The sequence below is a fragment of the Microbacterium sp. 67-17 genome, from assembly GCF_001898325.1.
In the GTDB taxonomy this organism is placed as follows: Bacteria; Actinomycetota; Actinomycetes; order Actinomycetales; family Microbacteriaceae; genus Microbacterium; species Microbacterium schleiferi.
On the sequence record NZ_MKTR01000013.1, the window covers coordinates 56,729 to 113,484 of the forward strand.

A 56,756-nucleotide genomic window follows, 5' to 3' on the forward strand; every position below is an offset into this window, starting at 1 on the left:
TGGTCATCACCGCCGGACTGCTGCGTCACTCGTGGGCGATCGCTGCGGGCTGGGCTCTACAGGTCGTCGTACTTCTGGGCGGCTTCCTCGTGCCCGCACTCGTCATCGTCGCGATCATTTTCGGTGGCATGTGGGCGTATGCGACGATCAAGGGGGCATCCCTCGATGCTCGCAACGCCCGACGCGCGGCACCCCCCGAACCCTCGAACGGAGAATAACGATGTCGACCGAAGAGACCCTCGTTCTGGTGAAGCCCGACGGTGTCGCGAGGGGCCTGACCGGCTCGATCCTCGCGCGCATCGAGGCGAAGGGATACGCCCTCGTCGACATCCGCCTGGTAGAACCCGACCGCGACCGACTCGAGAAGCACTACGCCGAGCACGCCGGCAAGGCCTTCTACGAGCCGCTTCTCGAGTTCATGATGTCCGGTCCATCGGTCGCCATCCGTCTTGCCGGCAATCGGGTCATCGAAGGTTTCCGTTCCCTGGCCGGCACGACCGACCCCACGACGGCAGCGCCGGGAACGATTCGCGGCGACTTCGGCCGCGACTGGGGGCTCGCCGTCCAGCAGAACCTCGTCCACGGCTCAGACAGCCCCGAGTCGGCCGCCCGTGAGCTCGGGATCTGGTTCGGCTGAGAACTCTGCAGTGCCTCGGTGTGGCCAGCGTGGTGGTGCTCGCTACCGTGCGACGGTGAACTCCACCTCGGCCGCTGCGCACGACGCGCCCTCGGGGCAGGTCGCGATGTCCCAGTAGTTCGAGATCGACGCTACGGCCTGACCGGGGCGGATCGTCGGTGGGACAGTGATCGAGACCGAGAACGACCCGTCCGGTTCCGGCGTGACTCGCGCTTGCGCCAGGGGAATCGGCTCGCCGAGGGGACGGATGCGCACGGCCAGCTCTGCGCCGTCGGGCAGCGGGCAGGCATCCGTCGTCGAGACTGTCACGATTTTGCCTGGCCGCGGGTTGTCGGGTTCAACGGTCAGCGTCGGCACGCAGGCTCGTGACGGTTCTGCCATACATGCTGTGAGTGGAGCGCCTGCGATCACCAGGAGCGTTGCCGTCGCGGCGATGCGGACGCACCGATTCATGGCGCAACGCTAGACGTGTGGGCCACAACCCGTCCAGGGATTGCAGCGATACTTACAGGCCGAAGATATTGGTCAGCGCGCGCGTCGGCGCTAGCTGCGCGACGATGACGATGATGCCGTAACTAACGATTGTCGCCAGCGGCACCCATCGCATGAGACCTTGCGAGAACCGCAGCACGCCGGGCGATGTGCCGAATGCGCCTGAGCGCATGGCATGCACGGTGACCGCGTAGAACGTCGGAATCGTCACGCTCCAGGTCACCATGCACCACGGGCACAGCGTGCCGAGCACGAACAGGCTCTGGCTGATGAGCCAGATCACGAACCCGAACGCGAACAGCATCCCTGCCCAGAACAGGAGCCAGAACCACCGGGCGAAGCGCGCGCCGGCCAGCAGCGCGGCACCGACGACGATCGGTGCGACCCAGCCGCTGAGCCCCAGGATGGGGTTCGGGAAGCCGAAGACGCTGCCTTGCCAGGACTGCAGGTTCGCAGTGCACTGCACCAGGACGCTGAAGTCGCACGACGCAGTCGCGTTCGGGTCTGCGAGCAGGTGGAACCGCTCGACGGTCAGACTGAAGGCGGCGTACCACCCGACGACGCCGGCGATGATGAGCCAGATGGCGAGGCCGACAGGGCGACGTGCGGATGCGGCGGGCATGGGTCGATTCTGGCATCCGTCTGGTTAGGAGTCGCCTGAAAGCGCGGGTCTTCGAACCAATGGAGTGTTTGTGCGCCGATAGTGCGATAATTGCGGGGACGAGTCCGCGGCCGCGCCGCGCGACATGTCGTCACAGACTTCCGGGCAATGGCTGCCCGTCGCAGCGTGAGCTTCGAGCCTGCTGCACACCGAGTTGATGAGCGACCTTCGGGTCGCGGAGATGTCGTCGGGCGACGCGCGGGTCGCTCGACAAGGAGTACGCCGACATGGGCGATGAGAACGATGTACAGAACACGACCGAAGCCGACACGGAAGGCGTGCGGGACGACCTGATCGAGGCCGCCATCGCCCCCGAGGTAGAGGAGCAGACGGTCACGGAAGAGTCTCCGGTTGAAACGGCGCCCGCTGAGGTCTCCGTGGAGCCGCCCGCAGCCCCGGCTGCCGAGATCGATGATGCTCCACCTGCCGCCGAGCAGATCGACTCCGCCGACGCGCAGGGCGTTGCTGAATCCGAGTCTGTGGAGGAGGGCGTTACGCAGCAGCCCGAGTCCGTCGAACCGGAGAGCACCGACGAGGCCGAGGCGGCCGAGGAGCCGACGGGTCCACCCACCGCTGTGAGTTTGGGGTTGCTGCCCGAGAACTTCGTGTCTGCGGTTTCGACCGCGCTGATGTTCTATGCGCCCGAGGTCGCGCCTCTACCCGCACTGCCGGAGGACGAGCCTGACGACTCGGAGCCCTCCGGATCATCGCGGCGCCGCAACCGTCGTCGTGGTGGGGGAGAGCCTCGCGAGGACAACAGGCCAACCGGTTCGCGCCAGCGTCCTGCCGAGGTGATCACCGAGCCCCAGCGGATCAAGGGGTCGACCCGGCTCGAAGCGAAGAAGCAGCGTCGCCGTGACGGCCGCGAAGCGGGCCGTCGTCGCACCGTCGTCACCGAGGCAGAGTTCCTCGCGCGCCGTGAAGCCGTCGACCGCGTCATGGTGGTGCGATCGAAGAACGGACGCGTGCAGATCGGGGTGCTCGAAGACAACGTGCTCGTGGAGCACTATGTCGCGCGTAGTCAGGATGCCTCACTCATCGGCAACGTCTACCTCGGCCGCGTGCAGAATGTGCTGCCGAGCATGGAAGCCGCGTTCGTCGACATCGGTCGGGGCCGCAATGCGGTGCTCTACTCCGGTGAGGTCGACTGGGACTCTGTCGAGACCGGCAACCAGCCGCGCCGCATCGAGCTTGCGCTGAAGTCCGGTGACAAGGTTCTCGTTCAGGTGACGAAGGATCCGGTCGGACACAAGGGTGCGCGCCTGACGAGTCAGATCTCGCTGCCCGGCCGTTACCTCGTCTACGTGCCCGGCGGCGCGATGAACGGCATCTCACGCAAGCTCCCTGACACCGAGCGTGCGCGGCTCAAGAAGATCCTCAAGGAAGTCCTGCCTGAGTCATCCGGCGTCATCGTGCGCACGGCGGCCGAGGGTGCGACCGAAGATCAGTTGACGCGCGATGTTCAGCGTCTGACCGCGCAGTGGGAACACATCAACCGTCAGGTCGAGACCACCGGTGCTCCGGCGTTGCTGCACTCAGAACCCGACCTGCTGGTGAAGATCGTCCGCGATGTCTTCAACGAAGACTTCTCTCGGATGCTCATCCAGGGTGAAGATGCGCTGCACACCATCTCGCGCTACCTCGAGGGTGTCGCGCCCGATCTGCTCGAGCGCGTCTCGGAGTACGAAGGTGACGCTGATCCGTTCGACGAGTTCCGGATCACGGAGCAGATCGAGAAGGCGCTGGATCGAAAGGTGTGGCTCCCCTCGGGCGGTTCGCTCGTGATCGACCGCACCGAGGCGATGACCGTCATCGACGTCAACACCGGAAAGTTCGTCGGCTCCGGCGGCAACCTCGAAGAGACGGTGACCAAGAACAACCTCGAGGCCGCCGAGGAGATCGTTCGTCAGCTGAGACTGCGCGACATCGGTGGCATCATCGTCGTCGACTTCATCGACATGGTGCTCGAATCGAACCGTGACCTCGTGCTGCGTCGTCTCGTGGAGTGTTTGAGCCGGGATCGGACGAAGCACCAGGTCGCTGAGGTCACATCCCTCGGCCTCGTCCAGATGACGCGAAAGAAGCTCGGCCTCGGCCTGCTGGAGACCTTCAGCGAGCCGTGCGAGGTCTGCGCGGGTCGAGGAGTCATCGTTCATCACGATCCCGTCGTCAAGCACCGCACCGCGGCTTCCGGAAATGGTTCGCCGCGTCGGAGCCGAGGTGCGGCATCCGGGAACGGTTCGTCCTCCTCCTCGTCATCGTCTCAGGCGGGCAACGGCACGCACGTCATCACAGAGGGTGTGAAATCGGCGCTCGCGCAGATCGCGGCATCCACGATTCACGCCCCGGTCGACGCGGCGATTGTTGAAGAAGTCGTTGTGGCGGCGGTGCAGGAAGCGAGTGAACCGGCACCCGAGAAGCCCAAGCGTCGCAAGAAGAAGGCAGAAGCCGAGAAGCCCAAGTCCGAGAAGGAACTGCTCCTCGATTCTGTGCTCAACGCCCTTCCTGAGCCGAAGGCACCGGGCCAGGGGCGGGGTCGACGTCGGGTGACAACCGCCGCGCTGACAGGTACTCCAGTGTCTGCCACGCCGGCCGGGCCAGACGACGAGTCCTGACAGTCGTCGCTAGGCGCCGCGGCGGCGCTCGCGTGCCGTCACGCGCAGCCCTGACGCGATGAGGGCGCGAACGAGGGTGTGGCCGTCGACAGGCCTGGCGCCGGCCGCCACGAGCCTGTCGTGCGCCTCGGCGGGAACGTCATAATGGTCGCGGTCGAAACCGCGCCGGGGGATGTCGTTGCGCTCGGCGAACTCATGAAGCTCGGCGAGGTCACTATCGCTGATCAGGTGCGACCACAACCTGCCGTGCGCCGGCCAGCGCGGGTCGTCGATCAGAATCGTCACGCGCCGATCATAGGCGGTGGTCAGCTCGGGTCGGCCGCGATGCGCGTCGCTTTGCGAGCACGGTACCGCATCAGGTAAAGTATTCCTTTGGTGCGTCGTGTGCCGCGTTCCGGACGGCGGCACGTCAGGGCCTCGGTTCCGCACCACAGCGGTCTTCCTCACGGATGGCCCCTCAGACAGACCGGAGCGCTGTGCTCCCAGAAGAAACAGGTGTGAAGTGGTTTACGCAGTAGTGCGCGCCGGCGGTCGCCAGGAGAAGGTCTCGGTCGGCACGATCGTCGTTCTCGACCGTCTCGCCGCCAAGATCGGCGACAAGGTCGAGCTTCCGGCAGTGCTGCTCGTGGACGGCGACACCGTCACGACCGACGCTGCGAAGCTTTCCAAGGTGAGCGTGACCGCCGAGGTTCTCGGCGAAGAGCGCGGTCCGAAGATCGTCATCCAGAAGTTCAAGAACAAGACCGGCTACAAGAAGCGCCAGGGGCACCGCCAGGACCTCACGCGCGTCAAGGTCACCGGCATCAAGTAAGACCCAGGAAGAGGCGCAGTAATGGCACACAAAAAGGGCGCAAGCTCTACCCGTAACGGTCGTGACTCCAACGCCCAGCGACTGGGCGTGAAGCGTTTCGGCGGCCAGGTCGTGAGCGCGGGCGAGATTCTCGTTCGTCAGCGCGGTACGCACTTCCACCCCGGCGCGAACGTTGGTCGCGGCGGGGACGACACGCTCTTCGCGCTCTCTGCCGGCGCTGTGGAGTTCGGTACCAAGGGTGGCCGCAAGGTCGTCAACGTGGTGGCCGCCGCGGAGTGATCTGCAGCTGACATCAGTATTCGGAAGGGGCGGGCTTCGGCTCGCCCCTTCCCGTCATCCGGCCCCGATAATCATCCGAAGACAGGAGAAAGCGCATGGTCACTTTCGTCGACCGCGTCACCCTGCACCTTCGTGCGGGCAAGGGCGGCAACGGATGCGTGTCGGTACGCCGTGAGAAGTTCAAGCCGCTCGCCGGACCCGACGGCGGTAACGGTGGCCACGGCGGAGACATCGTGCTGGTCGCCGACCCCCAGGTGACGACCCTCCTGTCGTACCACCATTCGCCCCACCGATCCGGCGGCAACGGCGGATTCGGTATGGGCGATAACCGATCGGGCGCTGCTGGCGAATCCGTCGAACTTCCGGTTCCCCTGGGAACCGTCGTGAAAGACCCTTCCGGCGAGGTACTTGTCGATCTCATCGAACCCGGTATGCGTTTTGTGGTGGCGCCGGGCGGTCTCGGCGGTCTTGGCAATGCCTCGCTCGCCTCGCCGAAGCGCAAGGCTCCCGGTTTCGCGCTCCTCGGCACACCCGGCTGGGAAGGCGACGTCGTCCTCGAGCTGAAGACGGTGGCCGATGTTGCACTGGTGGGTTTTCCGTCCGCGGGAAAGTCCAGTCTGATCGCCGCCATCTCTTCAGCACGCCCGAAGATTGCGGATTATCCCTTTACAACCCTCCATCCGAACCTCGGTGTCGTCGAAGCCGGTGACGTGCGCTTCACTGTCGCGGATGTTCCTGGCCTGATTGAAGGGGCCAGCAGTGGCCGCGGGTTGGGGCTGGAGTTCCTCAGGCACGTCGAGCGCTGTACGGCGCTCGTTCACGTCTTGGACTGCGCGACGCTCGATCCGGGCCGCGATCCGCTCACAGATCTCGATGTGATCCTTGCGGAACTCGCCGCCTACCCGGTTCCCGAGGGGCAGCTGCCGTTGCTCGAGCGACCGCAGGTCATCGCTCTGAACAAGGTCGATGTACCCGAGGCTCGGGATCTCGCCGATTTGGTGCGTCCGGAGCTCGAAGCGCGTGGATACCGCGTCTTCGAGATCTCGACGGTGAGCAGGTCCGGCCTGCGCGAACTGAGCTTCGCGCTGGCGTCCATCGTCGCCGAGCATCGGGCCGCGCAGGCCGACACACCGAAGCCCGAACGTGTCGTCATCCGCCCGCGTGGTGCTGAGCAGGATTTCTCGGTTCGCGTCGAGGGTGGCACGTACGGCCCGATCTATCGCATTCTGGGTGCCAAACCCCTTCGATGGGTCCAGCAGACCGACTTCCAGAACGACGAAGCGGTCGGATATCTTGCCGACCGGCTCGAGAAGCTCGGCGTCGAAGACGCGCTGTACCGCCTCGGAGCAACACCGGGCGCGACCGTCGTCATCGGCGGGGACGACGGAGTGATCTTCGACTGGCAGCCGTCGCTGAGCTCGGTGGCAGAGCTGATGACGGCACCGCGCGGCACGGATCCCCGGCTCGACCAGAACTCGCGACGCACGACCGCGCAACGTCGTGAGCGCTACCACGAGCGGATGGATGCGAAGGCCGAGGCGCGAGAGGAACTCGAGGCTGAGCGGCTGGCAGCTCGGAGCGAGGCGGAGGACGACAAGCAGTGACTGTGACCGAGCGCGAAGGTCTCTTCGGCTGCCGACGAGTTGTCGTCAAGGTCGGATCATCGTCGATCAGCGGTGAACATGCCTGGCGCATCGACGCAATCGTCGCGGCGATCGCCGCAGCTCACGAGCGCGGCACCGAAGTCGTTCTCGTCTCTTCGGGAGCTATCGCGACAGCTCTTCCGCTTCTGAAGCTCGACGGCCGCCCGGATGACTTGGCGACCCAGCAGGCGTCGGCCGCGGTGGGTCAGAACGTACTCATGTGGCGGTATCAGACGAGCCTCGACAGATTCGGCATCCTTGCCGGGCAGGTCTTGCTCACTGCCGGCGATCTCGAGAACGCGACGCACCGCTCGAACGCCCGGCGAGCCATGGAGCGACTGCTGGGACTTCGGATCCTTCCGATCGTCAACGAGAACGACACTGTCGCGACGCACGAGATCCGTTTCGGTGACAACGACCGACTTGCTGCGCTGGTGGCCCAACTCGTCGGCGCTGACGCCCTGGTGCTGCTCAGCGACATCGAAGCGCTCTACACGCGGCCGCCGGACGAGCCTGGCGCCACCCCCATTGATCGCGTGGAGCCCGGCGATGACCTGCACGGCTTCCAGTTCGGGTCCGTGGTCGTCAACAGCGTCGGGACCGGGGGCGCTGCAACGAAGGTCTCCGCGGCGCGGCTGGCCGCGGGTGCCGGGGTTGGCGTTCTCGTCACCAGCGCCGACCGTGTTGACGAGGCTCTGCGCGGCGAGAACATCGGCACCTGGTTTGCGCCCAATCCGCACCCGGTGGCGTCGGCTCTCACCGGGCCCATCGCTGTCGATCGGTAGGCTGGCAGTCATGTCAACCACGCTGATGTCACCGACGGATGCCGTCACCGGCGCTCGGGAACGGATGCAACACGCCAAGAGCGCTGCGCGCACGGTGGGCCTGCTCTCTGCGCAGCGCAAGAGCGACGTGCTGCACGCCGTTGCTGCGCGCCTGGAAGCCGACACTGATCTGATCATCGATGCGAACACGGCAGATCTGGACCGGGGTCGTGAAACCGGGATTTCCGAGGCACTCCAGGATCGGCTCAGGCTGGATGCCGCCCGGGTCGCGGCACTTGCGGCAGCGGTGCGGGATGTCGCTGAGCTGCCGGATCCTGTCGGTCGGGTCCTGGAGGAGCGTCGGCTCGATAACGGCCTGTCGCTGACCAAGGTGACGGTGCCCTTCGGCGTGGTCGGATCCATCTACGAAGCACGCCCGAACGTGACAGTCGACATCGCTGCACTGGCGCTGCGCTCCGGCAATGCCGTGGTCTTGCGCGGTGGCTCCGCCGCCGAGAACAGCAACCGGGCACTCATCGCGAGCATGCGGGCGGCGCTCGAGAGTGTCGGCGTGGACGCGGAGGCGATCCAGACCGTGGATGACTTCGGGCGTGATGGCGCACGGGCGATGATGCAGGCTCGTGGTCTGATCGATGTGCTCGTGCCGCGGGGGAGCGCCCAACTCATTGAGACGGTTGTCACCGAATCGACCGTGCCCGTCATCGAGACGGGAGCCGGTCTCGTTCACATCGTTCTCGATGAGAGCGCGCGGGCTGACTGGGCGTTGGATATCGTCGTCAACGCCAAGGCGCAACGTCCGAGCGTCTGCAACGCCGTCGAGACGGTGCTTGTTCACCGTGGTGCCGCTGACCGCCTCGTCCCGGATCTGGTCGGTGCACTCCAGGCCGCTGGTGTGACCGTGCATGGTGACGCCGACGTGTCGGCTCGCGCCGAGGGCGTCATCCCGGCCACACCGGAGGACTGGGCAACCGAGTATTTGAGCCTCGATGTCGCCATCCGTGTCGTCGACGATCTGGATGCCGCGCTCGAGCACATCCGGACGTACTCGTCGCAGCACACCGAATCGATCATCACCGAGGATCCAGCCGCGGCTGAGCGATTTCTCGCGGAGGTGGACTCTGCGGTGGTCATGGTCAACTCATCGACGCGCTTCACGGACGGAGGCGAGTTCGGCTTCGGCGCCGAGGTCGGGATCTCGACGCAGAAGCTCCACGCCCGGGGGCCCATGGGGCTTCCCGAGCTCACCAGCTCGAAGTGGCTCGTGCGCGGTGCCGGTCAGGTACGCGGCTGAGAGCTAAGCTGGGTAGGCGCACTTGTCGCCGCAGCCACGAACGGAGTTTCAATGACCCTCGTCTCGCTTCTCGCCTTCGCCGCAGAAGAGTCGGAGCACCACGGAAACGTGGCATTGGAGACCGTCATCTTCGGGATCATCGCCCTTGCCGTCTTCGGACTTCTGGCGCTCGTGACTGCGTCATACCGCAACGTCGCCAACCGCCACGCACACAAGGCAGAGGCGTACGCGAAGACCCACGCGGCTGAGCTGCAGCGATCGGGGCACGGCCACTAGGCATCCGATGTCGGCAGCACGAGCACGCCGAATCGGGGTGATGGGCGGGACGTTCGATCCCATCCATCACGGGCACCTCGTCGCGGCAAGCGAAGTTGCCGACTCCTTCGGGCTGGACGAGGTCGTCTTCGTTCCCACAGGACAGCCGTGGCAGAAGAGCAAGGTCACGGAATCTGAGCACCGCTATCTCATGACGGTGATCGCGACGGCATCCAATCCCAGCTTTTCTGTGAGTCGTGTGGATATCGATCGTGACGGTCCCACCTACACGATGGACACCCTGCGGGATCTGCAGCGCCTCAATCCCGACGCGGATTTGTACTTCATCACCGGCGCGGATGCGATCGCTCAGATCCTCAGCTGGAGAAATCATGATGAACTGTGGGAGTTGGCGCATTTTGTCGCCGTCTCTCGACCCGGGCACGTTCTCAACACCGACGGGCTTCCCGTCGAGGACGTAAGCCAACTGGAGATCCCCGCGCTGGCGATCTCGTCGACGGACTGTCGGGAACGGGTTCGTGGGGGACACCCCGTGTGGTACCTGGTTCCTGACGGAGTCGTCCAATACATTGCGAAGCACCATCTGTATCGGAGCAACGAATGACGAATGAGCAGCAACCGAACCAGCCGTTGACGCGTCGGCAGCTTCGGGAGCTCCGCAGCACCGGTGCAACCCCGATCCTGACGCCCGAGGGCACGCCGGTCATGCCGCCGGCGCTGGAGGGGACGCCGGCTGCGAACGAGGCCAAGGCACAGGACGACGCCGACGATCGTCAGGATGTCGAGCAGGCGCCGGATTCCGCGAGCGACCAGGCACCCGAAGCAGGCGTGACAAGCGACGCTGCCCAGCCTGCAGCGCCGGCTGACTCGCCGAGCGAGCTCGAGCCCACCGGCGCTGAGGTATCTTCAGCGGCTGCGGAGCTTCCGGCTTCGAGTCCGACCGGAACGACGGATGCTGCGGACGGGGCGCCGCTGACGCGCAGACGTGTGCGGGAGCGCACCGGAAACACGGATGCCCTGGCCGTGAGCGGTACTGACGGTGATCACAGGGTGCCCTTTGTTTCGGCTCCGCCGCCATCGCCGGAGGAGCATCCCATCTCGCAAGCCGCTGCCGGACTCGCGTCTGATGAACCTGTGGAGCGCGGCACGGTGAGTCCGCAGCTTGGCTCTGCCCTCCTTGCGGGCATGGCGACCGAGCCCGACCCGCGCCCGAGTTTTGACCAGCTCATCTCCCGGCCGAGCGCGGGTTCGACCGGCACCGGTAGCGCGCTGATCATGACAGATTCCCCCCCACAAGGCATCACGGCGCCGGTGAACGCGACTGGAGAGGTGCTTGTCACCGGCAGCCTGGCCCTTCCCGACCTGTTTGCGACGACCGGTCAGATGCCCGGCGCATCCGAGGGGCTCGATATCGACGCAACGTATGCTGACGGAGAGCTCCCGCAGCACTCATCGCCGACGCCGATTGCTGCCAGTGCGGCGGTCAGCACCGTCAAGACGACAGCCGAGATCATCAAGCCCCCCGCGCCCGAGAAGGGGTCGCGGCTCATGCTCACTCTCGCCATCACCGCGGGCGTGCTCGCGCTGGCTCTGGTCGGCGTGCTGATTCTCGCCTTCGCGACAGGCGTGTTCTCGTGACGCGCCGCCCGCGTTGGTCGCGTCTCGCGAGTACGGGAGCGCGCGCGTGACGGCTACGGATGTATCGAAGCAGATGCTTGCGATTGCGGCTGCCGCGGCGGAGGCCACGGGTGCCGAAGATCTCGTCGCGCTGGATGTCTCGGAGCCGCTCCCTCTCGTCGACATCTTCCTGCTCGCCACGGGGCGCAGCGAACGGAATGTCGCGGCGATTGCTGACGAGATCGAAGAGAAGCTGCTCGAGGCCGGGCACAAGCGTCTTCGTCGCGAGGGTCGCCAGGAGTCCCGGTGGGTTCTTCTGGATTTCGGCGATCTGGTCGTGCACGTGTTCCACGAGCAGGAGCGGGCGTTCTACGGCCTGGAACGGCTCTGGAAGGACTGCCCGGTTGTGCCCATCGATCGCCCCGCGCGGGCGGTAAGGGACTGAGGACGGATGCTGCACCGGTTCGGCTGCTGCCCGCCGATGTAGTAATCTGTTCTAGTTGCCTCTCGGGGCGACATCCGGGCCTGTGGCGCAGCTGGTAGCGCACCTGCATGGCATGCAGGGGGTCAGGGGTTCGAGTCCCCTCAGGTCCACCAAATGAAGAGGGGCGCCCCATGTGGGCGCCCTTCTTCATTCCTGCGGAGAGGTCGACGCGTCCGCGCTAGAACCAGGTGAAGGGGACGATCACAGTCAGTCCGAGGGCAAGCAGGAAGATTCCGCTGCTCACGCCGATGAGAATCCACTGAGCGCGGCGGTTCCGGATCACGGCAGCGATACCGAGAAGGAAGAGCGCGATTGCCATCAACACGGTGTTCAGCGTCAGTCGATCACTGTACTGATTAGCCTCGTCACCCTGGGCGAGCAGGGCCTCAGCCTCGGCGTCCGCGTCCGACCAAGCGCCGAACAGTGCGTCCTGGTAGTCCTCTGAACCCTGCGGATCGGTGTACGTGCTCGGGTCGGCCTCGTTCTCGGCCTGGGCCCACGCGATGGCGGCGTCGAGATCCTCCGAGACGCTCGTGAAGTACAACTGGTCGTACTTCTCGGATGCCGCAGCCGCGACGTCCGGGTCGGCGCCATCCATCTCGATCTGATACTCCGAGAGGCGCGTCAGGGTCTCGGCATCCTGCATGTACTGCTGATTTGCCTCCAGGTAGATGGACTCCGCCTCGGTCTGGGCCGCCCCACCGCGAGAGTACGCGGCTGCCTGCTGACCGCCGTAGAGAGCGGCCTCGAAGGAGACGTACGCGGTGGCGACAGAAACCACGCCAAGGAGGATGACGATGAGCAGCTGCAGGTCCTCAAAGAATGAGCGTCGGCGCGACGATACTGCGTCGGGAGATTCGGGCATGAGCGAGATCGTACTGCCTCGCCGAGGTCGCCTATGACACCCCGGGCGCGGGGGGAATCGTGCTCAGCTGTAGACCGAGGTGATGTCCAGATATTCCTCTAGTGAGAGCCCGCTGTTGTACACCGCCGTGGCGATGTCGACGCCGAGGTAGCGCAGGTGCCAGGGCTCCCAGATGTATCCGGTCACGCCCTCTTTGCCCTGGGGATAGCGCACGATGAAACCGAACCGGTGCGCGTTTGCGGCGACCCACTGACCCTCGGGCGTGTATCCGAACGCCTCTGTGATGGTGTTCAGATCGAACGCGAGGCCCGACTGGTGCTCACTGTGCCCGGGCCGCGCCGAGTACCGGTCGGCAGCAGCCGTACCGTCGCGGGAGGCGTAGCTGTTGTAGACCTTGACCTGCGTCGCATAGGAGCGGAACCCGCTCGCGATCCAGAGGTTGTACCCGAGTGAGGCCGCTTCGGCACGCATCCGCTCGAACGCGGCGAGTGTGTCGCCGGTCAGTCCGTTCCCGTACCAGCTCGGCAGGCGATAGGTCTTGTTGGCGATGAGGATGCCGTTGATGTAAGTCGGCTGAATGTCGTCGCCCCCGTCACCGCCCCCGCTGTTGCCCCGCGCCTGCGCGGCCTCGGCCTGGGCTTGCGAGTCCTGGACCGCGGTCCAGGACTGCTGGTACGCGCCGATCCGCTGCGACGCGCTGCCAGAGGCCGGGTCGCCGAGCCCTGCGACCGCCGCAGCGTAGGCATCCTTCGTCTCCTGCGAGGCAAGACTCGGAACCTCGAGCGCTCCGCCGTGAGCTGCAGCGGACGCGACGACGGCGTCGATGTCGGCCAACGCCGCAGTGGTGGCGGCTTCCAGCTCCGAGGTCGACCGCTCGGATGTCTCGGCGGTCTCGGACAGGTGGGCCGCGTCGTCGGTGAGCGATTGCGCCTGCGCGAGCTGAGCCTCTCGGCCGTCGGGTACGTCTGGCGTCGAGCGCGGGTCGGGTGCCGTTGTCGTAGCCGTCACCTCACCCGGCGCGGCGATGGTCAGCAGCCCCGCTGCGACCAGTGCATCCAACGATGCTCGCAGCGTGTCGAGCGTCGCCGAATCCTGCAGCATTTCGGCGTTCGTGACCTCGATGACCGTCGATGCTTCAGCTGCCGCAGCGATGGCTTCTGTCTGGGCAGCGCTGAACGCGGCGGACGATTCGTCTACCGCATCTGCGGAGGCCACCCACTCGGCGAGCGCGTCATCGAATGCAGCGCGGGCCTTGGCGTTGTCGGTCGTGATCGTCCCGACGACGCCAGCCGTCGTGAACACTGCCGCGAAGCCGAGGAACGTCCGGCGCGCGATCGCTCGGTCTTTGCGGCTTGCCCCCATGAAGACAAGGGTAGTGCGCGTGAGAGCGGGTACCGTGAACACGTGAGTTCGGCAGGTCGCCATCGATTCCGCGGGGTACGCCGCGGAGAATCCACGGGCACGCTCGCGCCTGTGGCACGCACGGGTATCGCGACGGCAGCTGTGGCCTGCTTCGTGCTCGGCGGTCTCGGCCTCGCGTCCGCGGCAGATGCGTCGAGCTCGCCATCCGTGGCCGCGCAAGCGCCGGCAGGCGAGGTTGTCGTCGTCCCCGGTACAGCCGAGAGCGTCACCGCCCGAGCCACAGCGGCCGTTGCAACGATGAGTCTCAGCGAGCGCGCCGCGAGCGTGATCATGGGGCACATCTCGACGACCGACCCCGGCGTGCTTCGCGACTACATGTCGACTACCGGCGTCGGCGGCTTCATCCTCATGGGTGCGAACATCCCGGGCTCCGAAGACCAATTACGAGGGATCACCGCGGCGCTCACGGTAGACCCGGCGGTTCCACCGTTACTGGGAATCGATCAGGAAGGTGGGGATGTGTCGCGCCTGCCGTGGGACGACTTCCCGTCGTCGATCACGCTCAAGAATGAGCCGCCAGAGGCTACGGAACTCGCGTTCGCCGGGCGCGGCGCACTCGTGCAGCGCGCGGGAATCTCGGTCAACTTCGGCATCGTCGCCGACATCACCGACGACACCAGCATGTTCATCTACCGCCGAGCGCTCGGGACAACGCCCGAAAGTGGCGCCTCACATGTTGCTGCTGCAGTGGTCGGCGAGGAACCTGAGTCGCTGTCGACCCTCAAGCACTTCCCGGGCCACGGCGCAGCCCCCGGAGATTCGCACCGCGGCATCCCGTCGACGACAAAGACATATGACCAGTGGCGTCAGACGGACGCCGTTCCCTTCGCGGCAGGCATCGACGCCGGCGCCCCGTTACTCATGTTCGGGCACCTCGCGTACACATCGGTCGACGAGAAGCCCGCGACCCTGTCGAGCGAATGGCACCGCATCGCGCGGGAGGAACTCGGCTTTGACGGCGTCGCGATCACCGATGATCTCGGGATGCTGGAGGCGTCAGGTCTGTCCGAGTATCGGGACCCCGTGTCCAATGCGGTAGCCGCCCTCGCCGCTGGCAACGACATGCTGCTGTCGGTGCTGGGAACGAATGCTCAGACCGCGGCGGAGCTCACGGCGGGCCTCGTCGCCGCCGTCGATTCCGGCGCCCTTCCAGCCGAGCGCCTGGACGAGGCCGCGGTGCGGGTGATGACGCTGCGGCTGCAGACCGCGAGCGCCGGTCGCGGTCTCGTGCCCTGCTCGTCGTGCGCGCCCGCGGCCTGATCCCGCTTGTCAGGGGAGCGGCGGTCCTGGAACGGGCTCGATCAGTGCGGGTGAGTTGTTCCGGACGTTTCCCACGTCTGAGCTGACCGGATACACCTCCAGGGTGTCGGCGACCATCTCGGCAGCGTCGACGGCGGCATCCAGGATGTCTCGCGGGTAGTCGACAGTGGGGTCGAGCCAGGCGTCAGCGTGATCGGGATCCATGAAGACCGGCATCCTGTCATGGAGCGATCCGAGTCCACCGGATGACGCGCGGGTGAGAATCGTGAACGAGAGCACCCACCGGTCGTCGGCGTCCTCGGGCTTCGACGGGTCCTTCCACCATTCGTAGAGCCCGGCGAACAGCAGGGGTTCGTCGTCGGCGGGGTGGATGAAGTACGGCGTCTTGCCGGCATCCGTGCGATGCCACTCGTAGTAGCCGGTCACGGGGACGATCGCGCGCCGCTTCTCGAGCGCGGCCCGGAACATTGGCTTGTCTTCGAGCTCCTCGGAGCGAGCGTTGAATGCTCGCGCCCCGATCGAGAGGTCCTTCGCCCACCCGGGGACCAGGCCCCAGCGGGCGCTCTCCAGCCGCCGAAGAGGGGGTTCGGATTTCGCCGAGTCGAGGACGATCGCAGCCCGGTCGGTCGGCGCGACATTGAACGACGGGGCGGGCAGGTCATCGCCGACGAGGTCGACGCGAAGCATCCCCACGAGCTCGGTTCCAACGCTTGCCACAACGAACCGTCCGCACATGCGGCAAGACTACGCGGGGGATACCCCAGCCGCCTGGAGCCGGTCGAGCAGGCCCGCTCCGTCGGATGCCGTCACCCACGGCACTTCGGCTGCCGAGTGGTCGTTGACCGCGGTTCGGCCGCCAGCGAGCACGGCTTCGGCAGGGGAGAGTCGGCGGATCGCGACAGCCGCCACGTGCCCGGGGTTCTCGCTGGCGAAGGCCGTGTAGATCGCGTCGTCGTGCTGCCCGTCATCGCCCACAAGCAACCAGCGGATGTCGGGAAACTCCTCGGCGAGGCGCTGCAGACTCTGCTCCTTGTGCGCCCGTCCGCTGCGGAACCATCGGTCATGGGTGGGGCCCCAGTCGGTGAGAAGGAGCGCTCCGGGCGGGAAAAGGTGACGTCGCATGAACCGCACCAGTGTCGGCGCGACGTTCCATGCCCCCGTCGACAAGTACACGACGGGACAGCCCGGGTTCTCGCGAGCAAGCCGCTCGAGAAGCACCGCCATCCCAGGAACCGGCTGCCTGGCGTGTTCGTCGACAACAAAGGAGTTCCACGCAGCCAGAAGCGGACGCGGCAATGCCGTGACCATCACGGTGTCATCGACATCCGACACAATGCCGAAGCGCGCATCCGGCGCGACGACGAAGACGCGTGACTCAACCGGAGCGCCGCCTTCGACGGCCATCGTGAACGTCTGCCACCCGGGCGCAAGCGCGGCGTCGAGCACGACATCCACGACACCGCCGCGGTCGGCCTTCACTGTATGTGTTTGGCCTGCCACGGTGACGTCAACGCGGGCGAAGCCGACCGGAACCGCCAGAAAGCTGCGCCAACCGCGAACCGAGGCATACTCCCCGCCGCCGCGCGGCTTACGTGGCGGAACGATCAGCACTCGTCCGAGAACCCGAATCCAGCCGTCGCCGCCGTACCCCGCAAACGGGGTCACCGTGGGCCTGAGACCACGCGCGCGGGCGCGTCGCTCCCGCCAGGTGTGAAAGCGTCGCTCAAGTCGTGCGAGCCACAGGATCTTGGGGGGCGCGGGGGTTTCCTCCGGTCCGGGCACCCGTTCAGTCTGTCATGCCATCGAGGCTCGGGTTTCGTGGCCCATCTTCTGACGCAGCGCGCTCGTCATCCGCATCCATGTGCCGCCGCTCGATGCGGTGCAGCACCTTTTTGCCCAGGTAAATGGCCAGGACGAAAAGTGCGATAGCGGCGACGAAGATGTATCCGGCGTAGTGGGCGCTGTCGGCGAGGTCGCGGTAGGTTCCCGCCGCGGCCGATGAGACCGAAACGTAGATCGTCGCCCACAGGATGCACGCAGGTGCTGTCCACGCAAGGAACCGGCGGTACGAATAGCCCGTCATCCCGACCGTCAACGGCACCAGGGAGTGCAACACCGGCAGGAATCTGCTGAGGAAGATCGCGATCCCGCCGCGCCGATTGACATACAGCTCGGCCCGGATCCACGAACGCTCACCGATGCGGGCACCCAGGCGCGAGTATCGAATGCGCGGGCCGAGGAATCGTCCCAGCCAGAAACCGATGCTCTCGCCGATGAGCGCGCCGATCACGACTGCGACGCCCAGTGCCACCCCCTCCCACGGGCTGCCGACGGCGGTGCCGGAGATGATCACAATCGTGTCGCCCGGAACCACGAGTCCGACCAAGACACTGGTCTCGAGCATGATCGCAAGACCCGCGACGAGGGTGCGCACGACCGGATCGACTGCTTGCACCGTATCCAGCAGCCACGTGAGCCACTCGTTCATCCTTGAAGCGTAGAGCCGCCGACAGCCTTTAGCCTGTGAAGCGTGACCACGCCGCCGCCGAACGTTCCGCTAGCGGCGTGGCTTGACCCGGAGCAGGTCTTCTGCGGATGGGCGCAGCGCCACGAGCACGCATTCTGGCTGGATGCCGGCCCCGGCGCGATGACCGGGCGGAGTTGGGTCGGCATCGGTGAGCCCGTCGCCTCGGATGCTGTCGAACGGGTGGTCGTGCGGGCGGCTCGTGCCGAAGACGATCCGAGCTGGGACGATCGCGGCCCGCGGCCCGGGGGGTGGGTTGGCTGGTTCGGCTACGACGGCGGAGCGTGGCGAGCGGGGGCGCCGTCGTTTCCTGACGCGGGCGGCGATGCCTGCTGGATGCGGGTGCGCGCTGTCGTCGAGTTCGACCACGCGACATACAGCGCGACAGTGTTTGCAGTGCGTGACGTTGGAGAGCTCGCTGCCGACCTGCTGCGGCTCCCGCATCCCGGTGAGATTCCGCAGCCGGAGCCGGTCGTCGCATCAGCGCGACACGACGCGATCACCTATGCCGCTCTGATCGAGCAGTGCCGCGAGCAGATCCGCCTGGGCAACGCGTACCAGCTGTGCCTCACGACGCGATTCGAGGTGGAAGGCGCCGTCGATGCGCTGGCTGCATACCGGCGTCTTCGACGGGGCCTCAGCGCTCACCATGGCGGTTTCGTGCGGATCGGGGATCGGGCTCTCCTGAGCGCGAGTCCCGAGCAGTTTCTCGAGGTCGACCGCGGCCGTATTCGGACGCACCCGATCAAGGGCACCCGTCCCCGCTCCCTTGATGCGGTGATGGATGCCGAACTCGCCGAAGACCTGCGCACGGACGTCAAAGAGCGGGCCGAGAATGTCATGATCGTCGACCTGATGCGCAACGACCTCTCGCGCATCTGCCAGACCGGCACCGTCACGGTCGAGCGCCTCTTCGACGTCGAGTCGTATCCGGCAGTGCATCAGCTGGTAAGCACGGTTGCCGGTGACCTCCGCCCCGGCCTCCATGTCGGCGAGCTCCTCGGCGCGACATTTCCCGCCGGCAGCATGACGGGGGCGCCGAAGCTCTCGGCGATGTCGATTCTGCACGGACTCGAGGGCGCGCCCCGCGGTCTCTTCGCCGGATGCTTCGGTTGGATCTCACCCCAGGGTGACCTGGATCTGGCGATGGTCATTCGCTCGATCGTCATCGAGCAGGATCGCGCCTACGTCGGCGCCGGCGGCGGCATCACCTGGCTGTCGCAGGCATCGTCGGAGGTCGCGGAGGTCGTCGTGAAAGCGCGCGGACCGTTGGCAGCTCTTGGCGCATCGGTCCCGCGCGGTTGGGCGACGGTGGTCCCGGGCGCGTGATTCCAGGCATCCGGTAGCCTGGATGGTGCGCTTTCGCGCCTCTTCCCTGCATCCCGATTGGTACCCGTTACGTGAGTCAGATGGCCCCTACCGACACCGTTGCCGCCCACGGTCCCGAAGGCGGGTATGACCCGCAAGCGGTCCAGGCCAAGTGGCAGGAGCGCTGGGCGGCCGCCGACCCGTTCCGCGCGGGTGGATCCGATGACACGCGTCCGCGCAAGTACGTGCTCGCGATGTTCCCGTACCCGTCGGGTGACCTGCACATGGGACACGCCGAGAACTACCTCTACTCCGACATCGTGGCCCGCAGCTGGCGCCACCGCGGCTACAACGTGCTCAACCCGATCGGGTGGGACTCGTTCGGTCTGCCGGCGGAGAACGCGGCGATCAAGCGCGGCGCTGATCCACGGGAGTGGACCTACGCGAACATCGACCAGCAGAAGGCCGGCTTCCGCTCGTATGGAGTCTCGTTCGACTGGAACCGGGTGCTGCACACCAGCGACCCCGAGTATTACCAGTGGAACCAGTGGCTGTTCCAGCGGCTGTTCGAGCGCGGCCTGGCCTACCGCAAGGAAAGCCCGGTCAACTGGTGTCCGGTCGACCAGACGGTTCTGGCCAACGAGCAGGTCGTGGATGGTCACTGTGAGCGCTGCGGCGCCGAGGTCATCAAGAAGAAGCTCACCCAGTGGTATTTCCGCATCACCGATTACGCCGACCGCCTGCTCGATGACCTGAACCAGCTCGAGGGTTTCTGGCCCCACAAGGTCATTCAGATGCAACGCAACTGGATCGGCCGCTCTGTCGGCGCCGACATCGACTTCGAGATTGAGGGCCGCGCCGAGAAGGTGACGGTCTTCTCGACCCGCCCCGACACGCTCTACGGCGCAACTTTCATGGTTGTCGCGCCCGACAGTGATCTGGCGGCAGAACTCGCATCCGGGTCGACACCCGAGGTACGGATGCGGTTCCAGGACTACCTCGAGACCGTGCAGAAGCAGACCGAGATCGAGCGTCAGAACACGGATCGGCCCAAGACCGGTGTGTTCCTGGACCGCTACGCGATCAACCCGATCAACGGCGAGCGCCTGCCGATCTGGGCCGCCGACTACGTGCTGGCCGACTACGGCCACGGCGCGGTCATGGCGGTTCCCGCACACGATCAGCGTGACCTCGACTTCGCGCGGGAGTTCGGTCTGCCCATCCGGGTTGTGGTCGACACGACGGCACCTGCCACGGGTGCGATTCCGGTCATCGCCGAAGACGGGCCGGTGTCGGAGGACGCCGATGACATCGAATCGATCGATCCCGCGAAGACGGGTGTGGCGCTCACCGGTGAGGGGCGTCTGATCAACTCCGGGTCGCTGGATGGGCTGAGTAAGCGCAATGCCATCACGCGGATCACCGAGGAGCTCGAAGCTGCCGGAACCGGTCGCGCGTCAAAGTCGTACCGCCTGCGCGACTGGCTCATTTCCCGCCAGCGCTTCTGGGGAACGCCGATCCCGATGGTGCACACCGAGGACGGTCGGATCGTTCCGGTGCCCGAGGACGAGCTGCCCGTGCGGCTTCCCGACGCACACGGCCTCGACCTGGCGCCCAAGGGCACGTCGCCGCTGGGTGCAGCATCGGAGTGGATGGCCACGACCGACCCCGAGACCGGTGCCGCGGCCCTCCGCGACCCCGACACGATGGACACCTTCGTCGACAGCTCGTGGTACTTCCTGCGGTTCCTCTCGCCGGGCAACGACTCGGTCGCCTTCGATCCGGCTGAGGCTCAGCGCTGGGCGCCGGTCGACTTTTACATCGGAGGCGTCGAGCACGCCATCCTGCACCTGCTCTACGCGCGGTTCATCACCAAGGTCCTCTTCGACATGGGGCTCGTCGACTTCACTGAGCCCTTCTCGAGCCTGATCAACCAGGGAATGGTGATTCTCGGCGGCACGAAGATGTCGAAGAGCAAGGGAAACCTCGTCCTCTTCCACGAGGAGCTTGCCACGCACGGCGCCGACGCGCTCCGCGTGGCTCTCGCCTTCGCAGGGCCCGTCGAGGACGACAAAGACTGGGCTGATGTCTCCACGACGGGTGCGCAGAAGTTCCTCTCGCGTGCGTGGCGCGTCGCGCAGGACGTCACGAGCGAACCCAATGTCGTCTGGGCTGAGGGTGATGTTGCCCTGCGGCGAATCACACACCGCCTCTGGGCCGAAGCGCCGGGCCTGATCGAGCAGACGAAGTTCAACGTCGTCGTCGCTCGCCTGATGGAACTCGTCAATGCGATCCGTAAGACCATTGACACCGGTGCAGGACCCGCAGACCCCGCAGTCCGGGAAGCGGCCGAGGCTGTGGCAATGATCCTCGACCTGTTCGCCCCGCACACGGCAGAAGAGATGTGGGAGGCGCTCGGCTACGAGCCGTTCGTCGGGCTCGTCGGGTGGCGCCAGGCCGATCCGACGCTGTTGGTCGAAGACACCGTCACGGCGGTTGTGCAGATCGACGGCAAGGTGCGCGCGACGCTCGAGGTCTCGGCCAAGATCGACGGCGCCGACCTGGAGGCTCTGGCGCGCGCAGACGAGCGTGTTATCCGGTCCCTCGCGGGCCGCGAGATCACCCGGGCCATCGTTCGTGCGCCGAAGGTCGTTAGCTTCAGCACGAACTGACCCTTCCTCCCCGCGGCAGGTCTGCGAGAACTTCTGCACCGCTCGGTCGTCACGTTCCTCCCAGGCTCGGCGGTCGGCCTAGCGTCGCGTTTGTGGGTGGGCTTGTACGCGAGGATCGACGTCGCTGGGGTGTCGGTGCGGTCGTCATCCTCGCCCTTGGCGGTCTCGCGATCGCGGTGATCGTCGGGGTTGTCCGGGGCGCGGCATCCGCCGAGTCGACGACTCCGGCACCGGTCACGGTCGCCACGGCGTCCTCGTCGCTCTACGTTCATGTCTCGGGAGCGGTGAACGCGCCGGGTCTGTATGTTCTTCACCCGGACGCGCGGGTTGTGGATGCCGTGGCTGCAGCAGGCGGACTCGCCGAGGACGCCGAGGCCGCCGGAGTCAATCTCGCCCGCCCTGTGTCCGATGGCGAGCAGCTGATCGTGCCGCGGGTGGGGGAGGTGTCGGTGGCGGGACCCGCGGGGGTGACATCCGATGGTCGAGTGAATCTGAACACCGCGGACGAGGCAGCGCTTGACACGCTGCCCGGAGTAGGACCTGCCATTGCGGGACGCATCATCGAGTGGCGAGACAGCAACGGGCGTTTCGCAAGCGTCGACGATCTGTTGTCGGTGTCCGGGATCGGACCCAAGATGCTCGAGTCGATCCGTGAGCTCGTCACGGTCTGAGGGTGCGGGCAGTGGTGAGCGGAGGGCGGCGATGGCGTGCCGCGCGCCTCGTGCCGGCCGCTGTGGTGGCGTGGGCGACGGCCCTGGCGTTGGTGAATGCTCCTGCGCTGGCGCCGATGGTGGTCGTTGCCCTGGTGGCGGCTGGTGCCGGCGGGGGAGTTGTGCTTGGTGCGCTCGTGCGACGTCGCCCGTCGACCGTGACGTCGCAGGCTGGCGGCGTGTATCGGGGTGCCCCGACGGCCGTAGGTATCCTGTCTGTTGTTGTCGTGGCGCTTGCGGTTGGCGCCGCGGTCGGCATCCACGTGGCGTTGGCGCAGCCGGGGCGGGATGCCGCGCTCGAAGCCTTCGGAAGCGGCTCGCGCGTCGTCGAGGTCGAGGCGATCGTCGCCGGCAAGGTCGAGCCACGCGCGGGCGGTCAGCGGGCGTTCGATGCGTCGATCCGGCTCGTCGGGTCGGATGGAGGTGCGCTTTCCGGGTGGGCTGACGCGGCAGTGCGCGTGTCGGGGGAGCAGGTCAGCAGCGGGCTGGATGTCGGCGCACGGCTACGGGTCAGTGGAACGAGCAGGCCGGCGTATCCGGGCGATCGTGCCGTCGTTCAGATCCTGGCGCACGAGACAGAGGTCGTCGAACCCCCAACCGGCATCCTGCGCATCGCAGCCGACCTGCGGCAGTCGCTGGTCCGTGCCGCAGGGGGGCTTCCCGGCGGCGGGGGAGAGCTCGTGCCGGGGCTCGCGGTGGGCGACACGTCAGCGGTCAGCTCCCAGACGGATGCCGACATGAAGTCATCCTCGCTTTCGCACCTCACCGCGGTATCGGGCGCTAACTGCGCCCTCGTCGTGGGTATTGCGTTCGTCGCTGCAGCGGGGCTGGGAGCAGGCCGCCGCGTGCGTGTGATTGCAGGTCTTGGCGCGCTCGTCGGGTTCGTCATCCTCGTCACGCCCGAGCCCAGCGTCGTCCGCGCCGCGATGATGGCCGGAATTGCCATGCTCGCGGTCCTGCTCGGTCGCGCTGGCGCCGGCGTCGCGCTGCTGAGCGCGGCAGTCGTACTGCTCCTGCTCTTCGACCCCTGGTTGGCGGGCTCACTCGGGTTCGCGCTGTCCGTGGCTGCCACGGCGGCGCTTCTGACGCTCGCCCGTCCGCTGGCCTCGGGGCTGACGCGTGTGATGCCCGCGCCGCTGGCTCTGGCTCTTTCGGTGCCGCTCGCTGCTCAGCTGGCCTGCGGGCCGCTGTTGGTACTCATCGATCCGTCGGTGCCGCTGTGGGGAGTGCCGGCGAACCTGCTCGCTGCACCCGCCGCCCCCGCAGCGACGGTGCTGGGGCTTGCCGCCTGCATCGCCGCCCCCCTACCGGTGCTGCAGAGCGGCCTGGCAGCACTCGCATGGCTGCCGGCGGCGTGGATCGCTGGGATCGCGGATGTCGCGAGCGGGTTACCCTTCGCGCGCGTTCCGTGGGCGAGCGGCCTCCTCGGTGCGCTCTTACTCGCTCTAGTGGGCACACTCGCCGCCCTCGCGCTCGGCCTGCCGGAACAGAGCCCGCGGTCTACCCGCGTCCGGCGCGGTTCTGCGCTCCTGCTCGCCGTGGTCGTCACCGTCTGGACCTGCACGACCGTGGTCACCACGATCACGCAGCGATGGGGAATTCCCCGCGACTGGTCGATCCTGATGTGCGATGTGGGCCAGGGAGACGCGGTGCTCGTGCGCAGCGAGGGCGCGACCGCGCTCATCGATACGGGCCACGACCCCGCGCTGATGAGCGCATGCCTTGACCGAGTGGGCGTCACACGCCTCGACCTGCTCGTGCTGACGCACTTCGACAAAGACCACGTCGGCGGCACCGAGGCGGTGGTCGGGCGGGCTGACACCGTGCTCCACGGTCCGACCGACGGAAGTGCCGACGATCGGCTCTTGGCGGATCTTGCGCAAGCGGGAGCCCAGGTCGTGTCGGCGCAGGAAGGGATGTCGGGTACGTTGGGCGGCGCCCGATGGAGCGTGCTCTGGCCGCGCGCGAGCGTGCTTTTCCCGCCGGGCAATGACTCATCGGTGACCGTGAGTATCGAGGGCGGCGGCGTTCCGCGCTCGCTCTTCCTCGGTGATCTTTCCGCAGACCCGCAACGGATGCTGCGTGCGAGCATCCGCGGCGTCGTTGAGGTCGTGAAGGTGTCGCACCATGGCAGTGCTGACCAGGACCCCGGCCTGTACGACCAGATCGCGCCGCGCATCGGGCTCATCGGCGTGGGAGCCGACAACACCTACGGGCACCCCACCGCAACGACACTGGCCATGCTGCAGGGCAGCGCCGTCGGCCGCACCGACCAGGATGGGATCGTGGCAGTCGTTGGGGAGGGCGAGACCCTCGCGCTGTGGCGGGAGCGCGCGGCGTCTGTCGCGGGTGGCGGATAGGCTTTCGGCATGGCCGCACCCCGTCGCTCGAGTTCCTCGAAGTCGGCGATTCGACAGGTGCCGTGGCGTGATCCGCGTCCCGCGCCTATCGTTCTGGTGTCGGGCCCCGAAGACGTGTGCGCAGAGCGCGCCATTGCGGGCCTGCGCGACTACGTGCGGGCAGAGGATCCGGCGGTCGAGGTCACCGACCTCCGGGCCGACGACTATGTCGCGGGAACGCTGCTCACCGTCACCTCGCCGTCGCTGTTCGGTGAGCCGCGGCTCGTGCGCGTCTTCGGGGTGGAGAAGGCATCCGACTCGTTCCTCACTGAAGCCCTCGCCTACCTCGATGCGCCCCAGGAAGGCGCAACAGTCGTGCTCAGACACACCGGTGCGAGCGTGCGCGGCAAGAAGCTGCTCGACGCGATCCGCAGCGGCGCGGCGGATGCCGTCGAGATCGCGTGTCCGGCCATCAAGCGCGATAGCGACCGCTACGACTTCGCCGCCGCCGAGTTCGCCGGAGTGAGCAAGCGCATTGCGCCCGCAGCCTTGCGTGCGCTCGTCTCGGCATTCTCCGACGATCTGACCGAGCTTGCCGCAGCGTGTCAGCAGCTGATCGCGGATGTGGATGGCGATGTCACCGAAGAGATCGTGCGGCGGTATTACGGTGGTCGCGTCGAGACCACAGCCTTCGCGGTGGCAGACACCGCCATCGCGGGACGCTACGGCGAAGCGCTGATCACACTGCGGCACGCATTGGCGAGCGGCGCTGACCCGGTGCCGCTTGTCGCGGCGATCGCATCGAAGCTGCGCACCATGGCGCGCGTTGCCGGCCTGCGCGAGTCATCAGCCGCGATCGCAGCCCGGATCGGGGTGAAGGACTGGCAGGTTGACCGTGCTCGCCGGGATCTCGCGGGCTGGAACGAGGAATCCTTGGGCCGGGCGATCCAGGCTGCGGCACGAGCGGATGCCGAGGTCAAGGGCGCATCGCGTGACCCGATCTTCGCTCTTGAGAGACTCGTCACGGTGGTCGCGACCCGCAGTGAGTTCGGGAGCTGACGGTCGGAGAAACGACAAAGCCCGCCCCGAAGGGCGGGCTTTGTATGAAGCGTGAGGCTCAGAGAGCCGCGACCTGCTTGGCGATCGACGACTTGCGGTTGGCAGCCTGGTTGGCGTGGATGACGCCCTTGCTGACGGCCTTGTCGAGCTTCTTGGTGGCCGTGGCCAGAGCCTTCTCGGCGGCGGCCTTGTCGCCGGCGGCGATGGCCTCGCGGGTGCGGCGCACCTCGGTCTTCAGCGAGCTCTTCACGGCCTTGTTGCGCTCGTGAGCCTTCTCGTTGGTCTTGTTGCGCTTGATCTGCGACTTGATGTTCGCCACGTGGAGACGTTCTTTCGTTCGAGTGATGGATGGACTGCCGGCGACGAGAGAGGGGCGTCCACCAGCGATCGTGAGGGTAGAACCCACACACAAGCCAATCAGCGAGTCTACCAGGTCTGCTCGATGGTCGTGAGCGCAAGGTTCAGGACCGCATTGAACACCCGTGGACGCATAGCGGTGACCAGGTGACTGGTGCGCGGCACCACGATCAGTTCGGCATCCGGTGCGATCCGTGTGAACAGGCGCTCGTTGACCCGCAGCTGGTCGAACTGGCCGTTCACGAACCAGAGCGGAACCTCGATCCGTCCGAGCGCCGAGAGCAGATCCAGCACCGACAGGCTGCGCAGTGCCGTGTCTTGCGCGTCAAGTGCATAGCCCCCCGCGCCGAAGTCAGCCCGGGTCTCGGGCGGGAGCGTCGCATCCAGGACCCGTTCGCTCAGCCACGCGCCGCGGTCGGGGAGCGAATCGAAGCCGCGCGCGAGAAGGCGGTAGGTCTGCAAAGCGGCCCCACGAGGGATCGCCGTGCATGATGCGGCGATCAGGCCGGCGATCGGAGGGGCGTCCTCTTGCCCTGCGTACTCGATCGAGAGCAGTCCGCCCATCGAGTGAGCGACCAGCAACACGGTGCCGTGGTCCTCTGCGGCACGGCGAACGGCCTCATCGATCGTTGCGAACGCACCGCTCAGTGAGAACGTCTCGCTCATCCGCGACCCGTGCCCGGGAAGATCGACCGCTGTCACGGGGTTTCCGCGCTCGATCAGGTACCGCTCTTGCGCCCGCCACATCGTGCGGGAGGTGCGGATGCCGTGAACGAGAACCACCGCGACCGCCATGAGTTCGAGGATACGGTGCGTCGTTTCGTCTCGCTTCGCTGGCGCAACGACCGGGACCCGTACGCCCGGTAGGCGAAGGTGGGGGCGTGGGCGCCGGTAGAATCGTGCGGATATGTCCCCCCGTGCCTCTACGCCGCTGCAGCCGGCAGCCACGCCGCCCGCGCAGATCCGCAACTTCTGCATCATCGCGCACATCGACCACGGCAAATCGACCCTGGCCGACCGGATGCTGCAGATCACCGGTGTGGTCTCCGACCGCGACATGCGCGCGCAGTACCTGGACCGCATGGACATCGAACGCGAGCGCGGGATCACCATCAAGAGCCAGGCGGTGCGGATGCCATGGCAGACGGATGCCGGCACGTTCGCCCTCAACATGATCGACACGCCCGGTCACGTCGACTTCACCTACGAGGTGTCACGCTCGCTCGCGGCGTGCGAGGGCGCGGTCCTGCTCGTGGATGCCGCACAGGGCATCGAGGCGCAGACCCTGGCGAACCTCTACCTGGCGCTCGAGAACGACCTGCACATCATCCCCGTACTCAACAAGATCGACCTGCCCGCTGCCGACCCCGAGAAGTACGCGGCGGAACTCGCGAGCCTTATCGGCGGTGGTCCGGCTGATGTGCTGCGCGTGAGCGGCAAGACCGGTCAGGGTGTCGAGGAACTCCTCGACAGAATCGTCGCCGAAATCCCGGCCCCCACCGGTGACGCCGACGCGCCAGCCCGCGCGATGATTTTCGACTCCGTCTACGACGCCTACCGCGGCGTTGTCACCTACGTGCGGATGGTCGACGGCAAGCTGGAGCCGCGTGAGCGCATCCAGATGATGTCGACCCGGGCAACGCACGATCTTCTCGAGATCGGGGTCTCCAGTCCCGAACCGACCCCGACCAAGGGCCTCGGAGTCGGCGAAGTGGGGTATTTGATCACCGGTGTGAAGGACGTGCGCCAGTCGAAGGTCGGCGACACGATCACGAACCAGCGCAAGCCGGCATCCGATGCCCTCCCGGGCTACACCGACCCGAAGCCCATGGTCTTCTCGGGGATCTATCCGATCGACGGCAGCGACTACGCGGATCTGCGCGAAGCGCTCGACAAACTCAAGCTCTCAGACGCATCACTGCAGTACGAACCCGAGACCTCGGTCGCGCTGGGCTTCGGCTTCCGCTGCGGGTTCCTCGGGCTCCTGCACCTCGAGATCATCACCGAGCGCCTGTCCCGCGAGTTCGATCTCGACCTGATCACCACGGCGCCGTCGGTGACCTACACGGTCACGACCGACACCGGCGAAACCGTGACGGTCACCAACCCCAGCGAATACCCCGACGGCCGTGTCGCGGAGGTGTCGGAGCCGGTGGTGAAGGTCGGCATCCTGTTGCCCAAGGATTATGTGGGTACGGTCATGGAGCTGTGCCAGTCCCGGCGCGGGTCGCTGCTCGGTATGGACTACCTGAGCGAGGACCGCGTCGAGCTGCGCTACAACATGCCGCTCGGTGAGATCGTGTTCGATTTCTTCGATCAGCTCAAGTCCAAGACGCAGGGTTACGCGAGCCTGGACTACGAGCCGGCTGGCTCGCAGACCGCCGATCTCGTGAAGGTAGACATCCTCTTGCAGGGTGAGAAGGTGGATGCCTTCAGCTCCATCGTCCACCGCGATAAGGCGTACGGGTACGGCACGATGATGACTGAGCGCCTCCGAAAGCTCATCCCGCGCCAGCAGTTCGAAGTGCCCATCCAGGCCGCCATCGGGGCGCGGATCATCGCCCGCGAGAACATCCGCGCGATTCGGAAGGACGTGCTGGCCAAGTGCTATGGCGGTGACATCACCCGCAAGCGCAAGCTCCTCGAAAAGCAGAAAGAGGGCAAGAAGCGCATGAAGATGGTCGGTCGCGTCGAGGTCCCCCAGGAGGCGTTCATCGCAGCGCTCTCGGGGGACGTCGAGGGTAAAGACAAGTAGTCTGATCGCCATGCGCCGCGGAACCTTCCGGGACGAGACCGTCGACTATGCAGCAGTCGGGGCCACACAGGCTCCCGACCTCATGCAGTACCCGCCGGAGAAGAGCGTCCCCGCCGAGGAGTCCTGGCGGATCGGTAGCGGTCAGGCACGATTCGAGTCGGCGACCGAGTCGCTCTTGTCGTGGGCGCCGCTGCGCGGGGCCGGGTTGTCGTTGGCTGACATCCGTCCGGCATCCGGGTCCGGCTACGCCGGGGTCGCGTACGACTCGGATGGCGCGCCGATAGCGCCGTCGCGACGCGACGCCGAGCAGCGTTTCGACGCCGAAGGCACTCCGTATGTCAGCGCCGGCGCGACGGTGCACGTGACCGGCCGGCTCAGCGGATACCGCGCGGATGCGGAACTGCGCGTCATCCTGGCCGTCGAAGAACCCCGGCGCACGGCTTTTGCGCTGGGCACCGTGGGCGGCTCTGTCGTCAGCGGCGAGGAGCTGTTCCTGGTCGAGTGGCGCGACAACGACGAGGTCTGGTTCACCGTGCGCGCATTTGACCGTCCCGTATCGACGCTGTACCGGCTGGTGCCGCGCTTCGTCCGCGGGCGGCGGCGACGGCTGTTCCGGGCATACTTGACGGCGGTATCGCCCCTGTTCGCTCCCTGATGGGCGCAGCGCTTCCCCTCGGCGCTCCCGTTCCGCGCGACGGATCGCTTCCCGGGGCGGTCATCGAACCCACCGCCCCGCTGTCGGCATACGTCCATATTCCGTTCTGCCGCGTCCGCTGCGGCTACTGCGACTTCAACACCTACACGGCCGAGGAGTTGCGTGGCGCGCGCCGCGAGGACTACGCGGGGACGCTGCTTCGCGAGATCGACCTCGCGTCGGGAGTCCTTTCTGCCCATCCGCGGCCACTGAGCACGGTGTTCTTCGGCGGGGGAACGCCGACGCTGCTTCCTGCCCGCGACCTCGCGGTCATTCTGGCAAGCCTGCGGGATCGCTTCGGGATCGAGCCGGATGCCGAGGTCACCGTGGAGGCGAACCCCGACACCGTGACACCCGAGGTCACCGAGGAACTGGCCGGTGCGGGAGTCACTCGGTTGTCGATCGGGATGCAGTCAGCGGTGCCCGAGGTGCTTCGTACGCTCGATCGGACGCACCGACCCGAGAACGTTGCGACGGCGGTGCGCGCGGCACGAGACAGTGGTCTGGCAGTAAGCGTCGACCTCATCTACGGCGCGCCAGACGAGACCCTCGATCACTGGCGACGCAGCGTCGAGGCCGCCCTTGCGCTGGAGACCGACCACATCTCGGCATATGCGCTGATCGTCGAAGAGGGCACTGCGCTGGAGCGCCGCATTCGACGAGGAGAACTCGCTACACCCGACGACGACCTGCAGGCCGCGATGTACGAGCACGCTGACACCGCGTTCGAGGAGGCCGGCTACGGCTGGTACGAGGTGTCCAACTGGGCGAAGACCCCCGCTGATCGTTCGCGGCACAACCTTGCGTACTGGCGTGGACACGACTGGTGGGGTTTCGGCCCTGGCGCTCACAGTCACGTCGGAGGTGTGCGGTTCTGGAATGTCAGGCATCCTGCTGCCTACGCGCAGCGGCTGGCTGCCGGCGATTCACCGGGGGCGGGCTTGGAGGTCCCCGATGAGGAGGCGCGACTGCTCGAGCGGGTGATGCTGCGGGTGCGAACGGTGGAGGGTCTGCCCGTTTCCGAGCTGGCACCGCAGAGCCGACAAGCCGTCGCCGGTCTCGTCGCGAACGGGCTCGTGGACGGTCGCGAGGCGGTTCGCGGAAACCTCGTGCTTACGCGCGCCGGACGATTGCTGGCCGACGCTGTCGTTCGCGCGCTGACGGTGTGATCCGGGGCGTTGAGGGAGAGGCATCCGCTAGAATTGGCACTCTGAGGATGTGAGTGCCAGTGCCACGTCGAGCCGCTGTAATGGCCGACGCCGGACGCGGAAGGAGGCGACATGGTCAGCGAGCGTGGGCTTCAGGTGCTCCGGGCGATCGTGCAGGACTACGTCGATACCCGCGAGCCCGTCGGAAGCAAGGCCATCGTCGAGCGTCACGCGTTCGGCGTATCCGCGGCCACGATCCGCAACGACATGGCGCTTCTCGAAGACGAAGAACTCATCGCGGCACCCCACACATCGTCGGGGCGCGTCCCGACCGACAAGGGCTACCGCGTCTTCGTCGACCACCTCGCCGAGATCCGGCCCCTTTCACCGGCCCAGCGCGCAGCCATCGCGAGCTTCCTGCAGGGGCCCGGAGACCTGGATGACGCTCTGGCGCGAACGGTGCGGGCACTCACACAGCTCACCGGCCAGGTGGCCATCGTGCAGTATCCGTCGTTTGCCAAGGCGACCATCACGCACGTTGAGCTCGTGGCACTTGAGCCCACCCGGGTGCTTGTCATCGTCGTCACCGATACGGGACGAGTGTCACAACGCCTCGCGCTTCTGACCGTGGCCCTCGACGAGTCAGATCTCGCGCGCGTTCGCGCCGAGGTGTCGACACTGCTGGTTGGGCGAAGCGTGCGGCAGGGAGCCAAGCGCGTCGAGGAGCAAGCAGACAGTGATGCACGCACCGCCCACCAGTCGGCGGTCACCGAGATCCTTCGAGTCGTGCAGGAGGAGCTCGACGAGTTCCGTCAGGATCGGCTCGTGATGGCCGGTGCGGCAAATCTCGCGCGTCGCGAGAGCGACTTCCGCGGAAGCATCTACCCGCTTCTGGAGGCGATCGAAGAGCAGGTGACGATCCTTCGCCTGATGGGGGAGATGGTCGCCGACGACAACGGGCTCGCAGCCAGCATCGGACGTGAGAACGAGGCGTTCGGGCTGTCAGAGGCATCCGTCATCGCGAGTGACTACGATGCGACGGGCGCCAGGGCCCGCGTGGGCCTGATGGGTCCGACCCGAATGGACTATCCCAGCAACCTTGCGGCGGTGCGGGCTGTAGCGCGCTACCTCACGGGGCTGCTGGCCGAAGACGAAAAGGGCCGATGAGCCCGTACGAACTGCCCGCGATCACACGCGGGATGCAGAAAGGTGACCGTGGCTGACCACTACGAGGTCCTTGGCGTGTCGCGAGATGCGTCGCCCGAAGAGATCAAGAAGGCATATCGGCGCCTGGCCCGAGAGCTTCATCCGGATGTGAACCCGGGGGAGGACGCTGCTGAACGGTTCAAGCTCGTGACGCACGCATATGACGTGCTCAGCGACCCGCAGCAGCGGCAGCGCTACGACATGGGCGGCGGCCAGAACGGCGGTTTCGGCGGCGCGGGCGACTTCGGCGGCTTCAGCGACATCTTCGAGAGCTTCTTTGGAGGAGGTGGCGCTGCTCGCGGCGGGCGCCCCCGATCTCGCAAGGAGCGGGGCCAGGATGCGCTGGTTCGCGTCGACCTCGACCTGAAGGATGTCGTATTCGGTGTCCATCGCGACATCGACGTCGACACCGCCGTCATGTGCGAGACCTGCAATGGTTCCTGCACGCAACCCGGAACGACGCCGGTTCGCTGCGATATCTGCCACGGCACGGGCCACATCCAGCGCACCGTACGAAGCCTGCTTGGCAACGTCGTCACCTCCCAGCCGTGCGGCACATGTCAGGGGTACGGCACGACGATCCCGTACCCGTGCGCGACCTGTCAGGGGCAGGGTCGCGTTCGGGCTCGTCGCACCGTGTCGATCGACATTCCGGCCGGTGTTGACACGGGCCTGCGGCTACAACTTCCCGGATCGGGTGAAGTCGGACCGGGCGGCGGCACGCGGGGCGACCTGTACATCGAGGTCTCTGTCGCGACGCATCCGGTGTTCAGCCGCGAAGGTGACGACCTGCTCGCAACGCTCGAAGTCTCGATGCCGGATGCCGTTCTCGGTGCGGCCACGACGATCGAGGGCCTGGACGGACCGGTGGATCTCGAGGTGCGTCCCGGTGTTCAATCAGGCGACGTGCTGACCATCAAGGGTCGAGGCATTACACCGCTGCGTGGCAATTCACGCGGTGATCTGCGCGTGGGTGTTCATGTGGTCACACCGACGAAGCTCGACGCCAAGGAACGGGCTCTCATCGAGGAGTTCGCCAAGCGGACGAAGGCACCCGCGCCCCATCTGGCTGAGTTCCATCAGGGCCTGTTCTCGAAGTTGCGCGATCGGTTCCGGAACGGCTGATCGTGCCGCTTCATTTCGTCGTCGACGAGCGGCTGGATGCCGAGACCGGCCAGACCGTCACCCTCACCGGGGCTGAGGCGCATCACGCGGCCACGGTACGCAGGGTGCGCGTCGGCGAGGCGGTAACGCTCGGCGACGGCGCTGGCGTGTGGCTCGAAGGCACGTGCGAGGCAGTCGCGGCGCGTGAGGTCGTCGTGCGCGTCACGAGCCGGGAGGACCTGCCCCGCCCATCCGTGCGGATCGAGCTCGTTCAAGCTCTTGCCAAAGGCGACCGCGACGAGCTTGCGGTTCAGGCGTCGACGGAACTCGGTGTGGATGTCATTACACCCTGGCAGGCTGCCCGGAGCGTCTCGCGCTGGGATGCAGCCAAGCGTGAGAAAGGTGTCGCCCGCTGGCGCCAGATCGCGCGAGAAGCGGGCAAGCAGGCGCACCGCGCGTGGCTTCCCGAGGTCGGCGCGCCGGTGACGACGGTGCAGTTGTGCGCGCGGGCAGCGACGACCCGGATGCTCGTGCTCGAGCCGACAGCGATGGTACGCCTGACCGAGTGGAAGCCCGAGCAGACCGACGGTCGCGACATCGCCCTGGTCGTCGGACCTGAAGGTGGGATCGACGCCGGCGAGTTGAACTCGCTCGAAGCTGCCGGTGCGACGCTGGTACGCCTGGGTGACCACGTCCTGCGGACCTCGACGGCAGGCCCCGCAGCGATCGCAGTGCTCAGCGCCAGCCTCGGCCGGTGGTGACTGTACCGGCGGTAGCTGGGCCCGTGGGAGAGGCCGTCGGTAGACTGAGAGCATGACCGAGCCCTCCGTCTTCACTCGAATCCTGCGTGGCGAGATTCCCGCAGAGATCCTCAGCGAGACCGAGAACGTGTTCGTCATCCGTGATATCGCTCCGCAAGCGCCTCTTCACCTCTTGGTGATTCCCAAGATCGCCGATTACCGCGACGTCACCGAGCTGGCGGCGGGTGATCCCGCGTTGCTGGCCGAGATGGTGGCGGTAGCCAAGGATGCAGCAGCAGAGCATGGCAGCGGTGATTTCCGGCTCGTGTTCAACACCGGGTCCGGCGCAGGGCAGACGGTGTTCCACGTGCATGCCCACGTGCTCGGCGGCGACCTCGCAGAAGGAAGTCTCGGTGGCTGATCCGCACAGCAGCGCGGAATCCGGAGATCGCGTCACGGAGCGACTGTTCGCCGACGGTGTCGCCATGGTCCAGCTTCTCGGGCCGCAAGACAGGCTGCTGCGCGTCGTCGAGCGGGAGCATCCGGATGTCGACGTTCACGTTCGCGGGAACGAGATCACTCTGGCGGGCAGTGCGGCAGCGGTGGCTGCGGCGCGAGACCTCGTCGAAGAACTGCTCACCATGACCCGCACCGGCCACGATCTGGCACCGGCGGATGTCTCCAGCTCGAACCGTATCCTGCGAAGCGATGGCAACCCGCGCCCGTCCGAGGTCTTGGGCGAGGCGATTCTCTCCAGTCGGGGGAGGGTGATCCGCCCGAAGACGCTGGGGCAGAAGTCATACGTGGATGCGATCGAGCACACCACGATCACCTTCGGTATCGGGTCGGCCGGAACGGGTAAGACCTACCTGGCGATGGCCAAGGCCGTGCAGGCGCTGCAGCGCAAAGAGGTCAGCCGCATCATCCTGACCCGCCCCGCCGTCGAAGCCGGGGAGCGCCTCGGATTTCTCCCCGGAACGTTGACCGACAAGATCGACCCGTACCTGCGCCCCCTTTACGACGCGCTGAACGAAATGATGGATCCCGAGATCGTTCCCAAGCTGATGGCGACGGGCACGATCGAGGTTGCGCCTCTGGCGTACATGCGTGGCCGCACGCTGAACGATTCTTTCGTGGTGCTCGACGAAGCTCAGAACACCACCCCCGAACAGATGAAGATGTTCCTGACCCGGCTGGGCTTCAACACCAAGATGGTCGTCACGGGAGACATCACGCAGATTGACCTGCCCCAGGGGGCGTCGGGTCTGCGTCTCGTGACGAAGGTGCTGAGCACGATCGACGACATCCACTTCGCTTACCTCACGAGCGACGACGTTGTTCGGCACTCGCTCGTCGGCAGAATCGTCGACGCCTACTCCGAGTACGACGAGAAGCGACTGTCAGCAAAGCGCGAACGTGACGAGGCGAGCGAGCTGAGCAATCGTGCCGAGCGCCGCGGCACGAGCCGGCCCGCCGGTCCGCGCGATCACATGCCCAAACGAGGACGCCGATGACGATCGAAATCACCAACGAATCCGGAATCGACGTCGACGAGACGGTCCTGCTCCGGCTCACGGAGAACAACCTCGCTGAGTTGTTCGTCAGCCCGGATGCCGACCTTGCGATCCTCCTGGTTGACGGGGGCGCGATGGAGTCGCTGCACGTCCAGTGGATGGACGAACCCGGCCCTACGGATGTGCTGAGCTTTCCGATGGACGAACTGCGCCCGGGAACGGAAGATGCGCCGACCCCCGAGGGTCTGCTGGGCGACATCGTGTTGTGCCCGCAGGTCGCTGAGACTCAGGCTCAGGCCGCCGGCCATTCCACGATGGACGAACTGATCCTGCTCACCACCCACGGCCTCCTGCACCTGCTCGGTTTCGACCACGCCGAACCGGCGGAAGAGCGTGAGATGTTCGCTCTCCAGCGAGACCTCATCGTCCGATTCCACGCGGCCGAACGCCGTCGTCTCAAGCCGTGACCGCGGCTCTGCTGCTCGCCGCAGCCGCCCTCCTGGTCGCCTTCGGCGGCCTGATGGCGGCGGTGGATGCAGCACTCGGGGTGACCTCGCGCTCTGACCTCGAGGAGATGAGTCAGTCCGGTCGCAATGCCGCATTCATCCGCGGAATCGCCGATGACCCTGCGGCGCACGCCAACGCCGCGGGCTTCATGCGTGTGCTTTCTGAGACCACCGCAGCGGTGCTGGTGACTGTCGCGCTGTCGATCCTCTTCGACAGCATCTGGTGGGCGATGCTCGCTGCCGCGATCATCATGACGGGAATCTCGTTCGTCGTGGTCGGGGCGAGCCCACGCAGCGTCGGCCGGTTGCACGCCAAGGGGCTGCTCCGGGGGGCTGCCCCCGTCATCCGCGCGATGCGTATCGTGCTGGGCCCGCTCGCTCACGGTCTGGTCGCGCTCGGCGACCGCGTGACGCCCGGTGTTGCCCGCGGGTCATCGTTCGCCTCTGAGGAGCAACTGCTCAGCATGGTGGATGAGGCAGCATCGCAGGACCTCATCGAGGAGGACGATCGCGAGCTCATCCACTCCGTGTTCGATTTCACCGACACGTATGTGCGCGCGGTCATGATTCCGCGGACGGAGATGGTGACCGTCGAAGCTGACACGACGACGAAGGACGCAATGGAGCTGTTCCTCGACAAGGGCGTTTCTCGCGTCCCGGTCGTCGACGACGAAGCCGACGACGTCATCGGAATGCTCTACCTCAAAGACCTGGTGCAGTTCGCCTACCGCGACGAGGCCAGGTGGCGCGCTGCCGCTATCTCACAGCTCGCGCGACCTGCCGTGTTCGTGCCCGAATCGATGCGAGCCGAGACTCTGCTGCAACAGATGAAACGGGAAGCCGTGCACGTGTGCATGGTGGTGGACGAGTACGGCGGGGTCTCGGGCCTCGTGACCCTCGAAGACCTGATCGAAGAGCTGGTCGGCGAGATCGCCGACGAGTTCGACCCGCGGGCCACCGAGATCGCCGAAGTCGCAGAGGGACGCTATCGCGTGAGTGCCCGACTGGGACTTGCGGAGGTCGGTGAACTCTTCGACCTCGATCTCGAGGACGACGAGGTCGATTCGATCGGGGGACTGTTGGGCAAGCAGCTCGGCAAGGTGCCGCAGCCCGGAGCGGTGACGGATTTCGAGGGTCTGCGAATCACCGGCGGGGCCTCCCGCGGCAAGGGCCGTGGCATCACCACCGTGTTTGTGGAGCGCATTCCGCCCGCGACCGAGGCGGAAGACCACTCAGCTACTGACGTTGAGGACTCGGCTGCGACAGTCGAGAAACCATCTGAACGGAAGGTGCGCTCGTGAGCGACAGCGATTTCCGGTCCGGGTTCGTGACGTTTGTGGGACGCCCGAATGTCGGCAAGTCCACGCTCATGAACGCCCTCGTCGGCGAGAAGATCGCAATCACGAGCGACAAGCCGCAGACCACCCGACGGGCCATTCGCGGCATCCTGAACCGCCCCGGCGGGCAGATCGTGATCGTCGACACCCCAGGTCTCCACCGCCCGCGCACGCTCCTCGGCCAGCGCCTCAACGATCTCGTCGAAGAGGTTCTCGGAGATGTTGACGTGATCGCCTTCTGTGCTCCCGCGACCGAGAAGGTCGGCCCGGGAGACCGCCGCATCGCCGAGTCTCTCGACGGGTACGCGTCGGCGAAAAAGATCGCCCTGGTGACCAAGACTGACGTCGCCTCTCGCGACCAGATCACGGAGCGGCTGATGGAGGTCGACGCTCTGCGTGAGGACTGGGCAGCGGTGATCCCACTTTCGGCGGTCACAGCCGATCAGCTCGGGGTTCTGGCGGACGAGATTCTGCGCCTCCTCCCGGAGGGCCCTGCCCTCTATCCAGACGACATCGTGACTGACGAGTCGGATGACGACCGGATCGCGGAGATCATCCGCGAGGCGGCGCTCGATGGAGTCCGCGATGAGCTACCGCACTCCATCGCCGTCGTCGTGCAGGATGTCGAACCCCGCGAGGACTCCGACCTGATCGACGTATACGCCGACATCGTGGTCGAACGCGACAGCCAGAAGGCGATCATCATCGGCAAGAAGGGGTCGCGACTCGCACGCGTCGGTGCCACTGCCCGCGAACAGATCGAGCCGCTCCTCGGATCCCGCGTGTTCCTGTCACTGCACGTCAAGGTCGCCAAGGATTGGCAGCGAGACCCGAAGCAGCTGGGCCGCCTCGGCTTCTGAGCCTACGTGCAGAGCCCGGTCTTCACCCGAGTGATCGGAGGGCGGACTGGATGATCACGACACCGTCGCCGTACTCGGCATCCGCGGCGCTCTGCAGGGTGCCGTCGTCCCAGATCACCTGTGCCCAGACGTAGCCGTCCTGCGTCCAGGTGGCAAGCAGCAGATCGCCGAGCGCGGTCGGTATCTCGGTCGCGATCGCGTCAAGTTCGGCCGCCGGTGTATTGCCCGAGATTTCTCCGGTGGGGTCCTCCGGCCTCATCGGATCGTAGAGAGCAAGCATGATCGGCGGCTGGGTGGCGGTGAAGACGTCGCCATCGAAGGTTCCAAACACCGCGTAGGTGCCCCATCGCGTATCTCCCGACTCCTCGAACCCATCAACGCCATCCCAACTCCAGCCTTCGAGCGGCATCCCGTCGCACTGCGGCGGATACGACTCGGCGATCGGCCCGAGGCAGAGCGCCACGTCTCCGGCGACCTCCAAAACGGTTCCCGTGCCGACCACCTCGCCGACCGGAGGGTTGATCTGCGCCCCCGCCAGTGCGCCGGCTGACGCGCCGGTCCCGCCCGCGCACCCCGTTGCGATGAGCAAGACTGATGCTGCCGCGAGTGCGGCGGTACTGAGACGAGCAGTGAACCTCATACCCATGGTGTGTCGATCGCCAACCAAACGTCTCACAGATGACGGCAAGAATTGCTGGTAACATCGCACCATGCGCGCACTCTCGCTTCTTCTTAGCTGCCGCGGCGGGGCCATCTAGGGCCTTCCTCGTCGCGGAGCTTCGTGTCGGCCCGTTCACCTCGAGCCAGAAGCAGGAAGAAGCGACACCATGAAGAACACTCAGCAGCCGTCGGGGATGCCGACGCACAAGTACGTTCCGTATCACGAGCAGATCCGCGTCTCGGTCCCCGATCGCACGTGGCCTGACGCGAAGATCACGAAGGCCCCGCGGTGGTGCGCCGTCGATCTGCGTGACGGAAACCAGGCGCTGATCGACCCGATGAGTCCCGAGCGCAAGCGGATCATGTTCGATCTGCTGGTGAAGATGGGCTACAAAGAGATCGAGGTCGGCTTTCCATCAGCAAGTCAGACTGATTTCGACTTCGTGCGTCACCTGATCGAAGACGACGTCATCCCGGATGACGTCACCATCCAGGTTCTGACGCAGGCCCGCGAGCATCTCATCGAGCGCACGTACGAGTCGATCCGCGGCGCGAAGCGCGCGATCGTGCACCTCTACAACTCCACGAGCATCCTGCAGCGTGACGTCGTGTTCCGCACCGACAAGCAGGGGATCATCGACATCGCCCTCGAAGGTGCTCGTCTGTGCCGGAAGTTCGAGGCGACGGTACCCGAGACCGAGGTGTTCTACGAGTACTCGCCCGAGAGCTACACCGGCACCGAGCTCGAGTTCGCGGTCGACGTGTGCAACCAGGTTCTGGAGATCTTCGAGCCGACGCCCGAGCGGAAGGTGATCATCAATCTGCCGGCGACGGTTGAGATGGCAACGCCGAACGTCTACGCCGACTCCATCGAGTGGATGAGCCGCCACCTGAACCACCGCGAGAACGTCTTGATTTCGCTGCATCCGCACAACGACCGCGGCACCGCGATCGCCGCAGCCGAGCTCGGCTACATGGCAGGCGCGGACCGCATCGAGGGATGTCTGTTCGGAAACGGCGAGCGCACCGGAAATGTCGACCTGGTCGCACTCGGCATCAACCTGTTGACGCAGGGAGTCGACCCCCAGATCGACTTCAGCGACATCGACCAGGTCAAGCGCACCGTCGAGTACTGCAACCAGCTGCCCGTCCACGAACGCAGTCCGTGGGCTGGCGACCTCGTCTTCACCGCCTTCAGCGGGTCGCACCAGGATGCGATCAAGAAGGGCTTCGAGTCGATGGATGCCGCCGCCGTGGCGCAGGGGGTCTCTGTGGACGAGCTGCTGTGGGCCGTCCCGTATCTGCCGATCGACCCCAAGGATCTCGGCCGCTCCTACGAGGCCGTCATTCGCGTGAACTCGCAGTCCGGCAAGGGTGGCGTCGCCTACCTCCTGAAGACCGACCACGCCTTGGACCTGCCGCGCCGGTTGCAGATCGAGTTCTCGGGGGTTGTGCAGGCCAAGACGGATGCCGAGGGCGGCGAGGTCACCAGTGACCAGATCTGGTCGATCTTCACCGATGAGTACCTGCCGAGCTCCGTCGCTGACGAGCGCTGGGGCCGGTTCGAGTTGCTCTCAACGCGCACCGAGAGCGACATGACCGGTGACGTCGTCCTCGACGTGCGGCTGCGTGACGGGGATTCCGAGATCTCGGCTCGCGGAAACGGAAACGGGCCGGTAGCCGCGTTCCTGTCCGTGCTGCGCGAACAGGGGTTCGATGTGACCGTCTACGACTACGTCGAGCACGCTCTCAGCGCCGGCGGCGACGCGCAGGCCGCGGCCTATGTCGAACTGCAGGTCGAAGGTGAGCGGCTGTGGGGTGTCGGTATCGACGGTGACATCTCGACGGCGTCGCTCAAGGCCATCGTCTCGGGCGTGAACCGTGCGATCCGCGTCCGCGAGGAGTCCGGAGCTCTCGCGGCCGTCTGACAGCCGAGTGCACGTGCGGGGGTGGCCGGTCAGCCGGTTGCCCCCGCGTCGCCGTTGTCAGCAGCTCTGGTGCCGCCGACGACGGTGATCGCGGAGGTCTCGACGGCGACCTTCCGGCGGTAGAGAGCGCGCTGCTCAGGAAGCGAGATATCGAACACGACGGCGAGCAGTCGGATGACCGTCGTCACGGCGACAGCGCTGATCGCCGCGGCGGTCAGCGGTGCCCCGAGTGAGAACGAGACGGTGAGCACGACGCATCCGGCGCCCGCGGCCACGGCATAGAGCGATCCGACGTGCATGATCGCGACCGGCAAACCCATCAGCACATCACGCAGGATGCCGCCCCCGACCGCGGCGGCGACGCCCACGAAGATCGCGGGAACCTCGGGCAGCCCGAGATACAGCGCTTTGCTTGTGCCGAAGGCGCCGAACAGGCCGATGACGAGAGCGTCGAGTCCGACGATCAGCCAGCTGACCCGTTCGAGGATCGTCGCGAGCAGCATTCCCAGGAGCGCGGCTGCGACTGCTGTGATCAGGTACCAGTTCGACTGCAACGTCGTCGGGGTGACGTTCAGCAGCAAGTCGCGGATGAGACCGCCACCCATCCCCATGACGATCCCGATGATCGCGACGCCGAGAAGATCTAGCCGCCGTTGACCGCGGAATCCCGACGCGAACAGGGCTCCCTGCAGGCCGCCGAGCGCCGCAGCAGAGAGATCTGCCCACAGCGGGATCACGAAGAGCGGCTCGTTCACCCGTCCATTGTCGCTCGATGCCGGGATAATCGAGGGGTGCCCACCTACCGTGACGAAGTCGTGGTTCTGCGCACCCACAAACTGGGTGAAGCAGACCGGATCGTCACGCTCCTGAGTCGGCGCCACGGCAAGATCCGCGCGGTGGCTAAAGGCGTGCGCCGCACATCGTCGCGGTTCGGTGCTCGCCTCGAGCCCTTCATGGTCGCCGATGTGCTGCTGTACCGGGGGCGCTCGCTCGACATTGTGCAGCAGGCTGACAGCCTCGGAGCCTACGGCGCAGACATCGCGCTGCACTACGACCGGTACACTGCAGCGCACGCGATGGTCGAGGCCGCGGACCGGCTCAGTGAGTCCGAGGCGACGACGCCGCAGTATCTTCTTCTGCTCGGCGGCCTGCGGGCGCTTGCCCGCGGCGAGCACGCATCGCGCAGCATCCTCGACTCGTATCTGCTTCGTGTCATGGCTCTGTCGGGATGGGCGCCCGGGCTTGATGCGTGCGCCCGGTGCGGGCGCGTCGGCGAGCACAGGTCCTTCGTCGCCCAGCTCGGCGGGATGGTGTGTCCAGACTGCTCGCCGGTCGGGTCGGCGCGGGCGGATGCCGAGACCCTCGGGGTGTTGCGTGCGCTCATGACGGGGGAGTGGGACGTCGTGGACGGGGCATCCGCCGGGGCGGGTGGGGCGGCATCCGGCCTGATCGCGGCGTACACCCAGTGGCACCTCGAGCGCGGCATCCGGTCGCTCGAACACCTCGGTACTTTTGCGCCGCCCCCACAGCAGTCGGCAGCCGTTCAGACGATGGAACCCACTCCATGAGCCCCAAGCCCTACACTCACCGTGACGCCGTGCCCTACCGGCCGATCGATTGGACAGGTCTCTACCCGCCCGAGTTCCCCAAAGGTTCGGTTCCGAACCATGTCGCCATCGTCATGGATGGAAATGGACGCTGGGCCAACCGACGCGGCCTCACGCGTGTCGAGGGCCACAAGGCCGGAGAGGCGGCGCTTCTTGACGTCGTGGCGGGCGCGATCCAAGCCGGTGTCAAACACCTGTCGGTGTACGCCTTCTCGACCGAGAACTGGTCACGCTCACCCGACGAAGTCCGCTTCCTCATGGGGTTCAATCGTGACGTGCTGCACCGCCGTCGTGACCAGCTCAACGAATGGGGCGTCCGGGTGCGGTGGGCCGGTCGCAAGCCCCGGCTGTGGTCGAGCGTCATCAAGGAACTGCAGTTTGCCGAGCAGCTGACGGCCGGCAACGACGTCCTGACGCTCACGATGTGCGTCAACTACGGCGGTCGGGTAGAGCTCGTCGATGCGGTGCGCTCGATCGCCGACGATGTCGCCGCGGGCAGGCTGCGTGCCTCTGCGGTGAGCGAGAAGCTCATTGCGCGTCGGCTCTACCAGCCGGAGATGCCGGACGTGGACCTTTTCATTCGGTCCAGCGGCGAACAGCGCACATCGAACTTCCTCCTCTGGGAGTCGGCATACGCGGAGTACGTATTCCTCGACACCCTGTGGCCGGACTTCTCCCGGACTGACCTGTGGCGAGCAATCGACCTCTACCTTGGCCGGGACCGACGATTCGGCGGAGCGATCGATACTCCCGAGCCTCCTGCCCTCTGAGCCCGCGACGCCAGGTGTGGTGAGGCCCCCCGTCCCCACGTGACCTTCGTCCCTGTGTCTGCATGCGCGCCGGGAGTAATCCAGGTACGAGGGAGTGCGACCTACGCACAGCAAGGGGGCTGAAGGATGAGCACTGCACCACGCTCTCGCACGGCGGCCGCGCCGGCCATAGGAATGTCGGCAACGACGATGGCACTGCTCATCGCTACCGCCGTTGCGAGCGTCCGCGGCTTGCCTGCCATGGCGGTGTACGGCTGGGCATCCGTCTTCCTGTACATCCTGCCCGCCATCGTGTTCATGATCCCCGTGGCACTCGTGGCAGCGGAACTCGCGAGCGGATGGAAGGGAGGCGTCTTCGTCTGGGTCAAGGAAGCGTATGGGGACCGCATGGGCTTCAGCGCCATCTGGCAGCAGTGGATCCAGAACGTCGTCTGGTACCCGGCGCAGCTCGCGTTCTTCGCCACGGCGCTGGCCTACGTGTTCAACCCCGCGCTGGCTAGCAATGGCCTGTTCACCGGTTTCGTCATCCTCGTCGTGTACTGGGGATCGACCCTCATCGCCTTCCGTGGTGTGAAGGCCTTCGCATCGGTCAGCAGTATCGGATTCCTCGCCGGGACGATCGTGCCGTCGGTTGGCCTCGTGGTGTTCGCGATCTTGTTCCTGACCGGGGGAGGAGCGTCGAACTTGCCCGCGCCGGCGGCCGCGGATTGGATGCCAGCGTGGACCGGGATCACGAGCATCGTGCTCATCGTGAGCAACTTCCTGGCGTACGCCGGCATGGAGATGAACGCCGTTCACGTCAATGAGATGGATCGGCCGCGCCGCAACTTTCCGCGCGCAATCGTGCTCTCCGCGGTTCTGATCCTCATTGTCTTCATCTTCCCGACGTTGGCGATTTCGGTCGGCGTCCCTGCCGACAAGGTCAATCTCACCCAGGGGGTGCTGCAGGCCTTCGACGTGTTCTTCCAGCAGCTGGGCATCCCGTGGGCGACGACGGTGATGTCGCTACTCATCGTCTTCGGCATCCTGGCTTCCGTCGTCACCTGGATCCCCGGACCGAGCAAGGGGCTCCTGCTGGTGGGCCGCCAGGGCTACCTCCCACCGGCACTGCAGGGCACCAACAAGTACGGCATGCAGTCGCCGATCATGATCGTGCAGGGGCTCATCGTGACGGTGCTGGCGATCGTTTTCGCGATGATCCCATCGGTGCAAAGCGTGTTCTGGATCTTCTCGGCGATGGCAGTGCAGTTGTACTTGATCATGTACATGGTCATGTTCCTCGCCGCCATGCGTCTGCGGCGCACGCATGCGGACGTGCAGCGGGGATTCCGGGTTCCCGCGATGCCGGTGGTCGGGTGGATCGGGTTCGTCGCGAGCCTGCTCGCGTTCCTGATCGGTTTCGTCGAACCGGCAGGCAGTGGCGTCGGACAGCTGCCATACACGCTGTTCCTTGTCGGGGGGATCGTCGCCCTCGGGATCTGGCCGTTCATCCTGTATGCGGTGCGCAAGCCGAGCTGGAAGGTGCATCCCGATGTCTCGCACGTACACGAACCGGAGCCGGGGCCGAACACGCCGCCTTCGCCCTGACGTGTGCGGGCCGGAACTGAAAGACTCTCAACCACAACCCGGAGGGACGCACGACCATGCTTCACGAACGTGACAACATCCGCGACGAGCTGTTCGACGAGGTCTTCGCGTCGACGGATCTTTCGGTCGCGTTGCCGAAGTTCCGGATGCCGGAGAAGGAGCACCTCGCCCGTCACGCCTATCAGGTGGTCTCGGACGAACTGATGCTCGACGGAAACTCGCGGCAGAACCTTGCAACCTTCTGTCAGACCTGGCTCGAACCCGAGGTCCGACAGCTGATGGTCGAGACGCTCGACAAGAACATGATCGATAAGGACGAGTATCCGCAGACCGCAGCCATCGAGGCTCGGTGCGTCCACATTCTCGCGGACCTGTGGAACTCACCCGAGGCCGCGAACACGCTCGGAACATCCACGACCGGCTCCAGCGAAGCCGCAATGCTCGGCGGAATGGCGCTGCTGTGGAAGTGGCGGGAGCGGCAGCGGGCGGCAGGTAAGCCGACCGACAAGCCCAACCTCATCTGCGGGCCGGTGCAAGTCTGCTGGCACAAGTTCGCCCGGTACTGGGACGTCGAGCTTCGGGAAATCCCCATGGAAGGGGATCGGCTGATCATGACGCCCGAGGAGGTTCTCAAGCGGGTTGATGAGAACACGATCGGTGTTGTGCCGACGCTCGGGGTGACGTTCACTGGGGCTTTCGAGCCTGTCCAGGCGGTCAGTGACGCGCTGGACGGTCTTCAGGAGCGCACCGGTCTTGATGTGCCGATGCACGTGGACGGTGCCAGCGGCGGATTCCTCGCTCCCTTCACCGCGCCGGACATTATCTGGGACTTCCGTCTCCCGCGAGTCAAGTCGATCAACGCGTCCGGTCACAAGTTCGGTCTCGCGCCGCTGGGCGTCGGCTGGGTGGTGTGGCGTGATGCGTCAGACCTTCCCGAGGACCTGATCTTCGAGGTCAACTACTTGGGCGGCAACATGCCCACGTTCGCGCTGAACTTCTCGCGGCCGGGCGGTCAGATCATTGCTCAGTACTACAACTTCATCCGCCTCGGAAAAGAGGGCTACCGTCGGGTCCAGCAGGCCTGCTACGACACGGCGATGTACCTGGCAACAGAGATCGCGGCGCTCGGCCATTTCGACATCATCAACGACGGCAGCCCGGAGGTGGGGATCCCGGCTGTGTCGTGGAAGCTCAAGGAGGGAGTGGAGCATCCGTTCACCCTTTTCGATCTCGCCGACCGCCTTCGTACCCGCGGATGGCAGGTGCCCGCGTACACGATGCCCGCGCACCGCGAGGACATGGCAGTGCAGCGCATCCTCGTTCGCGCCGGATTCAGCCGAGACGAGGCATCCCTTCTGATGAACGACTACCGCGACGCCATCGCCCACTTCGACAAGCACCCCGTCTCGGTGCCGATGACTGAGGAGGAAGCGGGCAGCTTCCACCACTGAGTCAGAAAAGCAGCGCTGTCAGTTGACGAGGCTGCTCTCGATCACAGCGACAACCGCCGGGTCGTCGGGCTTGGTCGTCGGGCGGAACCGGTGGACCGTGCCGTCGGGGGTGAGCAGGAATTTCTCGAAGTTCCACAGCACAGGCCCACGCTTACCCTCGGCATCCTTCGCCTTCTTGAGTGCCTTGTAGAGCGGGGCGGCGTGCGAGCCGTTGACTTTGATCTTCTCGGCAATCGGAAACGACACTCCCCAGGTGGTCGCGCAGTAGTCGAGAATCTCGTCCATGCTGCCCGGCTCCTGCCCCATGAACTGGTTGCAGGGGAACCCGATGACGGTGAATCCGCGAGCGCCGTAGGTCTTTTGTAGCTGCTCGAGTTGCTCGTACTGTGGCGTCAAACCGCACTTCGAGGCGACGCTGACCACCAGCACGACACCGTCACCGTAGTCGGCCAGCGTCGCCGTGTCGCCGTCGGCTGTCGTGAAGGGGATGTCGCGGAGGGAAACCTGCTGCACGTCGGTCATGGGTTCAGGCTACCGTCGCCCCCGAGGGACAGCGCGGCGCGGCAACGCGCAGGTCTGGGAGAATGGGTGGATGCCCTCATCACCGTCCGCCACGTCCGTCGCGCCGCTGCGCATCGGTCCGATCACGGTCGATGCGCCGGTCGTGCTCGCACCGATGGCCGGGATCACCAACACGGCGTTTCGGCGGTTGTGTCGCGAGTACGGCGCGGGCCTCTACGTCAGCGAAATGATCACGTCGCGTGCGCTCGTGGAGCGCAACGAGACGACGATGCGGTTGATCACTCATCACGAGTCCGAGACGCCGCGGTCGATTCAGCTGTACGGCGTGGATCCTGCCACGGTGGAGGCTGCGGTACGGGTTCTTGTCGAGGAGGACCGCGCAGATCACATCGACATGAACTTCGGATGCCCCGTCCCCAAAGTCACGCGCAAGGGAGGCGGTGCCGCCCTCCCGTGGAAGCTCGGCCTGTTCCGCGACATCGTGACGCGCGCCGTCGCCGCAGCGGGACCGATCCCCGTGACGGTGAAGATGCGCAAAGGAATCGATGACGACCATCTCACCTACCTTGAGGCCGGCAGGATCGCCGAAGATGCCGGGGTCTCCGCCGTCGCACTTCACGCCCGCACAGCCGCCCAGTTCTACTCGGGTGAGGCTGACTGGGAAGCGATCGCCCGCCTCAAAGAGCACGTGAGCTCGATCCCGGTGCTTGGCAACGGCGACATCTGGGCAGCCGAGGACGCGACACGGATGATGGCCGAGACAGGGTGTGACGGCGTCGTGGTGGGTCGCGGATGCCTCGGGCGGCCCTGGCTGTTCGGAGAGCTGGCACGGGCATTCGACGTGGATGCCGGACCGATCGTCGATGCAAACCTCGGCTTCGTCGCCCGCGCCTTCCGTCGGCATGCTGAGCTTCTGGTGGAGTTCTTCGAGGACGAGGGCCGTGGATGCCGCGACATCCGAAAGCATGTTGCCTGGTACTTCAAGGGCTATCCGGTGGGCGGTGACCTGCGCGCCAGGCTCGCAACGGCATCCTCCATCGCCGAGATCGACGAGCTTCTCGCGGAGCTGGATCTCGAAGCTCCCTATCCCGGAACGGCCGCGGAGGGTCAGCGTGGGCGAGCCGGAAGCCCGAAGCGCCCCGCGCTTCCGGACCGCTGGCTCGACTCTCAGGACATTGACGGCGTCGACTCGTGCGCGCTGGCCGACGCCGAACTGGACCACAGCGGTGGCTGAGCGAGGCATCCCGGTGCATCGCGGGTATGCGGATGCCGATGCCGAACGCTTCTACGGCGAGCACCACCGATCGCAGCGGGACGGTTTCGCGCGGGACCGAGCGCGCGTGCTGCATTCGGCCGCGCTTCGCAGGCTTGCCGCCAAGACCCAGGTTCTGAGCCCGGCAAGCCCGGCCGACTTCGCTCGTAACCGTCTCACCCACTCGCTCGAGGTCGCCCAGGTTGGACGCGAGCTTGCCACGGCGCTCGAACTGGCCCCCGACGTCGTCGACACCGCGTGCCTCAGTCACGATCTGGGGCATCCCCCCTTCGGTCATAACGGGGAGCGCGCTCTGAACGACTGGGCAGAAGACATCGGCGGGTTCGAGGGGAACGCGCAGACCCTGCGGATCCTGTCACGTCTGGAGCCCAAGGTCATCGACGCGAACGGTCGAAGCCACGGACTGAATCTCACGCGCGCCAGCCTGGATGCCACGTGCAAATACCCCTGGACCTCTGAGCATCCGCTCCCCGACCCGGGAGGGCGGCTCAAGTACGGGGTTTATGACGAGGACGAGGCGGTCTTCACCTGGATGCGCGAGGGAGCTCCTGGGCGCGTGCGCTGCATCGAAGCCGAGGTGATGGACCTTTCCGACGACATCGCCTATTCGGTCCACGATTTCGAAGACGCGATTGTCAACGGCTACCTCGATCCGGCGCGCCTGGCCGATCCTGCCGAGCATGACGCTCTCATCACCGCGATCCAGACCTGGGTGGGTTACGACTTCGCGCGAGACGAGCTCGAAGATGCCCTCTATCGCCTGATGCGGATGCCTGAATGGGTCGCGAGTTTTTCGGGCACCCGCTCCGACCTTGCGCGCCTGAAGAACCTGACCAGCGACCTCATCGGACGTTTCGCCCGTGCCGCCGTGACGGCGACCCGCGCGGCCGCCGGAGGCCCGGATCTGACGCGCTTCCATGCTCACGTTGTGGTGCCTCGCGTGATCGAGGCCGAGATGGGGGTGCTCAAGGGCATCATTGGTGCTGTGGTGGTGAGCATCGATGGTCGTAAGGCGCTCTACAAGGAGCAGCGGCGCCTGCTCAAGCGCCTGGCCACAGCGCTCTGGGAGAATCCGCACGAGCTGGATGCCGTGCACCGCGAAGATTTCGATGATGCCGCGAGCGACCGCGAGCGGCGCCGCACGATCGTCGATCAGGTCGCAAGCCTGACCGATCAGCATGCGATCTCGTGGCACGGCCGGCTTGTCGGCGACGTCGATGTCGCATCCCTCGGGATCTGGGTACCTCGCACGCCGACGCGGGCACAGTAGGGCGTCCGGATGCCAGGACGTATCGCTCAGGCCGACATCGACGAGGTGAAGGCGCGCACGAACATCGCGGATGTGATCGGCGAACGTGTTGCGCTCAAGTCCGCTGGTGTTGGTTCGCTGAAGGGATTGTGCCCCTTCCACGACGAGCGCAGTCCGAGCTTCCACGTGCGACCACAGGTCGGCTTTTATCACTGCTTCGGGTGTGGCGAGTCGGGCGACGTGTACTCGTTCCTGCGCAAGATGGACCATCTGAGCTTCACCGAGGCCGTCGAACGCCTGGCTGGCCGCATCGGGTACACCCTTCATTTCGAGGAGGGCGGCGCAGCCCCGGAGAACTCGGGACGCAGTCGCCTCTATGCGGCAAACGCTGCTGCTGCCGAGTACTTTCGCGCCCAACTTCTGACGCCCGAGGCCGAGATCGGACGCCGGTTTCTGGGCGAGCGAGGGTTCGACGCTGCTGCCGCTGCTCATTTCGGGGTGGGCTTTGCGCCCAAGGGCTGGTCGAACCTGTCGGACGCCCTCGCTGCGCAAGGGTTCACGCGTGAGGAGCTTCTGGCTGCCGGACTGCTTTCGCAAGGCCAGCGCGGGCGGTACGACCGCTTTCGTGGCCGACTCATCTGGCCGATCCGTGATGTGACGAGCCAAGTCGTCGGCTTCGGTGCGCGACGGCTGTTCGAAGACGACCAGGGCCCGAAGTATCTGAACACGCCGGAGACGTCGATCTACCGGAAGTCGCAGGTGCTGTACGGCCTCGATGTGGCCAAGCGTGACATCTCTCGGGAGCACCGTGTCGTGGTCGTCGAGGGCTACACCGACGTCATGGCGTGTCACCTCGCCGGCATCACGACGGCGATTGCGACGTGCGGCACTGCCTTCGGCAGCGACCACATCACGGTGCTCAGGCGCGTTATGGGTGATGACTCGAGCGGGGGAGAGGTCGTTTTCACCTTCGATCCCGATGCGGCGGGCCAGAAGGCTGCCCTGCGGGCCTTCGCCGACGAGAAGCGCTTCTCGGCACAGACCTACGTCGCTGTGGCCCCGGACGGGCTGGACCCGTGTGATCTGCGCCTCGCCCGCGGCGACGATGCGGTGCGCGCCCTCATGACGACCAAAGCGCCGATGTTCGAGTTCGTCATCGACCAGCGTCTCGCACAGTACGACCTCGGAACTGTAGAGGGGCGGGCTGCGGCGCTTCGGGCGGCGGCGCCGGTGGTCGCCGACATCCGAGACCCCTCGTTGCGGCCCGGATACGTTCGTGTGCTTGCGCGCCGGATCGGACTCGACCTCGATGAGGTGGGCGCTGCGGTGACTCGGGCTTTCCGCTCCCGCGACGCGGGTGGCGCGCCGCAGCGACGGGGGAGCGACGGTGCGGCAACCGAGCGCCAGCATCCGGATGATGGACCTGCCGCGGCATCCGCACCGGTGCTGGTCCCGACGATCGCGTCGCTTCCTCGCACGCGCGATGTCGTGATTGAGCGCGACGCGCTCATGGCTGCGCTGCAATTCGGACACCGCCTCGACGATGCGACCGTCCGGCGCGCCCTGGGAGCGGCGTTCCAGCATCCTGCGCTCGATGCCGTTCGTGCCGCCGTCGTCGATGCGCCCGACTACACGCGAGCAGGATGGGCAGTGCAGGCTGTTGACACCATCCGCGAGCCCTACCGCGCTCTCGGCTCGGAGCTGCTGATGTCGGCGTTCCCGGCTCTCGGTGAGACGGATGCTGCGGCGTCTGCATCCGACCTGATGCGCAGACTCATCGTGCGACGCGTTGACACGGAGAAGGCAGAATTGGTTCGCGCGGTCCAGCGTGTGCCCCCGGACTCGGAGGAGGGGCGCCGGATTCGGCTGCAATTGCGCGAGCTCGACCTCGAGCGGCAGCGCTGGACAGGTGACGTCGAACGCTGATCGCGCCGGAGTCCAGACTGGATCCCGACGCGACGGCACGGCAGGATGAGGGTATGTCTCCTCGTCGCAGAGCCACCGAAGCGGCGATCGTGTGCTCGGACCTCTCGATCAGTCACTCCGGTCGCGGTGAGACCGACAAGCTCATCGACGGGATCACCTTCACGGTGGCGCGCGGTTCGGTCCTGGCGCTCATGGGTCCTACCGGTGCCGGGAAGTCGAGTCTGCTCTCAGTACTTGCCGGTCGTGCACACGAGGGGGTTTCGGTCACCGGGGGAGACGCGCTCGTCGACGGCATCTCGGTGCGACGGCCGGGCAGGGCCATCCGTGAACTGACCTACTTTGCCGGATACCTGCCGCAATCTGCGGGAGCTCACCTGCCGTCCCGGCTGACGGTCTCAGAGGTCATTGCAGAGCCGATCACTTCGCGAGAGCGCCGGATCAATCAGAAGGCCCTTGCGATCCGGGTCGCCGGGCTGCTCGATGAGCTCATGCTTCCCCTCGGTGCTGCCAGTAAGTTCCCGTACGAGCTGTCAGCTGGGATGCGTCAGCGCGTGGCTCTGGCCCGAGCCCTCGTCGTCGATCCGCGAGTTCTCGTGGCTGACGAACCATTCGCGAATCTCGATGTCGAAGTCCGCAAAGCGGCACGCGAGGCCATCACGCGGCGGCGCGATCACACCGGCATGGCCGCCGTGATTTCAACGCATGACCCCGAAGCTGTGAAGGAACTCGATGCCAACGTGCTCGTGCTGCGAGGCGGACACGTCGTCGCCTTCGGCCACGGCACGAACGATCTCATCTGGACGCCGAGCGCAGAAGCTGACCGCCGCTTCGTCGTGTCTTGACGGCGCGCCGAGAGGTTGGCCCGCGTCGTTGACACCCTGTCGGCTTTGCTAAGATAGTGGGGTTGCCTGCTGCGGCGGGCATATTCCTCGGTAGCTCAATTGGCAGAGCAATCGGCTGTTAACCGATAGGTTCTTGGTTCGAGTCCAAGCCGGGGAGCCATTACTTATCCTCGTGGATGGTTCAGGCGTCGAGGTCGTCGACTCCCGGCATCCACGAGTTTCCCGGTGTTCCCCAACCGCGCTTGCGAGAGATCTTCTGAGCGGTTCGCCAGTCGCGGTCGCCGAGCCTGTCCACATAAAGGACGCCGTCGAGGTGGTCGAATTCGTGCTGCAGGATGCGGGCGCGCCAGCCGTCCACCTCGATGTCGACCGGCTTACCCTCGAGATCGATTCCAGTAACCCGGGCACGCTCGGAGCGCCGCAGCGGGAAGCGCTCACCAGGGAAGGACAGGCAGCCTTCAGACTCCTCGTCGGGATCGGGCTCGCCCGGCTCGAGGGGAGCGATCCACAGTTCCGGGTTGATGATGACGCCGCGCCATGGCGCACCGTCGTCATCGGTGTAGCTGTACGTGAAGATCCGAAGCCCCACGCCCACCTGAGGGGCGGCGAGACCCACGCCGGGCGCGGCATCCATCGTCTCGTACATGTCCTGGACGAGCTGACGGATGTCATCGTCGATCTCGGCGACGGGAGCGGCGGGAGCGTGAAGGACGGGATCGCCCATGATGCGGATCGCGAGAACAGCCATGCGACAAGCCTATTGAGACACGCGGTGTCTGGCCGACGCCGGGATAGGGTCGAGAGGTGCTCCTCCTGACCGTGTCGGCAAGTGTGACCGACCAGATCACCGAGGCGTTCCGCGACCCCGCTATTCTCGCCGGGATCCCTCTCGCGCTGCTCGGCGCCATCTTCATGTCCTTCGGCGCCCAGTATCAGTACCGGGGAGTCCAGAAGGTCGAGAAGGTCACCGGCCGGTCCGGTGGGAACGGACTCGACCGCAACCACCTGCTGAACTTGCTGCGACGGCCGTCGTGGCTCGCAGGCACCATCATGCTCGGCCTGGCCATCGTGTGTCAGCTGGCTGCACTCTCCGTAGCGCCGCTCATCGTCGTCCAGCCTCTCGGCGCCGTCTCGCTGGTCATCACGACGCTGTTGAACGCGCGCATCAGCGGACACCGCCCGACCCGCCAATCCATCCGGTCGATCGTTGCCGCGGTCGGCGGCATCTTCATCTTCGTCACGATTGCGGCGTTCTTCGCCACCGAGCGTCCCGTCACCCAAGCGCAGCTGCTCATCATCCTCGGCCTGTTGGCCGTTACCATCGTCATCTTCGCCGTTCTCTGGCTCGTTTTCCGCAAGCACGGCCTCGCGCTGTTCTATATCGTCGCCTCCGGGGTTCTGTACGGGTTCGTGGCGACGCTCGCGAAAGTCGTCTTGAGTCGGATCCGCGACCAGAACTTCGACTGGCTCACTCTGCTGTGCGTCGTTGCCCTGCTGGCTGCGGTGGCGGTCGGGGCCTACTTCGTCCAGACGGCGTACAGCTTGGGACCACCCGATCTCGTGATTGCGGGTCTGACCGTGATCGACCCGATCGTTGCGGTCGCGATCGGCCTGGTCGTACTGCAAGAGGCCGAGACGGCGCCACTGTGGGCTTTCATCGGATTCGGCATCGCCGGCGCACTGGCGATCTACGGAGTTATCAGCTTGGCGCGCAACCACCCGCAGGTGATCAGCGACAGTCTGGAGCTACCGTTCACGCGCGCAAGCTCGTCCGACGATTCATCCGACGACGGGCAGAAGTCCTCGTCGTGAGCGGACGCCCGGTACGCTGATCTGGCAGGGGGCGGTGGCCAAGCTGGTCAAGGCAGCGGGCTCATAACCCGACGATCGTGGGTTCAAGTCCCACCCGCCCTACGAACAGAACCCCGCTTGCTGGCGGGGTTCTGTTCGTTGTGGGGGTGTTGCCGTCGAGCGCACTCGTGGGTGGGCCCCGTTCGCCGGAGGCTCCGCGGGTCGCGGAGCGGGCCGTGGAGGGGCGAAAGGGACAAGTCCCACCCGCCCTACGAACAGAACCCCGCTTGCTGGCGGGGTTCTGTTCGTTGTGGGGGTGTTGCCGTCGAGCGTTACTCCGCCTTCGGCTTGGATGTGCGCCGAGAGGCAACAACCGGCGCGGATGCTTCTCCGCCAGCTGCATCCGCCATGCCAGTACCGAAGGCGCGGCCGACAGTCTGACCCTGAATGATGGCGGCGAGGTCAATGCCGGTCGCTGCCTGCACGCTGTCGAAGACCGACTTCATGGCTGTCGCGCTGTCGGCGCCGATGACGCGGGATGCGCCCTCCTCGCCTGAGCCGCCGCCGACGATCGATACGTTGCCGATCGCCGAGTAACCCTTCGCGAACTCCGCCATGATCGAGGGGAGCACATCGAGCACACGTTGCGACAGAATCGCCTCTTGGTTGGAGGCGATGGCTTCTGCTTCGGCCTCGATCGATTCGGCGCGGGCCTGACCTTCGGCCCGGATCGCGTCGGCCTCCGCCTCGGCACGCAGGCGCCTCGCCGTGGCTTCTGCGTCCGCGAGCGCACGCAGAGCACTAGCCTCACCGGCGGCGCGCGCCTCGGCAGCGGCAGCCTCTCCCGCGGCGCGGGCGCGGTCTGCCTCTGCCTGCTGCTCGGCGATCCGCGTGCGAGCCTCTGCCTCTTTGATCTTCTCGATCGCGGCAGCCTCTGCGGCACGTTCGCGGGTGTAGAGCTCGGCCTGCGCCCGGGTCTCGGCCTCGTAGCGCTGAGCGTCGGCGACGCGCTTGACGTCGGCATCCAGTTGGGCCTGCCGGTTCTCGGCCTGCTGCTGCAAGACCGCCTGTTCAGCCTGAGCTCTCGCGAGCTGCTCAGCCTGTTCGGCCTCAGCACGAGCGCGACCGATACCGGCGTTCGCATTGGCGGTATTGGTGTCCAGTGCCGTCTGCTCGATCAGATTCGCTTCCTGGTTCGCGATGTTCTTCTGATTGATCGCGCGGTCGGCGTTGGTTTGCGCGATCTCGGCGGCCTGGCGCTTGGCCTGGATCTCCGGCGCTCCGAGGGACTGGATGTACCCCATCGCGTCAGTGATTCCCTTGATCTGGAACGAGTCGAGGATGAGACCTTGTTCGGCCAGTTCATGGGAGACATCGACGGCGATCTGATCCGAGAATTTCTTGCGTTCCCGCATGAGTTCGACGACCGACAGTGTCGCAACGATGCCACGGAGCGCCCCCTCGAGCTGCTCCGTGGTGAACTGCTCGATCGCCTTGTCCTGTGACGCGAAACGCTCGGCGGCGCGGCGGACGAACAGCGGGTCGGATCCGATCTTGACGATCGCGACACCATCGACGTTGAGCGTGACGTTGTCGAGCGACTGGGCCTCGGCATTCAGCGAGACCTGGCGAGAGCGCAGCGAAATGATCTCGTGGCGCTGTGTGAGGGGATTCACGAGCGACTTGCCGTTGACGATCACGGTGACCGGGGACTCGGTCATCTCCGACCTGCTGGTGCCGTCGGCATCCATCACTGTGGTCTGGACGCGCTGCTTGCGGCCCGAGATGACGAGGGCTTCGTCTGCGCGGGCCACCTTGATCCACGCCCTCGCGAGCAGGAGGCCGATGAGCGCAACGATGATCGCTGCGACGACTGCCACCCCGATGATGATCAGAATGCCGACAAAACCGGCTGCCTCCATGGGCGTCTCCTTCGGTTTGGGCAGCGCGCCAGAGGAGGCGCGCTGCGAGAGTCGCGTGTGGCCCCCGACCCAGCCTTTCAGACGGGCGGTCTCGGGCAAAGCCCCAGTTCGCGCCGCGGTCACGTCGGAATGACAGGCTTGTGATTCGGCTCGCCCCAGGCGATAATGGGCCCGATAACAGAACAGCCACAGATCTCCTGAGGACGTTGGGGAAGACGCACCTCGGAACGGAGATCGATATGGCTACATCAATGACGCGCGGTGTGGTGATGATTCACTCCGCGCCACGGGCGTTGTGCCCCCACCTGGAGTGGGCGGTGGGTCGCGCGCTCGGTCGTGCGGTGAACTTCGACTGGGCGGACCAGCCTGTGCTCCCCGGTGCACGGCGTGCCGAGTACTTCTGGTCGGGACCGGTCGGAACCGGGGCAGCAATCGCCTCCGCGATGCACGGCTGGGAGCACCTGCGTTTCGAGGTCACCGAAGATCCGTCGGCCGCTTCGGATGGTGCCCGGTGGATGCACACTCCCGATCTCGGAATCCATCACGCGCAGACGGATGCCGCCGGCAATGTCGTCGTCGGCGAGGATCGCATCCGGTATGCGATGGAGCTCGCGGCACGCGACGTCCGCGACATGCAGCGCGAACTGCAGGTCGCACTCGGGTCAGCGTGGGATGACGAACTCGAACCCTTCCGTCACGCCAGTGACGATGCACCCGTGGTGTGGCTCCACAAGGTTGGATAACGACTTCGCGTGCCGCGCGCGTGCGTACCGGATGTCGGATGAGACGGTTCCCGGCACTGGGAGAGCGTGGCAGCACGTGACGATGAGAACGGGTTCCTCTGAGCAATGGTGCAGAGGGACCCGTTCTGCGTCCGGCTTCAGCAGTTCGGTGGCGTCGGATGCCCGGCCGGTGGTCGCCCTTGGATCTCGCCCCAGGCGTACCCGCTGACGGCCTTTCCGCCGAGCGTACCGGAGTAGGAGAAAAGTCCCTCGTAGACCGCGCGTCCGAGGGCATTGAGTTCCTGATCGTGCGCGGTGGCCCGGAACACGAGGTCTGCAGCGGGACGTGACGCTGAGGCATCCAACGTCACCGCGTACGAGAGTTCATAGACGTAGCAGCTATGCGGCGAGGTCCACGCGCTTGCCGGATCGGGCGTGATGTGGATCGCGCCCTGCGGCCAGTTGGCGGTCGGCTGGAGCGTGCCGTTGGCGGATTGCGAAGATCCGGCACCGCCGAGCATGGCGTAGTAGAGAT

56 protein-coding genes and 3 tRNA genes (2 of these 59 running past the window's edge) are annotated in these 56,756 nt (G+C 66.1%); 43 read left to right on the forward strand and 16 right to left on the reverse strand.

Annotation, left to right across the window (positions count from 1 at the left end):
- Both BGO47_RS05455 and ndk read left to right on the forward strand, forming a co-directional pair.
- Window positions 1-218 carry the 3' portion of a DUF4233 domain-containing protein gene (locus BGO47_RS05455; RefSeq protein ID WP_366246875.1) on the forward strand. 199 nt of this gene lie to the left of the window's left edge, so the window shows 218 of its 417 coding nt (coding positions 200-417); its start codon lies off the left edge, out of view; the stop codon is at window positions 216-218.
- Window positions 219-220: 2 nt separating this feature from the next.
- Complete coding sequence (gene ndk, locus BGO47_RS05460; RefSeq protein WP_292709311.1) at window positions 221-637, forward strand: nucleoside-diphosphate kinase; 417 nt, start codon at window positions 221-223, stop codon at window positions 635-637.
- A gap of 42 nt (window positions 638-679) precedes the next feature.
- On the opposite strand, the gene BGO47_RS05465 is transcribed toward ndk, so the two are convergent.
- Both BGO47_RS05465 and BGO47_RS05470 read right to left on the reverse strand, forming a co-directional pair.
- Window positions 680-1,090 (reverse strand): hypothetical protein, encoded by a 411-nt coding sequence (locus tag BGO47_RS05465; RefSeq protein WP_292709313.1) that lies wholly within the window; start codon window positions 1,088-1,090, stop codon window positions 680-682.
- A 52-nt stretch (window positions 1,091-1,142) separates the two neighbouring features.
- Complete coding sequence (locus BGO47_RS05470; RefSeq protein WP_292709315.1) at window positions 1,143-1,751, reverse strand: vitamin K epoxide reductase family protein; 609 nt, start codon at window positions 1,749-1,751, stop codon at window positions 1,143-1,145.
- A 266-nt stretch (window positions 1,752-2,017) separates the two neighbouring features.
- On the opposite strand from BGO47_RS05470, the gene BGO47_RS05475 reads away from it, so the two are divergent.
- Complete coding sequence (locus BGO47_RS05475; protein WP_292709317.1) at window positions 2,018-4,405, forward strand: Rne/Rng family ribonuclease; 2,388 nt, start codon at window positions 2,018-2,020, stop codon at window positions 4,403-4,405.
- Between the two features lie 9 nt (window positions 4,406-4,414).
- Here the strand turns inward: BGO47_RS05475 and BGO47_RS05480 are convergent, their stop codons facing one another.
- Window positions 4,415-4,690, reverse strand: a complete 276-nt coding sequence (locus BGO47_RS05480; RefSeq protein WP_292709319.1) for a DUF4031 domain-containing protein — start codon at window positions 4,688-4,690, stop codon at window positions 4,415-4,417.
- 217 nt (window positions 4,691-4,907) lie between these two features.
- Here BGO47_RS05480 and rplU point away from each other — a divergent pair, with 217 nt between their 5' ends.
- The 10 genes from rplU (at window position 4,908) to BGO47_RS05530 (ending at window position 11,704) form a co-directional block, all read left to right on the forward strand.
- Window positions 4,908-5,216, forward strand: a complete 309-nt coding sequence (rplU, locus tag BGO47_RS05485; RefSeq protein ID WP_292709321.1) for a 50S ribosomal protein L21 — start codon at window positions 4,908-4,910, stop codon at window positions 5,214-5,216.
- 21 nt (window positions 5,217-5,237) lie between these two features.
- Window positions 5,238-5,495: a 50S ribosomal protein L27 gene (gene rpmA / locus BGO47_RS05490; RefSeq protein WP_292709323.1), complete on the forward strand. Its 258-nt coding sequence runs from the start codon at window positions 5,238-5,240 to the stop codon at window positions 5,493-5,495.
- Between the two features lie 95 nt (window positions 5,496-5,590).
- Window positions 5,591-7,099: a GTPase ObgE gene (gene obgE / locus BGO47_RS05495; RefSeq protein ID WP_292709325.1), complete on the forward strand. Its 1,509-nt coding sequence runs from the start codon at window positions 5,591-5,593 to the stop codon at window positions 7,097-7,099.
- Window positions 7,096-7,923, forward strand: coding sequence for a glutamate 5-kinase (proB, locus tag BGO47_RS05500; protein ID WP_292709327.1), 828 nt, complete (start codon window positions 7,096-7,098; stop codon window positions 7,921-7,923). Before obgE ends, proB begins: the two co-directional genes overlap by 4 nt.
- 10 nt (window positions 7,924-7,933) lie before the next feature.
- The gene (locus tag BGO47_RS05505; RefSeq protein ID WP_292709329.1) at window positions 7,934-9,214 is read left to right on the forward strand and encodes a glutamate-5-semialdehyde dehydrogenase; all 1,281 of its coding nucleotides are present in this window, start codon (window positions 7,934-7,936) and stop codon (window positions 9,212-9,214) included.
- 51 nt (window positions 9,215-9,265) lie between these two features.
- Complete coding sequence (locus tag BGO47_RS05510; protein WP_228178960.1) at window positions 9,266-9,490, forward strand: hypothetical protein; 225 nt, start codon at window positions 9,266-9,268, stop codon at window positions 9,488-9,490.
- A 7-nt stretch (window positions 9,491-9,497) separates the two neighbouring features.
- Window positions 9,498-10,094, forward strand: coding sequence for a nicotinate-nucleotide adenylyltransferase (gene nadD, locus BGO47_RS05515; RefSeq protein WP_292709333.1), 597 nt, complete (start codon window positions 9,498-9,500; stop codon window positions 10,092-10,094).
- A complete protein-coding gene (locus tag BGO47_RS05520; protein WP_292709335.1) occupies window positions 10,091-11,128 on the forward strand; it encodes a hypothetical protein in 1,038 nt (345 codons plus the stop codon). Before nadD ends, BGO47_RS05520 begins: the two co-directional genes overlap by 4 nt.
- Window positions 11,129-11,174: 46 nt before the next feature.
- Window positions 11,175-11,552, forward strand: coding sequence for a ribosome silencing factor (gene rsfS / locus BGO47_RS05525; protein ID WP_292709337.1), 378 nt, complete (start codon window positions 11,175-11,177; stop codon window positions 11,550-11,552).
- Window positions 11,553-11,628: 76 nt separating this feature from the next.
- Window positions 11,629-11,704: transfer RNA gene (locus BGO47_RS05530), tRNA-Ala, on the forward strand.
- Window positions 11,705-11,769: 65 nt separating this feature from the next.
- Here BGO47_RS05530 and BGO47_RS05535 read toward each other — a convergent pair.
- The gene (locus BGO47_RS05535) at window positions 11,770-12,456 is read right to left on the reverse strand and encodes a hypothetical protein (RefSeq protein WP_292709339.1); all 687 of its coding nucleotides are present in this window, start codon (window positions 12,454-12,456) and stop codon (window positions 11,770-11,772) included.
- Between the two features lie 63 nt (window positions 12,457-12,519).
- Window positions 12,520-13,818, reverse strand: a complete 1,299-nt coding sequence (locus BGO47_RS05540) for a M15 family metallopeptidase (RefSeq protein ID WP_292709341.1) — start codon at window positions 13,816-13,818, stop codon at window positions 12,520-12,522.
- Window positions 13,819-13,860: 42 nt separating this feature from the next.
- Here BGO47_RS05540 and BGO47_RS05545 point away from each other — a divergent pair, with 42 nt between their 5' ends.
- Window positions 13,861-15,138 (forward strand): glycoside hydrolase family 3 N-terminal domain-containing protein, encoded by a 1,278-nt coding sequence (locus tag BGO47_RS05545; protein ID WP_292709343.1) that lies wholly within the window; start codon window positions 13,861-13,863, stop codon window positions 15,136-15,138.
- A 9-nt stretch (window positions 15,139-15,147) separates the two neighbouring features.
- Here the strand turns inward: BGO47_RS05545 and BGO47_RS05550 are convergent, their stop codons facing one another.
- Genes BGO47_RS05550 through BGO47_RS05560 form a run of 3 tightly spaced genes read right to left on the reverse strand, consistent with a single transcriptional unit; the run spans window position 15,148 to window position 17,626 of the window.
- Window positions 15,148-15,873, reverse strand: coding sequence for an SOS response-associated peptidase (locus BGO47_RS05550; protein WP_292709345.1), 726 nt, complete (start codon window positions 15,871-15,873; stop codon window positions 15,148-15,150).
- Between the two features lie 9 nt (window positions 15,874-15,882).
- Window positions 15,883-16,920 (reverse strand): phosphatase domain-containing protein, encoded by a 1,038-nt coding sequence (locus tag BGO47_RS05555; RefSeq protein ID WP_292709347.1) that lies wholly within the window; start codon window positions 16,918-16,920, stop codon window positions 15,883-15,885.
- A 4-nt stretch (window positions 16,921-16,924) separates the two neighbouring features.
- Entirely contained in the window at window positions 16,925-17,626 is a 702-nt protein-coding gene (locus BGO47_RS05560; protein WP_292709349.1) for a DedA family protein, read from the reverse strand.
- 42 nt (window positions 17,627-17,668) lie between these two features.
- Between BGO47_RS05560 and BGO47_RS05565 the strand changes: the two genes are divergently transcribed.
- From BGO47_RS05565 to holA, 5 genes are all read left to right on the forward strand, one after another.
- A complete protein-coding gene (locus tag BGO47_RS05565; protein ID WP_292709351.1) occupies window positions 17,669-18,991 on the forward strand; it encodes an anthranilate synthase component I family protein in 1,323 nt (440 codons plus the stop codon).
- 80 nt (window positions 18,992-19,071) lie between these two features.
- Complete coding sequence (gene leuS / locus BGO47_RS05570) at window positions 19,072-21,642, forward strand: leucine--tRNA ligase (protein ID WP_292709353.1); 2,571 nt, start codon at window positions 19,072-19,074, stop codon at window positions 21,640-21,642.
- Between the two features lie 92 nt (window positions 21,643-21,734).
- The gene (locus tag BGO47_RS05575; RefSeq protein WP_292709354.1) at window positions 21,735-22,313 is read left to right on the forward strand and encodes a ComEA family DNA-binding protein; all 579 of its coding nucleotides are present in this window, start codon (window positions 21,735-21,737) and stop codon (window positions 22,311-22,313) included.
- Window positions 22,314-22,324: 11 nt separating this feature from the next.
- Entirely contained in the window at window positions 22,325-24,712 is a 2,388-nt protein-coding gene (locus tag BGO47_RS05580) for a ComEC/Rec2 family competence protein (RefSeq protein WP_292709357.1), read from the forward strand.
- 9 nt (window positions 24,713-24,721) lie between these two features.
- Window positions 24,722-25,750, forward strand: a complete 1,029-nt coding sequence (gene holA / locus BGO47_RS05585; protein ID WP_292709359.1) for a DNA polymerase III subunit delta — start codon at window positions 24,722-24,724, stop codon at window positions 25,748-25,750.
- 58 nt (window positions 25,751-25,808) lie between these two features.
- Here holA and rpsT read toward each other — a convergent pair whose 3' ends face one another.
- Window positions 25,809-26,069: a 30S ribosomal protein S20 gene (rpsT, locus tag BGO47_RS05590; RefSeq protein WP_292709361.1), complete on the reverse strand. Its 261-nt coding sequence runs from the start codon at window positions 26,067-26,069 to the stop codon at window positions 25,809-25,811.
- Between the two features lie 107 nt (window positions 26,070-26,176).
- On the reverse strand, window positions 26,177-26,902 hold the full coding sequence (locus BGO47_RS05595) for an alpha/beta hydrolase (RefSeq protein ID WP_292709363.1): 726 nt from the start codon (window positions 26,900-26,902) through the stop codon (window positions 26,177-26,179).
- 112 nt (window positions 26,903-27,014) lie between these two features.
- Between BGO47_RS05595 and lepA the strand changes: the two genes are divergently transcribed.
- From lepA to era, 11 genes are all read left to right on the forward strand, one after another.
- The gene (gene lepA, locus BGO47_RS05600) at window positions 27,015-28,862 is read left to right on the forward strand and encodes a translation elongation factor 4 (RefSeq protein ID WP_292709365.1); all 1,848 of its coding nucleotides are present in this window, start codon (window positions 27,015-27,017) and stop codon (window positions 28,860-28,862) included.
- Between the two features lie 10 nt (window positions 28,863-28,872).
- Window positions 28,873-29,517, forward strand: coding sequence for a DUF1990 family protein (locus tag BGO47_RS05605; protein WP_292709367.1), 645 nt, complete (start codon window positions 28,873-28,875; stop codon window positions 29,515-29,517).
- Window positions 29,517-30,725, forward strand: a complete 1,209-nt coding sequence (hemW, locus tag BGO47_RS05610; protein WP_292709369.1) for a radical SAM family heme chaperone HemW — start codon at window positions 29,517-29,519, stop codon at window positions 30,723-30,725. Before BGO47_RS05605 ends, hemW begins: the two co-directional genes overlap by 1 nt.
- A gap of 111 nt (window positions 30,726-30,836) precedes the next feature.
- Window positions 30,837-31,871, forward strand: a complete 1,035-nt coding sequence (gene hrcA, locus BGO47_RS05615) for a heat-inducible transcriptional repressor HrcA (RefSeq protein ID WP_292709371.1) — start codon at window positions 30,837-30,839, stop codon at window positions 31,869-31,871.
- Between the two features lie 48 nt (window positions 31,872-31,919).
- Entirely contained in the window at window positions 31,920-33,035 is a 1,116-nt protein-coding gene (dnaJ, locus tag BGO47_RS05620; RefSeq protein ID WP_292709373.1) for a molecular chaperone DnaJ, read from the forward strand.
- A gap of 2 nt (window positions 33,036-33,037) precedes the next feature.
- Entirely contained in the window at window positions 33,038-33,775 is a 738-nt protein-coding gene (locus BGO47_RS05625; protein WP_292709375.1) for a 16S rRNA (uracil(1498)-N(3))-methyltransferase, read from the forward strand.
- 52 nt (window positions 33,776-33,827) lie between these two features.
- The gene (locus BGO47_RS05630) at window positions 33,828-34,175 is read left to right on the forward strand and encodes an HIT domain-containing protein (RefSeq protein ID WP_292709377.1); all 348 of its coding nucleotides are present in this window, start codon (window positions 33,828-33,830) and stop codon (window positions 34,173-34,175) included.
- 64 nt (window positions 34,176-34,239) lie between these two features.
- Window positions 34,240-35,268 carry a PhoH family protein gene (locus BGO47_RS05635; protein WP_292709457.1) on the forward strand — a complete coding sequence of 343 codons (1,029 nt, stop codon included), beginning with the start codon at window positions 34,240-34,242 and terminating at the stop codon, window positions 35,266-35,268.
- The gene (gene ybeY / locus BGO47_RS05640) at window positions 35,265-35,735 is read left to right on the forward strand and encodes an rRNA maturation RNase YbeY (protein ID WP_292709379.1); all 471 of its coding nucleotides are present in this window, start codon (window positions 35,265-35,267) and stop codon (window positions 35,733-35,735) included. The genes BGO47_RS05635 and ybeY overlap by 4 nt, the downstream gene beginning before the upstream one ends.
- Window positions 35,732-37,075: a hemolysin family protein gene (locus BGO47_RS05645; protein ID WP_292709381.1), complete on the forward strand. Its 1,344-nt coding sequence runs from the start codon at window positions 35,732-35,734 to the stop codon at window positions 37,073-37,075. Before ybeY ends, BGO47_RS05645 begins: the two co-directional genes overlap by 4 nt.
- Window positions 37,072-37,971 carry a GTPase Era gene (gene era, locus BGO47_RS05650; protein WP_292709383.1) on the forward strand — a complete coding sequence of 300 codons (900 nt, stop codon included), beginning with the start codon at window positions 37,072-37,074 and terminating at the stop codon, window positions 37,969-37,971. Before BGO47_RS05645 ends, era begins: the two co-directional genes overlap by 4 nt.
- A 22-nt stretch (window positions 37,972-37,993) precedes the next feature.
- Here the strand turns inward: era and BGO47_RS05655 are convergent, their stop codons facing one another.
- The gene (locus BGO47_RS05655) at window positions 37,994-38,611 is read right to left on the reverse strand and encodes a hypothetical protein (protein WP_292709385.1); all 618 of its coding nucleotides are present in this window, start codon (window positions 38,609-38,611) and stop codon (window positions 37,994-37,996) included.
- 187 nt (window positions 38,612-38,798) lie between these two features.
- Between BGO47_RS05655 and leuA the strand changes: the two genes are divergently transcribed.
- Window positions 38,799-40,559: a 2-isopropylmalate synthase gene (gene leuA, locus BGO47_RS05660; protein WP_292709387.1), complete on the forward strand. Its 1,761-nt coding sequence runs from the start codon at window positions 38,799-38,801 to the stop codon at window positions 40,557-40,559.
- Window positions 40,560-40,588: 29 nt separating this feature from the next.
- Here the strand turns inward: leuA and BGO47_RS05665 are convergent, their stop codons facing one another.
- Window positions 40,589-41,314, reverse strand: a complete 726-nt coding sequence (locus BGO47_RS05665; protein WP_292709389.1) for a TRIC cation channel family protein — start codon at window positions 41,312-41,314, stop codon at window positions 40,589-40,591.
- A 36-nt stretch (window positions 41,315-41,350) separates the two neighbouring features.
- On the opposite strand from BGO47_RS05665, the gene recO reads away from it, so the two are divergent.
- From recO to BGO47_RS05685, 4 genes are all read left to right on the forward strand, one after another.
- Window positions 41,351-42,127, forward strand: coding sequence for a DNA repair protein RecO (gene recO / locus BGO47_RS05670; RefSeq protein WP_292709391.1), 777 nt, complete (start codon window positions 41,351-41,353; stop codon window positions 42,125-42,127).
- The gene (locus BGO47_RS05675; protein WP_292709393.1) at window positions 42,124-42,936 is read left to right on the forward strand and encodes an isoprenyl transferase; all 813 of its coding nucleotides are present in this window, start codon (window positions 42,124-42,126) and stop codon (window positions 42,934-42,936) included. The genes recO and BGO47_RS05675 overlap by 4 nt, the downstream gene beginning before the upstream one ends.
- Before the next feature lie 126 nt (window positions 42,937-43,062).
- Entirely contained in the window at window positions 43,063-44,523 is a 1,461-nt protein-coding gene (locus tag BGO47_RS05680; protein WP_292709395.1) for an APC family permease, read from the forward strand.
- 56 nt (window positions 44,524-44,579) lie between these two features.
- On the forward strand, window positions 44,580-45,974 hold the full coding sequence (locus BGO47_RS05685) for a glutamate decarboxylase (protein ID WP_292709397.1): 1,395 nt from the start codon (window positions 44,580-44,582) through the stop codon (window positions 45,972-45,974).
- Between the two features lie 18 nt (window positions 45,975-45,992).
- Here the strand turns inward: BGO47_RS05685 and BGO47_RS05690 are convergent, their stop codons facing one another.
- Complete coding sequence (locus tag BGO47_RS05690; RefSeq protein WP_292709400.1) at window positions 45,993-46,496, reverse strand: glutathione peroxidase; 504 nt, start codon at window positions 46,494-46,496, stop codon at window positions 45,993-45,995.
- A gap of 70 nt (window positions 46,497-46,566) precedes the next feature.
- Here BGO47_RS05690 and dusB point away from each other — a divergent pair, with 70 nt between their 5' ends.
- The 5 genes from dusB to BGO47_RS05715 all read left to right on the forward strand — a co-directional run bounded on the left by dusB (window position 46,567) and on the right by BGO47_RS05715 (window position 51,946).
- Window positions 46,567-47,730, forward strand: coding sequence for a tRNA dihydrouridine synthase DusB (dusB, locus tag BGO47_RS05695; RefSeq protein ID WP_292709402.1), 1,164 nt, complete (start codon window positions 46,567-46,569; stop codon window positions 47,728-47,730).
- Window positions 47,723-49,039 (forward strand): deoxyguanosinetriphosphate triphosphohydrolase, encoded by a 1,317-nt coding sequence (locus tag BGO47_RS05700; RefSeq protein WP_292709404.1) that lies wholly within the window; start codon window positions 47,723-47,725, stop codon window positions 49,037-49,039. Before dusB ends, BGO47_RS05700 begins: the two co-directional genes overlap by 8 nt.
- A 9-nt stretch (window positions 49,040-49,048) precedes the next feature.
- The gene (gene dnaG / locus BGO47_RS05705; RefSeq protein ID WP_292709406.1) at window positions 49,049-50,944 is read left to right on the forward strand and encodes a DNA primase; all 1,896 of its coding nucleotides are present in this window, start codon (window positions 49,049-49,051) and stop codon (window positions 50,942-50,944) included.
- Between the two features lie 53 nt (window positions 50,945-50,997).
- Window positions 50,998-51,786: an ATP-binding cassette domain-containing protein gene (locus BGO47_RS05710; RefSeq protein WP_292709408.1), complete on the forward strand. Its 789-nt coding sequence runs from the start codon at window positions 50,998-51,000 to the stop codon at window positions 51,784-51,786.
- Window positions 51,787-51,870: 84 nt separating this feature from the next.
- A tRNA-Asn gene (locus BGO47_RS05715) sits at window positions 51,871-51,946 on the forward strand.
- A gap of 21 nt (window positions 51,947-51,967) precedes the next feature.
- On the opposite strand, the gene def is transcribed toward BGO47_RS05715, so the two are convergent.
- Window positions 51,968-52,534, reverse strand: coding sequence for a peptide deformylase (gene def / locus BGO47_RS05720; RefSeq protein WP_292709410.1), 567 nt, complete (start codon window positions 52,532-52,534; stop codon window positions 51,968-51,970).
- A 56-nt stretch (window positions 52,535-52,590) separates the two neighbouring features.
- Here def and BGO47_RS05725 point away from each other — a divergent pair, with 56 nt between their 5' ends.
- On the forward strand, window positions 52,591-53,598 hold the full coding sequence (locus BGO47_RS05725; protein ID WP_292709411.1) for a DMT family transporter: 1,008 nt from the start codon (window positions 52,591-52,593) through the stop codon (window positions 53,596-53,598).
- Window positions 53,599-53,626: 28 nt separating this feature from the next.
- Window positions 53,627-53,700, forward strand: a tRNA-Ile gene (locus BGO47_RS05730).
- A gap of 209 nt (window positions 53,701-53,909) precedes the next feature.
- Here the strand turns inward: BGO47_RS05730 and BGO47_RS05735 are convergent.
- Window positions 53,910-55,499 (reverse strand): SPFH domain-containing protein, encoded by a 1,590-nt coding sequence (locus BGO47_RS05735; RefSeq protein ID WP_292709413.1) that lies wholly within the window; start codon window positions 55,497-55,499, stop codon window positions 53,910-53,912.
- Between the two features lie 239 nt (window positions 55,500-55,738).
- Here BGO47_RS05735 and BGO47_RS05740 point away from each other — a divergent pair, with 239 nt between their 5' ends.
- Window positions 55,739-56,242, forward strand: a complete 504-nt coding sequence (locus BGO47_RS05740; protein ID WP_292709415.1) for a DUF3145 domain-containing protein — start codon at window positions 55,739-55,741, stop codon at window positions 56,240-56,242.
- Window positions 56,243-56,379: 137 nt separating this feature from the next.
- Here BGO47_RS05740 and BGO47_RS05745 read toward each other — a convergent pair whose 3' ends face one another.
- Window positions 56,380-56,756 carry the final stretch of a lipocalin family protein gene (locus tag BGO47_RS05745; RefSeq protein WP_292709417.1) on the reverse strand. Its footprint extends 1,306 nt past the window's final position, so only the last 377 of its 1,683 coding nucleotides appear in the window; its start codon lies off the right edge, out of view; it ends in the stop codon at window positions 56,380-56,382.

Excerpts from the sequence above, each read along its gene's own strand:
- ndk (WP_292709311.1), top strand. The coding sequence starts at position 221 with ATGTCGACCGAAGAGACCCTCGTTCTGGTGAAGCCCGACGGTGTCGCG.
- BGO47_RS05465 (WP_292709313.1), bottom strand. The coding sequence starts at position 1,090 with ATGAATCGGTGCGTCCGCATCGCCGCGACGGCAACGCTCCTGGTGATC.
- BGO47_RS05470 (WP_292709315.1), bottom strand. The coding sequence starts at position 1,751 with ATGCCCGCCGCATCCGCACGTCGCCCTGTCGGCCTCGCCATCTGGCTC.
- BGO47_RS05475 (WP_292709317.1), top strand. The coding sequence starts at position 2,018 with ATGGGCGATGAGAACGATGTACAGAACACGACCGAAGCCGACACGGAA.
- rpmA (WP_292709323.1), top strand. The coding sequence starts at position 5,238 with ATGGCACACAAAAAGGGCGCAAGCTCTACCCGTAACGGTCGTGACTCC.
- obgE (WP_292709325.1), top strand. The coding sequence starts at position 5,591 with ATGGTCACTTTCGTCGACCGCGTCACCCTGCACCTTCGTGCGGGCAAG.
- BGO47_RS05505 (WP_292709329.1), top strand. The coding sequence starts at position 7,934 with ATGTCAACCACGCTGATGTCACCGACGGATGCCGTCACCGGCGCTCGG.
- BGO47_RS05510 (WP_228178960.1), top strand. The coding sequence starts at position 9,266 with ATGACCCTCGTCTCGCTTCTCGCCTTCGCCGCAGAAGAGTCGGAGCAC.
- nadD (WP_292709333.1), top strand. The coding sequence starts at position 9,498 with ATGTCGGCAGCACGAGCACGCCGAATCGGGGTGATGGGCGGGACGTTC.
- BGO47_RS05520 (WP_292709335.1), top strand. The coding sequence starts at position 10,091 with ATGACGAATGAGCAGCAACCGAACCAGCCGTTGACGCGTCGGCAGCTT.
- BGO47_RS05535 (WP_292709339.1), bottom strand. The coding sequence starts at position 12,456 with ATGCCCGAATCTCCCGACGCAGTATCGTCGCGCCGACGCTCATTCTTT.
- BGO47_RS05540 (WP_292709341.1), bottom strand. The coding sequence starts at position 13,818 with ATGGGGGCAAGCCGCAAAGACCGAGCGATCGCGCGCCGGACGTTCCTC.
- BGO47_RS05550 (WP_292709345.1), bottom strand. The coding sequence starts at position 15,873 with ATGTGCGGACGGTTCGTTGTGGCAAGCGTTGGAACCGAGCTCGTGGGG.
- BGO47_RS05560 (WP_292709349.1), bottom strand. The coding sequence starts at position 17,626 with ATGAACGAGTGGCTCACGTGGCTGCTGGATACGGTGCAAGCAGTCGAT.
- leuS (WP_292709353.1), top strand. The coding sequence starts at position 19,072 with ATGGCCCCTACCGACACCGTTGCCGCCCACGGTCCCGAAGGCGGGTAT.
- holA (WP_292709359.1), top strand. The coding sequence starts at position 24,722 with ATGGCCGCACCCCGTCGCTCGAGTTCCTCGAAGTCGGCGATTCGACAG.
- BGO47_RS05595 (WP_292709363.1), bottom strand. The coding sequence starts at position 26,902 with ATGGCGGTCGCGGTGGTTCTCGTTCACGGCATCCGCACCTCCCGCACG.
- lepA (WP_292709365.1), top strand. The coding sequence starts at position 27,015 with ATGTCCCCCCGTGCCTCTACGCCGCTGCAGCCGGCAGCCACGCCGCCC.
- BGO47_RS05605 (WP_292709367.1), top strand. The coding sequence starts at position 28,873 with ATGCGCCGCGGAACCTTCCGGGACGAGACCGTCGACTATGCAGCAGTC.
- hemW (WP_292709369.1), top strand. The coding sequence starts at position 29,517 with ATGGGCGCAGCGCTTCCCCTCGGCGCTCCCGTTCCGCGCGACGGATCG.
- hrcA (WP_292709371.1), top strand. The coding sequence starts at position 30,837 with ATGGTCAGCGAGCGTGGGCTTCAGGTGCTCCGGGCGATCGTGCAGGAC.
- BGO47_RS05630 (WP_292709377.1), top strand. The coding sequence starts at position 33,828 with ATGACCGAGCCCTCCGTCTTCACTCGAATCCTGCGTGGCGAGATTCCC.
- BGO47_RS05635 (WP_292709457.1), top strand. The coding sequence starts at position 34,240 with ATGGTCCAGCTTCTCGGGCCGCAAGACAGGCTGCTGCGCGTCGTCGAG.
- ybeY (WP_292709379.1), top strand. The coding sequence starts at position 35,265 with ATGACGATCGAAATCACCAACGAATCCGGAATCGACGTCGACGAGACG.
- BGO47_RS05655 (WP_292709385.1), bottom strand. The coding sequence starts at position 38,611 with ATGAGGTTCACTGCTCGTCTCAGTACCGCCGCACTCGCGGCAGCATCA.
- leuA (WP_292709387.1), top strand. The coding sequence starts at position 38,799 with ATGAAGAACACTCAGCAGCCGTCGGGGATGCCGACGCACAAGTACGTT.
- BGO47_RS05675 (WP_292709393.1), top strand. The coding sequence starts at position 42,124 with ATGAGCCCCAAGCCCTACACTCACCGTGACGCCGTGCCCTACCGGCCG.
- BGO47_RS05680 (WP_292709395.1), top strand. The coding sequence starts at position 43,063 with ATGAGCACTGCACCACGCTCTCGCACGGCGGCCGCGCCGGCCATAGGA.
- BGO47_RS05685 (WP_292709397.1), top strand. The coding sequence starts at position 44,580 with ATGCTTCACGAACGTGACAACATCCGCGACGAGCTGTTCGACGAGGTC.
- BGO47_RS05690 (WP_292709400.1), bottom strand. The coding sequence starts at position 46,496 with ATGACCGACGTGCAGCAGGTTTCCCTCCGCGACATCCCCTTCACGACA.
- dusB (WP_292709402.1), top strand. The coding sequence starts at position 46,567 with ATGCCCTCATCACCGTCCGCCACGTCCGTCGCGCCGCTGCGCATCGGT.
- dnaG (WP_292709406.1), top strand. The coding sequence starts at position 49,049 with ATGCCAGGACGTATCGCTCAGGCCGACATCGACGAGGTGAAGGCGCGC.
- BGO47_RS05710 (WP_292709408.1), top strand. The coding sequence starts at position 50,998 with ATGTCTCCTCGTCGCAGAGCCACCGAAGCGGCGATCGTGTGCTCGGAC.
- def (WP_292709410.1), bottom strand. The coding sequence starts at position 52,534 with ATGGCTGTTCTCGCGATCCGCATCATGGGCGATCCCGTCCTTCACGCT.
- BGO47_RS05735 (WP_292709413.1), bottom strand. The coding sequence starts at position 55,499 with ATGGAGGCAGCCGGTTTTGTCGGCATTCTGATCATCATCGGGGTGGCA.
- BGO47_RS05740 (WP_292709415.1), top strand. The coding sequence starts at position 55,739 with ATGGCTACATCAATGACGCGCGGTGTGGTGATGATTCACTCCGCGCCA.